The following is a 57,671-nucleotide window of genomic DNA, read 5'->3' on the forward strand; positions in this document are numbered from 1 at the left end:
GGCCAGCAACTCCTCCCGACCGGCACCCACCACCACCAACCGATGACCGAACACCGCCCGCGAACTCACCAACGACCACCCCACATCCACCGCACCCACCAACGGACGCCCCTCCCAGTGCTCCAACAACCGGAACGCCTGAGCCCGCACCGCCTCACCCGACCTGCCCGAGAGCACCAACGGCACCACACGCTCGACATCGGCTGCTTCCTCCCCGGCCACGGTTTCGACAGCGGGGGTTTCGACAGCCGAGGTTTCGTCCGTGTCGGCTTCGACCGGAGCCTCAAGGATCACGTGCGCGTTGGTCCCGCTCACGCCGAACGCCGACACCCCGGCCCGGCGGGAGCGGCCGGTCTCCGGCCACGGCATCGCCTCGGTGAGCAGCCGCACGTTGCCTTGGGACCAGTCGACCTTCGTCGACGGTTCGGCCACGTGCAAGGTTCTCGGCAGCACCCCGTGCCGCAACGCCAGCACCATCTTGATCACACCACCGACACCGGCCGCCGCCTGCGCGTGCCCGATGTTCGACTTCAACGACCCCAGCCACAACGGCCGCCCCTCGGGCCGGTCCTGACCATAGGTCGCCAGCACCGCCTGCGCCTCGATCGGATCACCCAGCCGCGTCCCGGTGCCATGCGCCTCCACCACATCCACATCCGAAGCAGAAAGCCCCGCCGCAGCCAACGCCTGCCGGATCACCCGCTGCTGCGACGGACCGTTCGGCGCCGTCAAACCGTTCGACGCACCATCCTGATTCACCGCACTCGACCGGAAAACCGCCAGCACCTCATGACCGTGCCGACGAGCATCCGACAACCGCTCCAGCACCACCACACCGACACCCTCGGCCCACCCGGTCCCATCGGCATCATCCGAGAACGACCGGCACCGGCCGTCCGCAGCCAGACCACCCTGCATCGTGAACCGGACGAACATGTCGGCCGACGCCATCACGGACACACCGCCGGCGAGGGCGAGCGAGCACTCGCCCGACCGCAGCGCCTGCGCCGCCAGGTGCATCGACACCAACGACGACGAACACGCCGTATCCACACTCACCGCCGGGCCCTCGAAGCCGAACGTGTACGCCACGCGCCCCGACATCACGCTTCCGGCCGCGCCGGTGAGCAGATGGCCTTGCAGTTGCTCCTCGGCTCGCGCGACCAGTTCGGCGTAGCCGGTCTGGTAGACGCCCGTGAACACACCGGTCTGGCTGCCGGCCAGCGACGTCGGGTCGATGCCCGCGCGTTCCAAGGCCTCCCACGACACCTCCAGCAACAGCCGCTGCTGCGGGTCGGTGGCCAGCGCCTCACGCGGGGAGATCCGGAAGAACGCCGCGTCGAACTCGCCGGCCTCTGGAAGGAAGCCGCCCTCGCCGGTCGCGGACGTCCCGGTGCCCGGGCCGCCGCTGCCCAGCAGCGAGTCCAGATCCCAGCCGCGGTCGGCCGGGAACGGCGTGATCCCGTCGGTCCCCTCGGCGACCAGCCGCCACAGGTCCTCCGGGCCCAAGACGCCGCCCGGGAACCGGCATGCCATGCCCACCAGCACGATCGGATCGTCGGCGACGGACGTGAGGGCCGGCACCACGGCAGCCTCGGCCGGTTGCGCGCCGAACTCGGCTGCCAGGTATCTCGCCACGTGGCCGACGGTCGGGTAGTCGAACACCAGGCTGGCCGCCAGGGCGACGCCGGTCCTGGCCTGCAGCAGATTACGCAGTTCGACCGCGGTCAGCGAGTCGAAGCCCAGCTCGCGGAACGGCTGCGCGATGTCGAACCGCTCGCCCGGGGCATGCCCCAGCACCGTCGCGGCGGACTCGCGGACCAGGTCGGCCAGCGCCTCCAGCCGGTCCACATCGGACAGTCCGGCCAGCCGTCGGCCCAGGCCGTCCCCGCCTCCGTCGGTGTTGTCCGCGACACGCCGCGCCGCGGACCCGGCCAGGGAACGCCACAGTGGCGTGATGTCCCGCTGGGCCCGCAGCGTAGCCATGTCCAGCCGGGTCGGCGCCAGCAGCGGACGGTCCGCGCGCAACGCCCGGTCGAACAGCTCCATGCCCTGCTCCGCCGACATCGGCGGGGTGGCCGAGCGCGCGATCCGCCGCCGGTCGGTGCCGGACAGGGAGCCCACCATGCCGACCTCCGTCGACCACGGTCCCCAGGCCAGCGAAACCCCCGGCTGCCCGTGGTGGCGGCGCTGCTGCATCAGCGCGTCGAGGAACGTGTTGCCCGCGGCGTAGTTGGCCTGGCCACCGCCGCCCAGCAGGCCGCCGAGCGACGAGAAAGCCACGAAGAACGACAGGTCCCGGGTGAGCGAGTGCAGGTTCCAGGCCGCGTCCACCTTCGGGGCGAGCACCCGGTCCAGCTGCTCGCGCGACAGCGACGCGAGCACACCGTCGTCGACAACGCCCGCGACGTGCACGACCCCGGTCACGGGGTGCTCCGGCGGCACCTCGGCGAGCACCTCGGCGAGCGCCTGCCGGTCGGTCGCGTCACAGGCCGACGCCACCACCGTGGCGCCGAGCGCGCCGAGCTGGGCCAGCAGTTCCTCAGCACCCGGGGCGGCCGCACCGCGCCGGCTGACCAGCAGGAGGTTCCGCGCGCCGTACTCGGTCACCAGGTGCCGCGCCGCCAGCGCGCCCAGCCCACCGGTGCCGCCGGTGACGACGACCGTGCCCTCGGGATCCAGCACCGGCGCCGGTTCGTCACCCGCGCCGGCCCGGGTCAGGCGCGCCGCGAGGAGCCGGCCGCCGCGCAGCGCCAGTTGTGGCTCACCCGCGGCCAGTACTTCACCGAGCACCGTCGCGTCGAGCCGGTCGGTGCGGGAGTCGGTGTCGAACAGTACGAACCGGCCCGGGTTCTCCGTCTGCGCCGACCGGACCAGGCCCCAGACAGCCGCCGCGGCCAGATCCGTGACCGGGTCACCGGGTGCGGTGGCGACCGCGCCCCGGGTCCACACGATCAGCGGCGAGCCCGCGGGATCCGCCGGCCACTGCTGCAGTTGCCGGAGAACCCCGGCGGTCAGCTCATGCGTGCTTTCCACCACCGACTCCGAGTCCCCGGACGCCCGCAGCACCACCGTGCCCGCCTCGGCAGCGGGCACGGGGTCCACGGACCCGACGACGGTCCAGCGACCCACCGGGGTGGCACTGCCAGGAGTCGGTACCCAGCTGATCTCAAGCAACGAACGGTCCCCGGTGTCCAGCACGGTGCCGACCGCGTCGAGCGGTCGCAGCGTCACGGAACCGATCGACAGCACGGGTGAGCCGGTCCAATCAGCGACCGCGAGCGACACCTCGTCCGGCCCTTGCGGAGTCAGTGCGACCCGGAGCCGGGCCGCACCGGAAGCGAGCAGATCCACGTCGCGGAACCCGGACCCCACCCCTTCCCTGCCCGCGAGCGTCCTTGCCTGCAGTGCCGCGTCCAGCAGCGCGGGGTGGAGCCCGAACGACTCCGCCGCACCACGGCCGGACTCGGGCAGCTCGACCTCCGCGAGGATCCGGTCGCCGTGGCGCCACGCCTTCGTCAGCCCCTGGAACATCGGGCCGTATTCGGCGGACTGCTCGTAGAACCGGGTCACGTCGATTTCCTCGGCTTCCGGCGCGGGCCAGGCGTGGCGCAGCGGGCCGAACGGGTCCGGACCGGCCGCGCGGACGGCCGTGCCCAGCCGACCGGTGACGTGGCGGGTCCACTCCTGCGCGCCGTCCACCCGCGCGTACAGGGCGAAGCTCCGCCGCGCGTCCTCGTCGGCCGCACCGACCAGGACCTGAACCTGTACGACTCCCGTGGCCGGCAGCACCAGCGGCGTCTCCAGCGCCAGCTCCTCGACCCGGTCGCAGCCCACGCTGTCGCCGGCGCGGATGGCCAGCTCGACACTGGCGGTGCCCGGGAAGACCGCGGTGCCGCCCACGGTGTGGGCGGCCAGCCACGGGTGCGTGCGCAGCGAAAGCCGGCTGGTGAACACGATCCCGTCGTCCGTGGGCGAAGGCACCACGGCGCCGAGCAACGGGTGCTCCGCCGGGCTCAGCCCGGCCCCGGTCACGTCGGCGACGCCGGCGACCGTGTCGGGCCAGAAGCGCCGGTGCTGGAACGCGTAGGTCGGCAGCGCCACCCGCACCGCGCCCCGGCCCGCGAACACCGCGGTCCAGTCCACCGCCACACCGTCCACGAACAGCCGCGCCACCGCGGACAGCACCGCCGACGCGTCGTCCTGCTCGCGGCGCAACACCGGCGCCACGACCGTGCCCGGCGCACAACTGTGGTACGCCGCACCGGAAAGCACACCGTCAGGCCCCAGTTCCACCAGCGCGGTCACGCCCTGGTCGGCGAGCAGGCGCACACCGTCGGCGAATCGCACCGTGCTGCGGACCTGGTCCGTCCAGTACCGCGGGGAGCACAGCTCTTCCGCGGACGCGATCTCACCGGTCAGGTTCGACACGATCGGGATCCGCGGCTGCCGGAACGCGACCGTCTCCAGAACCACGGCGAACTCCGCCAGCATCGGCTCCATCGCCGACGAGTGGAAAGCGTGCGACACCCGCAGCCGCGTCACCTCGACGCCGCGAGCGGACGCCACCTCGGCCACCCGGTCCACGTCGTCCCGCGGCCCCGAGACCACCACCGAGTCCGCCGTGTTCACGGCAGCGACCGACACGGTCTCCGGCAGGATCTCGCCGATTTCGGCCTCGGGCAGCGAAATCGCGGCCATCGCGCCGCCCGAAGGGAGCGCCTGCATCAGCCGGGCCCGCGCGGCCACCACCCGACACGCGTCACCCAGCGACCACACCCCGGCGACGTAAGCCGCCGTAATCTCACCGATCGAATGCCCCAGCAGATAGTCCGGGGTCATCCCGAACGCCCGCAGCACCTCGAACAACGCCACCTCGACCGCGAACAAGGCCGGCTGCGCCCACCCCGTCTCGTGGATCAACTCGGCGTCGTCGCCCCACATCACCTCACGCAACGGCCGGCTCAGCAACGGATCCAACTCCGCGAGAACCCCGTCCAGCGCGGCGGCGAACACCGGCGACTCCCCATAGAGCCCACGCGCCATCCCGACCCGCTGCGCGCCCTGCCCCGTGAACAACACCCCGAGCCGCGCGTCTGTCCCCGCGGCGTCCGAGACGGTCCCGGCGCCGGGCTCACCGGCCGCGAGCGCACGCAACCCGGTGACGAGCTCGTCCCGATCCGTTCCCGGCACCACGGCGCGGTGGTCGAACACCGCGCGGGAACCGGACAGCGACCACCCGATGTCGGCCGGTCGCAGCGACGGGTCCGCCTCCACGAAGTCCAGCAGCCGCGCGGCCTGCGCCCGCAGGGCCTCCTCCGTCCGGCCCGACAGCACCCACGGCACCGCGGCCGTGAGCACAGCGGGAGTTTCCGGGGCACCACGACGCTCGTCGTCGGCTGCCGCCTCAAGGATCACGTGGGCGTTCGTCCCGCTGACGCCGAACGAGGACACCCCGGCCCGGCGCGGGCGACCGTTCTCCGGCCACGGCATCGCCTCGGTCAGCAGCCGTACGTCGCCCTGCGTCCAGTCGATCTGCGTCGAGGGCTCGTCCGCGTGCAGGGTCTTGGGCAGAATCCCGTGGTGCAACGCGAGCACCATCTTGATCACACCGCCCACGCCCGCTGCGGCCTGGGTGTGCCCGATGTTCGACTTCAACGAGCCCAGCCACAGCGGCTGCCCGTCCACGCGGTCCCGGCCGTAGGTTGCCAGTACCGCCTGCGCCTCGATCGGATCACCCAGCTTCGTCCCGGTGCCGTGCGCCTCGACCACGTCCACGTCCGAAGCGGACAGACCGGCCGCGGCGAGGGCCTGCCGGATCACCCGCTGCTGAGACGGACCGTTCGGCGCCGTCAGACCGTTCGACGCACCGTCCTGATTCACGGCACTCGACCGCAGCACCGCCAGCACCTCATGACCGTTGCGGCGCGCGTCCGACATCCGCTCCAGCACCACCACACCGACACCCTCGGACCACCCGGTACCGTCGGCCGAGTCGGAGAAGGACCGGCACCGGCCGTCCTGCGACAGTCCGCCCTGCGCGGTGAACCAGACGAACGCGTCGGCGGTGGCCATCACCGTGACACCGCCGGCCAGCGCCAGCGAACACTCACCTGTCCGCAGGGCTTGCGCGGCCAGGTGCATCGCGACGAGCGACGACGAGCACGCGGTGTCCACACTCACCGCGGGGCCTTCCAGCCCCAGCGTGTAGGCCACCCGGCCGGAGATCACACTGGCCGCCCCACCCGTGATCTGGTGGCCCTGCAGGTGCTCACCACCGCGGGCGACCAGGTTGGCGTAGTTCGAGGAGTAGACGCCCGCGAACACCCCGGTCGAGCTGCCCGCCAGCGAGGTCGGATCGATTCCCGCCTGTTCCAGCGCCTCCCAGGACACTTCGAGCAGCAGCCGCTGCTGCGGATCGGTCGCCAGCGCCTCCCGCGGCGAGATCCGGAAGAACGCCGCATCGAACTCACCGGCCCCGTCGAGGAAACCACCGCGGCCGGTGGCCGAGGTCCCGGAGCCGGGCCCGTCGGTGCCCCGCAGTGTCTCCAGGTCCCAGCCGCGATCGTCGGGGAACGCGGTGATGCCGTCGATCCCGTCGGCCACGAGCCGCCAGAGACCATCCGGATCGGACACTCCGCCGGGGTACCGGCAGGCCATGCCTACCAGCACGACCGGATCATCGGCCACCGAGGCCGCCGCCACAGGCCGCGGCACGGCCCCGGCCGCCGGGGCCGGGGCCGCGTCCCCGAACTCCTCGGCCAGGTGCGCGGCGAGGCGGGTGACGGTCGGGTAGTCGAACACCAGGGTCGCCGGCAGCGTGGCGCCGACGCCTGCCTGCAACGTGTTGCGCAGGTCGACCGCCGTCACGGAGTCGAAACCCAGCTCGCGGAACGGCTGGTCCGTGCCGATCCGCTCACCCGACGGGTAGCCGAGCACCGTCGCGGCCGACTCGCGCACCAGCTCCACCAGCAGACGATCACGCTCCACGGCGGACAGTCCGGCGAGCCGCCGTGACAGTCCTTCCCTGCCACCGCGCGAGTTGTCGGCCGCACGCCGGACCGTGGTGCCCGCGAGCGAGCGCCACACCGCGGGCACCTCGGCCTGGGCCCGCAGCGCCGGCAGGTTCAGCCGGGTCAGCACGAGCGCCGGGTCCTGCGAGCCCAGTGCCCGGTCGAACAGGTCCATGCTCTGCTCCGTCGACAACCCGCGCTCGGAAGCCCAGGAACCCCAGGCCAGCGACAGACCGGGCAGCCCGTCTTGGCGGCGCTGCCGCGCCAGCCAGTCGGCGAACGCGGTCCCGGTGACTGCGTCGAGCGACGAGAACAGCACGAAGAACGCGAGATCGAGGTGCCGGGTCAGCTCGTGCAGATGCCAGGCGCCCTCGATCCGCGGCGCCAGCACCCTGTCGAACTCCTCCCGGGACAGCGTCTGCACCGCGCAGTCGTCGTCCACGTCCGCGGCGTGCACGACACCGGTCATCGGATGCTCCGGCGGCACGGACGCGAGCACGTCGGCCAGGGCCGCCCGATCGGTCACGTCGCACGCCACGACCGACACGGTGGCGCCACGCTCCGCCAGGTCCGCGACAACTGCCTCGGCCTCGGGCGTGGCAGGGCCGCGCCGGCCGACCAGCAGCAGGTGCCGGACACCGTACCCGGTGACGAGGTGCCGGGCGAGAGCACCACCGCGGCGGCCGGTGCCGCCCGTGATCACGACCGTCCCGTCGGGATCCAGCGCCGGCGGGGCTCCGGCGGCACCGCTGACCCGGGTCAGCCGGGCGGCGTGGAACTGCCCGGCGCGCAGGGCGAGGTACGGCTCGCCCGTGGCCAGCGCCAGGCCCAGTCCGGCGGCGTCCAGCTCGGTGTCGGCGTCGAGCAGGACGATCCGGCCCGGGTACTCGGCCTGCGCCGAGCGCACCAGACCGTGCACCGCGGCGGCGGCCGGATCGGTCACCGGTTCGTCCTGGCCGGTGCTCACAGCCCCGGTCGTCACCACGACCAACGGAACATCCGCCGAGCGCTCATCGGCCAGCCAGTCCTGTAGCCGGCCCAGCAACCGGCCCGCGACCTGGTGCGCGGAGTCGGCCACCGTGCCCGGGTCTGCGGACACCGGCAGCACTACCGCGGCAGGCGTCGGCTCGCCGTCGAGTGCCGAGAGCAGCGGATCATCAGGCCCGGCCAGGCGCCACTGGTCCACCGGGATCGCGGCGGTCGCGGGCACGGCGTTCCACCGCAGTTCGAGCAGCGCGCCGTCGCCGGTGCCCGCGCTCAGACCGCCGGCCGTCAGCGGCCGCATGATCAGGGAGCCGATCGACAGCACGGGAAGTCCGGTCGAGTCCGCGATCGCGAGGGCGGCCTCGTCCGGGCCGACACGGGTGAGCGCGACCCGCACCCGGGACGCGCCGGACGCTTGGAGCACCACGTCGGTGAAGCTGAACTGAAGTCCGTCCAGCCCGGCGAACGCCGAGGTCTGCAGCGCGGCGTCCAGCAACGCGGGGTGGATGGCGAACGAGTCCGCCAGGCCACGGCCGGCCTCGGGCAGCTCGATCTCGGCGAGAATCCGCTCGCCGGATCGCCACGCCCGGGTCAGCCCCTGGAACACCGGGCCATAGCCGAACCCGTCGTCACCGAGCCGCTCGTAGAAGCCCGCGGTGTCGAGCGGTATCGCCTCGCGCGGCGGCCAGGCCTGGGTGACCGGGTCGAACGCCGTCCCGGCGAGGACCTGACCGCCGGCGCCCAACTGGCCGGTGGCGTGCCGGATCCACTCCTCCTGCCCGTCGGGACGCGCGTACACGGCCACGTTCCGCCGCCGTGTCCCGGGATCGGCGTCGCCGACCACGACCTGCATCTGCACGCCGCCCTGCGCGGGCAGCACCAGCGGCGCCTCCAGGACCAGTTCCTCAAGCCGGTCGCAGCCCACGCTGTCGGCGGCGCGGACAGCCAGCTCGACGTACGCGGTCCCGGGCAGCACCGCGACGCCGCGCACTGTGTAGTCGGCGAGCCAGGGATGGGTGCGCAGGGACAGGCGGCTGGTGAACAGCACGCCGTCCGTCTGCGGCAGCGGCACCATCGCACCCAGCAACGGATGCTGCGCGGAGCTCAGACCGGCCGCGGTCACGTCGGCGGGCCCGGTGGCCGGTTCGGGCCAGAAGCGTTCGTGCTGGAACGCATACGTCGGCAACGCGACGCGCCTGGCGTCGCGACCGGCGAACACCGTCGCCCAGTCCACGCGGACGCCGTGCGCGTAGGCCTGCGCGAGCGCCAGCACCGTCCGGGGGAAACCACCTTCACCGCGGCGCAGGGTGCCCATCACGACGGCGCTTTCGCGACCGTCCACAATGTCCTGGACGGCGGGCACCAGCACCGTGTGCGGGCTGACTTCGAGCACCGTGCCCGGCCCCGTGTCCAGGGCGGCCGTGAGCGCGTCCTCGAACCGCACCGTGCTCCGCAGATTGCGGTACCAGTACCGCGCGTCCCACAACGCGGTGTCCGCCTGCTCGCCCGTCACGGACGAAAAGACCGGGATCGCCGCGGGCCGCGGCGTGATCGGCGCCAGGTCGGTCAGCAGCCGCTCCTCGATCCGCTCCACCAGCCGCGAATGCGACGCGTAGTCCACCGCGATCCCGCGCGCCTGGATCTCCCGCTCACGGCAGTCGGCCAGCAGCCGCTCCAGAGCGCCGGTTTCGCCCGCGACGACGGTCGACGCCGGCCCGTTGATCGCGGCCAGTGACACGTCCGGGTGCTCCGCGAGCAGATCGCGCACCTGTCCGGCCGGCATCGGCAGCGCGACCATCCCGCCACCGGTGAGCTGTTCGGCGATCGCGCGGCTGCGCAACGCCACCACCCGCGCCCCATCCGCCAACGACAGACCACCGGCCACACACCCCGCCGCGATCTCACCCTGCGAATGCCCCACCACCGCAGCCGGCTCCACACCGAACGACCGCCACACCGCAGCCAACGACACCATCACCGCCCACAACACCGGCTGCACCACATCCACCCGCCCCAACGCCACCTCATCACCCAACACCTCCTCCAACGACCAATCCACAAACGGCTCCAACGCCTCACCACAAGCACGCATCGACCGCGCAAACACCGGCGACTCGGCCAGCAACTCCCGCCCCATCCCCACCCACTGCGCACCCTGACCCGGAAACACGAACACCACGCCACCGCCGGAGCGGGCGACGCCACGGACCACGCCCGGCGCAGGCCGGCCGGCAGCCGCCGCACGCAGACCGGCCAGCAACTCCTCCCGGCCGGCGCCCACCACCACCAGCCGGTGGTCGAACACCTCTCGCGAGCCGAGCAACGACCAGGCCACGTCGACAGGACGCAGCGACGGATCGGCGCCGACGTGCTCCAGCAACCGGGACGCCTGCTCCCGGGCGGCCTCGGCCGACTTCCCGGACAGCACCCACGGCACGACACCGTCCCCAGTGGACAACTGTCGCGCCGGGACGCCGGGCTCTTCGGGCGGGGCTTCGAGAATCACGTGCGCATTGGTGCCACTGACCCCGAACGCGGACACGCCGGCCCGGCGCGGGCGGCCGGTCTCCGGCCACGCGACAGCATCGGTCAGCAACCGAACGTCGCCTCGCGCCCAGTCCACCTGGGCCGACGGTTCGTCCACGTGCAAGGTTTTCGGCAGCACCCCGTGCCGCAACGCCATCACCATCTTGATCACACCACCGACACCGGCCGCCGCCTGCGCGTGCCCGATGTTCGACTTCAACGACCCCAGCCACAACGGCCGGCCCTCGGGCCGGTCCTGACCATAGGTCGCCAGCACCGCCTCCGCCTCGATCGGATCACCCAGCCGCGTCCCGGTGCCATGCGCCTCCACCACATCCACATCCGAAGCGGAAAGCCCCGCCGCAGCCAACGCCTGCCGGATCACACGCTGCTGCGACGGACCGTTCGGCGCCGTCAAACCGTTCGACGCACCATCCTGATTCACCGCACTCGACCGCAGCACCGCCAGCACCTCATGACCGTGCCGACGAGCATCCGACAACCGCTCCAGCACCACCACACCGACACCCTCGGCCCACCCGGTCCCATCGGCCGCGTCCGCGAACGACTTGCAGCGGCCGTCCGCCGCCAGCGCACCCTGTGCGGTGAAGCCGACGAACGCTTCGGGCGTGGGCATCACCATGACCCCGCCCGCCAGCGCCAGCGAGCACTCTCCCGCCCGCAACGCCTGTGCGGCCAGGTGCATCGCCACCAACGACGACGAACACGCCGTGTCCACACTCACCGCCGGACCTTCCAGCCCCAGGGTGTAGGCCACCCGGCCGGAGATCACACTGCCCGCGCCACCGACGATCAGATGCCCCTGCGACTGCTCACCGGAGTGGGACGCCAGCTCGGTGTAGCCGGTCTGGTACGCGCCGACGAACACACCAGTGGGGCTGCCCGCCAGCGACGAGGGCGTGATCCCGGCCTGCTCCAGCGCTTCCCAAGAGGTTTCGAGCAGCAACCGCTGCTGCGGATCGGTCGCCAGCGCCTCACGCGGCGACATCCGGAAGAACGCCGCGTCGAAGTCGCCGACGCCGTCGAGGAAACCGCCTTCGCCGGCCGCCACGAGGGCGTTCGTCCCCAGCAACTCGTCCAGGTTCCAGCCACGATCGGCCGGGAACGGGGTGATGCCGTCGGTCTCGTCGATGACCAGCCGCCACAGGTCGTCCGGCCCCGACACCCCGCCCGGGAACCGGCACGCCATGCCGACCAGGACGACGGGGTCGTCGGTGAGCGAAACGAGCGCGGGCACCGTGGCCGCCTCCGCCGCGCGGGCCTCGTCGAACTCACCGGCCAGGTGTGCCGCGAGCCGGCTCACGGTCGGGTAGTCGAACACCAGGCCGGCGGGAAGACTCATCCCCGTACCGGCTTGCAGCAGGTTGCGCAGCTCGACCGCCATCAGCGAGTCGAAGCCCAGGTCCTTGAACGGCTGGTCCTCGTCGAGCCGCGTGCCGGCCGCGTGCCCCAGCACGACCGCCGCCGATTCGCCGACCAGGTCGAGCAACGCGGCCCGGCGTTGTTCCTCGGACAGGCCGACCAGCCGCGCCGCCGGCCTCTCGGAACTCGCGTCGTCCCGCTGCGAGCCGCCCAGGGCTTCGGCGACCTCGGCCAGATCCGACAGCAGGGCGCTCGGCCGGACCGTGGTGAACACCGGAGCGAACCGGCTCCAGTCGAGGTCGGCGACGACGACTGTCGCGTCGTCCTCGTGCAGCGCCCGTTGCAGCGCGGCGATCGCCAGCTCGGGCCGCATCGGCACGACACCCAGCAGGTCCAGGTCGTCCCGCTCGGCCGCGGCCAGGCCCAGCACCATGCCGGTCTCGCCCCACGAGCCCCAGGCGACCGATGTCGCCGTCCGGCTCCGCGCGCGGCGGTGCTGCGCGAGCGCGTCGAGGTAGGCGTTGCCCGCCGCGTACGCGGCCTGGCCGCCGCTGCCCCACGCCGCCGCCCCGGAGGAGAACAGCACGAACGCGTCGAGGTCCTGATCACCTGTGAGCTCGTCGAGATGACGTGCCCCGTCGGCCTTCACCCGCAGCTGACGCTCGAACCGTTCCGGGGTCGTCGCCGCGAGCGCCACATCGTCGTCCATGACCCCGGCGGCGTGCACCACTGTCCGCAAGGGCCATGCGTCCGGCAGGTCCGCGAGCACCGCGGTCAGCGCGGCACGGTCGGCCACATCGCAGGCCACCACGCTCACCCGCGCGCCCGCGGCCTCAAGTTCCCGCCGGATCTCGTCGGCGCCCTCGGCCGCCGGTCCACGCCGGCTCAGCAGCACGAGGTGTTCGGCGCCCCGCTCGACCAGCCACCGGGCGACCCGCGCGCCCAGGCCACCGGTGCCACCGGTGACCAGCGCCGTCCCGGACGTCGTCCACGACGGCAGACCGGCGGTCTTCGCCGGGGCGTGCACCAGCCGGCGGCCGTACCAGCCGGAGGAGCGAACCGCGATCTGGTCCTCGCCCGCGGTGTCCGACACGGCGGCGGCGAACCGGCGCGCGGTTCGAAGGTCCAGCGTTCCGGGCAGGTCCACCAGACCGCCCCACAGCTCGGGCTCCTCCAGCGCGGCGACCCGGCCGAGCCCCCAGAACGCGCCCTGCCCCGGAGCGGTCACGGGGTCATGGGGCCCGATCGACACGGCGCCCCGCGTCACCACCCACAGGCGGGCGGACAGACCAGTGTCGCGCAACGCCCCCAGCAGCAGGGTGGCCCACACCAGCCCGGTCGCCGTGTCCGGCTCGGGCGGCGCCGGTGACAGCACCCCGGCCACCGGGACGCCCGACCCGGCGGCGTCGCTCAGCTTCCCGGCGAGCGCCGCGCGATCGGGTCCACTGTGTTCGAGCACCCGCGTCCCGGCGCCGAGGGCGTCGACGATCTCCCGGGTCCCGGCGTCGTCACCGGCTCCAGCCGGTACCACGACCAGCCAGCGGCCGGGCGTCGCCGCCGTGGGAGCCAGCGGTTTCCAGCTCTCGCGGTATCGCCATCCGTCCGTTGTGGACTCTTCGCGGCGACGCGTGCGCCACGACGCCAGTGCCGGCAGCACCGAAGCGGCCTCGGCGCTGTCGAGGCCGAGCGCGTCCGCCAGCGTCTCGACGTCCTGCTGCTCCACCGATGTCCAGAGCTGCTCGTCGGCCGGGTCGCCGGACGCCCGGTACGCGACCGGAGACGGCTCCGGCCAGAACCGCTGCCGCTGGAAGGCGTAGGTCGGCAGCGGAACACGGGTGGCGCCACGGCCGGCGAACACCCCGGCCCAGTCCACGGACACACCCTGTGCGTACACCTGCCCGAGCGCCGAGAGCACGGTGCGCACATCGTCGTGCCCGCGCCGCAACATCGGCGCCACCACCGTTCCCGGAGCACAACTGTGCTGCGCCGGCCCCGACAGCACCGCGTCCGGGCCGAGCTCCACCAACGCCGTCACACCCTGCCCGGCCAGCGAGCGCACCCCGTCGGCGAACCGGACCGTGCCGCGCACCTGCCGGACCCAGTACTCCGGCGAGCACAGGTCCTCGGCGGCGGGTTCGCCGGTCAGGTTCGACACCACCGGGATCCGCGGCGGCCGGAACTCCACCGACTCCAGGACGTCGGCGAACTCCGCCAGCATCGGATCCATCAAGGACGAGTGGAACGCGTGCGACACCCGCAACCGCGTCACCTTGGCGCCGCGCCCGGCCGCGGCGTCCGTTACCCGCTCGACGGCATCCCGCGGACCGGAAAGCACCACCGAGTCCGCGGTGTTCACCGCCGCGATCGAGACCCCGTCGGGGAGCAGGTCCGCGACCTCGGCCTCGGAAAGCCCGACCGCGGCCATGGCCCCGCCCGCCGGCAACGCCTGCATCAGACGGGCCCGCGCCGCCACCACCCGGCAGGCGTCGGCCAGCGACCACACACCCGACACATACGCGGCGGTGATCTCCCCGATCGAATGCCCCAGCAGGTAGTCCGGAGTCACCCCGAATGCGCGCACCACCTCGAACAGGGCTGCTTCCACGGTGAACAAGGCCGGCTGCGCCCAGCCCGTCTCGTCGACCAGCTCCGGGTCCTCGCCCCACATGACCTCACGCAACGGTCGGTCCAACAGCGGATCCAGCTCTGCCAGAATCATGTCCACGGTGGACGCGAACACCGCGGACCGGTCGTAGAGGTCCCGTGCCATCCCGATCCGCTGCGCGCCCTGACCCGGGAACAGCACGCCCACCCGGGGATCGGGCCGGACCGTGTCCCGCACCACTCCCGGGGCCGGGCCACCGGCCGCGACCGCTCGCAGCCCGGCCACCAGCTCGTCCCGGTCCGCGCCTGCCAGCACGACGCGGTGGTCGAACGCCGACCGCGAATGGGCCAGCGACCAGCCGACATCCACCGCGTTCCGCGACGGGTCCGCTTCCACGAACTCCAGCAACCGGGCCGCCTGCGCCCGCAGCGCGTCCGCGGACTTCCCGGACAGCACCCACGGCACGCCGTCGGCCAGGACACTCGCGGCACCGGTCGCTGCAGGTTCGGCCGGGGAGCCGGCGGGGGCTTCGATGATGGCGTGCGCGTTCGTGCCGCTGATCCCGAACGAGGACACGCCGAACCGGCGCGGATGCCCGTTCTCCGGCCAGGGCATCGCCTCGGTCAGCAGCCGCACGTCGCCCTGGGACCAGTCGATCCGCGCCGAGGGCTCGTCGACGTGCAGGGTCCTGGGCAGCACGCCGTGCCGCATGGCCATGACCATCTTGATCACACCGCCCACACCGGCCGCGGCCTGTGTGTGCCCGATGTTCGACTTCAGCGACCCCAGCCACAACGGCCGGTCCCCGGGGCGATCCTGACCGTAGGTGGCCAGGATCGCCTCGGCCTCGATGGGGTCGCCGAGCCGGGTGCCGGTGCCGTGGGCCTCCACCACGTCGATGTCCGAAGCGGACATTCCCGCGGCGGCCAACGCCTGCCGGATCACCCGCTGCTGCGAGGGACCGTTCGGCGCCGTCAACCCGTTGGAGGCGCCGTCCTGGTTCACCGCGCTCGACCGCAGGACCGCCAGGACTTCGTGACCATGGCGACGGGCGTCCGACAACCGCTCCAGCACCACGAGCCCGACGCCCTCGGACCAGCCGGTGCCGTCGGCGGCGTCGGCGAACGGCTTGCAGCGGCCGTCGGCGGCCAGCCCGCCCTGCGCCGTGAACTCCACGAATCCCTCGGAGCCGGCCATCACGGTGACCCCGCCCGCCAGCGCCAGCGAGCACTCCCCCGCCCGCAACGCCTGCGCCGCCAGGTGCATCGCCACCAACGACGACGAACACGCGGTGTCCACGCTCACCGCCGGACCCTCCAGGCCCAGCGCGTAGGACACCCGGCCGGACAGCACACTGGCCAGGCTGCCCGTGAGCAGATGCCCCTGCAGGCGCTGGGCCGAACGGGAGAGCAGATCGCCGTAGCCGGACTGGTAGACGCCGGTGAAGACGCCGGTCCGACTGCCCGCCAGCGCGGCGGGGTCGATCCCCGCGTGTTCCAGCGCCTCCCAGGAAACTTCGAGCAGCAACCGCTGCTGCGGATCGGTCGCCAGCGCCTCCCGCGGCGACATGCCGAAGAACGCCGCGTCGAAGTCGCCGACCGCGTCGAGGAATCCGCCCTGCTCGGTGGCGGAGAGGCCAGGCCCGTCGGTGCCCCGCAGCGCGTCGAGGTCCCAGCCGCGGTCGGCGGGGAACGGCGTGATGGCGTCGGCTTCTTCCATGACCAGCTGCCACAGACCGGCCGGATCGGACACCCCGCCCGGGTAGCGGCAGGCCATCCCCACCAGGACGACGGGGTCGTCGGCCACGGGTGCCGGTACCACCGCCGGCCGCACCTCCGGCTCCGCGGCGGGGGCCTGCCCGAGCCTGCCGGACAGGTACTCCGCCAGCCGGGCCACGGTCGGGTAGTCGAACACGACACCGGTCGGCAGTGCGAGCCCCGTCCTCGCCCGCAGCAGGTTGCGCAGCTCGACCGAGGTCAGCGAGTCGAACCCGAGCCGCTTGAACGGCTGCGTGGTGCTGATCTCCGTGCCCGCGTCGTGTCGCAGCACGGCCGCCGCGGCCTCGCGCACCATGTCGACGAGCACCCGTCGGCACTCCGCACCGGACAGTCCCGCCAGCCGCGTGTTGTCCGTGGTGTTCTCGGCCGCGCGGCGCCGGGTGCCGCCGGCCAGGGACCGCCACACGGCCGGCACGTCCGCCTGACCGCGCAAGGCCCCCATGTTCAGCCGGGTCAGTCCCAGCACCGGCGCACCGGCGCGCAGCGACCGGTCGAACAGCGCGAGGCCTTGTGCCACCGGCAGCTCCGGCATGGCCGACTGCGCGATGCGTCGCAGGTCGGTGTCGGAGAGACTGCCGACAAGGCCGACCTCGGTCGTCCACGGACCCCAGGCCATCGACAGAGCCGGGAGTCCCGCGTCGTGGCGTTGCTGCATGAGCGCGTCCAGGAAGACGTTGGCCGCGGCGTAGTTGCCCTGCCCGCCGTTGCCGGTGAGGCCCGCGACGGACGAGAAGACCGCGAACAAGGACAGGTCGTGGTCGCGGGTCAGTTCGTGCAGATACCAGGCTGCGTCGGCCTTCGGGGCGAGCACCCGGTCGAGCTGCCGGCGCGACAGCGACCCGATCACCCCGTCGTCGAGCACCGCCGCGGTGTGCACGACACCCGTCACCGGGTGCTCCACGGGCACGGACGCCAGCGCGTCGGCCAGTGCTCGCCGGTCGGTCACGTCGCACGCCGAGACGTTCGTCTCGACGCCGAGCCGCGCCAGATCCGCCACCAGTTCGGTGGCGCCGGGTGCGTCCGGGCCGCGCCGGCTGAGCAGCAGCAGGTGCCGGACGCCGTGCTCGGTCGCCAGGTGCCGGGCGAAGAGACCACCCAGGCCACCCGTGCCGCCCGTGATCACGACCGTGCCGGCGCCGTCCAGGACCGGCCCCGCTTGGTCGGCCGGGCTCACTCGGGTCAGGCGAGCGGCGTGCAACCGACCGGCGCGCAATGCCAGTTGCGGTTCGTCCGCGGCCAGGATCCGGCCCAGCACGGCGGTGTCCGGTTCGGCGTCGGTGTCGACGAGGACGAACCGGCCAGGGTTCTCGGTCTGCGCCGATCGCATCAGGCCCCACACCGCCGCCGCCGCCGGATCGGTGACCGTGTCCCCCGGCCGGACGGCGATGGCGCCCGTGGTCGCCACGACCAGCGGCGTGGCGGCGAACCGCTCGTCGCTCAACCAGTGCTGCACCTGCTCCAGCACCCACCCTGTGACGTCGTGGACGGACTCCACGACCGCGTCCGGGTCACCGGTCACCGGCAGCACCACCACCGGCGGCGGCGGGCCCGCCGCCACGGCGTCCGCGATCGAACCGGGACGTTCGACCACCAGCCGGTCCGCCACCGCGACGGCGGTGCCGGTGATGCCCGGCCAGTCCAGCTTCACCAGTGCGCCGTCGCCGAGACCGGCGCTCACGCTCTGCGCGGTCGGCGGGCGCACGGTCAGCGACCCGATCGACATCACCGGAAGGCCGGCGGTGTCCGCGGCAGCCAGCGAAACCTCGTCCGGCCCGGTGCGGGTCAGTGCCACCCGCAGCCTCGACGCTCCCGAGGCCCGCAACACCACGTCCGTGAAGCCGGCCGGCAGCCCGTCCACTCCGGCAAGGCTTCCCGTCCGCACCACGGAATCGAGCAGCGCGGGGTGGATCCCGAACGACTCCGCGCCGGTGTCCGCGGGAAGCCCGACCTCGGCCAGGATCCGGTCGCCGTGGCGCCAGGCCCGGGTCAGGCCCTGGAACAGGGGGCCGTACGCGAACCCGGCCGCGTCCAGCCTGTCGAACAAGCCCGAGATATCCACCTCGGTCGCGCCGGGCACCGGCCAGGCCCCGGTCACGACGTCGAAGTCCGCGTCCGCGGAAACACCGGTACCGAGCACGCCGGTGGCATGCCGGGTCCACACCTCTTGTCCGTCAGGGCACGCGTACACCGCCACGCTCCGGCGGGAATCCGCGTCGGCGTCCGAGACCACCACCTGGACTCGTACGCCTCCTTCGGCGGGCACCACCAGCGAAGTGTCCAGGGTCAGCTCGTCCAACCGGTCACAGCCCACGCTGTCACCCGCCCGGACGGCCAGCTCCACATAGCCGGTGCCGGGGAACAGCACGGTGTCCCGCACGGTGTGTTCGGCCAGCCACGGGTGCGTCCGCAGCGAAAGCCGGCTCGTGAACAGCACGCCGTCCGTGTGCGGCAACGGCACCCTCGCACCGAGCAACGGGTGCTCGGCCGGGCTCAGGCCCGCGGCGGTGACATCGGTGGGCACCTCGGCGGTGTCGAACCAGAAACGCTTGCGCTGGAAGGCATACGTCGGCAGCGGCACGCGCTTCGTGCCGGCGCCGGCGAACACGGCGGCCCAGTCGGCGTCCACCCCCGCGGCCACCACCTCGGCGAGCGCGGCGACGAACCGGCCCCTGCCGCCGTCGTCGCGGCGCAACGTGCCGGCCACCACGATGCCCGGGTCCTGGTGCGCCTCCGCCACCTCGCCGATCGCGGTGGTCAGCACCGGGTGTGTCGAGACCTCGACGAAAACCCGGTGGCCCGACGCGATCAGCGCCTCCGTCGCGTCCTCAAAGCGAACCACGTCGCGCAGGTTGCGATACCAGTAGTCGGCGTCCACACGAGCGTGGTCGGCCCACTGCCCGTCCACAGTGGACATCCACGGCACCTCGCCCGGTCGCGCGGTGATGTCGGCCAGCTCCGCGCGCAGCCGTTCCTCGATGGCGTCGACGTGCCCGGAGTGCCCGGCGAAGTCCACCCCGGGCAGCCGCCAGCGATGGACCCGCGCTTTCGACAGCACCAGGCCGAACTCGCCCAGCGCCTCGGCGTCACCCGAGACCGACACCGAGGCCGGCCCGTTGACCGCCGCGATCCACAGCCGGCCCGCCCACGGCCGCAGGGCTTCGGTGACCCAGTCCACGCTCATGAGCACGGACAGCATCGCGCCGCGCCCGGCCAGCTCCTCGGTGATCATCCGGCTGCGCCGCGCGACGATCCGCGCCGCGTCTTCAAGGGTGAGGTACCCGCCGACAACCGCGGCCGCGAGCTCGCCCTGGGAATGCCCGACCACTGCGGAAGGCTCGACGCCCAAGGACCGCCACAGGGCCGCGAGCGACACCATCACGGCCCACGACACCGGCTGGAGCACGTCCACCCGCTCGAACCCGGGAGCGCCCTCGGTGCCACCGACCACCTCGGCCAGATCCCAGTCGACGTAAGGGGCCAGCGCGTCGGCGCACTCCCCAAGCCGCGCGGCGAACACCGGGGACGAGGCCATCAGGTCACGGCCCATCCCGGCCCACTGCGCGCCCTGGCCCGGGAAGACGAACACGGTCTTCACACGGCCGGGCCGCGCGATGCCCCGCGCCACGCCCGGCGCGGACTTGCCGGCCACCGCGTTCCTCAGGCCCGCCAACAACTCGTCCCGGCCCGAGCCCGACACCACGGCCCGGTGCTCGAACAGCGACCGGCAGCTGACCAGCGACCAGCCCACGTCGGCGGTGCGCAGGGCCGGGTCCGCCTCGACGAACTCCAGCAACCGGGCGGCCTGCGCCCGGACCGCCGCATCTGACTTCCCGGACAGCACCCACGGCACCGCAACGGAATCGGACGGCGCCTCGGGCGCCGCGTCCGGCACCGTTTTTTCGGGAGCCTCCAGGATCACGTGGGCGTTGGTGCCGCTGATGCCGAAGGAGGAGACCGCGGCCCGGTGCGGGCGGTCGTCGTCCGGCCAGGGGGTGGGGTCGGTGAGCAGCCGGACGGCCCCGGCCGACCAGTCGACGTGCGGGGTGGGCTCGTCGACGTGCAGGGTCTTCGGCAGCAGTCCGTGCCGCATCGCCTGGACCATCTTGATGATCCCGGCGACCCCGGCCGCGGCCTGCGTGTGCCCGAGGTTGGACTTCACCGAGCCCAGCCACAGCGGACGCTCCCGGTCCTGTCCGTAGGTCGCCAGGATCGTCTGGGCCTCGATCGGGTCCCCGAGGCTGGTGCCGGTGCCGTGGGCCTCCACCACGTCCACATCGGACGGTGCCAGGCCGGCGTCCGCCAGTGCCTGCCGGATCACCCGCTGCTGCGACGGACCGTTCGGCGCCGTCAGGCCGTTGGACGCCCCGTCCTGGTTGACCGCCGAACCCCGCACCACCGCCAGCACCTGATGCCCGTTGCGCCGAGCGTCCGACAACCGTTCCACCAGCAGCAGGCCCACGCCCTCGGCCAGACCGAAGCCGTCGGCGGCGGCCGAGAACGCCTTGCACCGGCCGTCGCCGGCCAGCCCGCCCTGCCGGGAGAACTCCACGAACATGCCGAGGTTCGGCATCACCGTGGCACCGCCGGCCACGGCCAGGTCGCACTGGCCCGCCCGCAGCGCCTGCACCGCCAGGTGCAGGGCTACCAGCGAGGAAGAGCAGGCGGTGTCGACGGTGACCGCCGGGCCCTCCAGGCCGAGGCTGTACGCGATGCGGCCGGAGTGCACGCTGCCGGTGGTGCCGGTGAACACATACCCACCGAAGCCGGTGTCGTCGCCCGTGCCGGGCCCGTACTCCAGCGTCATCGCGCCGATGAACACACCGGTTCGGCTGCCGCGCAACGTAGTCGGGTCGATGCCCGCGTGTTCGAACGTCTCCCACGACGTTTCCAGCAGCAGCCGCTGCTGGGGGTCCATCACGGTGGCCTCGCGGGGCGAGATGCCGAAGAAGTCGGCGTCGAACAGGTCCGCGTCGTGCACGAACCCGGCCTCGCGCTGGTAGTGGTGGCCCGTCCGGTCCATCTCGGGCGCGTACGTCCCGGTGACGTCCCAACCCCGGTTGGCGGGGAACGGCGTCAGCGCGTCGGCGCCGCTCGCGACGAGCTCCCACAGGCGGTCGGGGCCGTGGGCGCCTCCCGGATACCGGCACCCCATCCCCACGATCACGACCGGGTCCTCGGTGGCGGGCGTGAGCCGGTCCGGTTCGTGACCGGCGCCGGGGTCAGGGCCGAAGAGCCGCTCGGCGAGGGCGGCGGCGAGCGCGGCGGGCGTCGGGTGGTCGAAGGTGACCGTGACCGGCAGCGTCAGCCCGCCGGCCGCCGACACACGGTTGCGCACCTCGACCGCGGTCACCGAATCGAACCCCAGGTCGCGGAATGGCCGGTCCGGATCGACCGCGTCCGCCCCGCCCTCGCCCAGGGCGAGGGCGACCTCGCGGCACACCAGCTCCGTCAGCACCGCCTGTCGGCGGGTCCGCTCCAGGCCGGCCAGCTCCCCATGCAGCGAAGGGGCCGAAAGCGAAGGGTCCGAAGAGGACTGTCCGGTGCCGGCCTCGGCCACGGGCAGGTCGGCCGGCGGCACCGGGGCGTGGCCGACGTACAGCGCATCACCGCCGGGCTCGGCGCCGCCCACGTATGCCTCGCCCAGTGACAGCAGGAACCTGCGGAGGTCTCCCTGGTCGCGGCGCAGCGAACCGCACACCGCCGCCGGAACCGGTCCGGATTCCACGGTCTCCTGCATCGCCGCGGTCAGCACCGGGTGCGGGCTGACTTCCACAAGCACCCGGCAGCCGTCGGCGAGCAGGGCCCTGGTGGCTTCCTCGAACCGCACCGGGTGGCGGAGGTTCCCGCACCAGTATGCGGCGTCCAGGGCCACCGCGTCCCCGGGCAGCCGGGCCCCGAGGTGCGCCGAGTAGAACGGGAGCCGCGGCGGCCGGGGCCGGATCGGCTCTAGATCCCTCCGCATCGACGGCAGGATCTGCTCGATCTGCGGCGAATGCGCGGCCAGCCGCGCCGCCACCCGGCGGGCCGGGATCCCCTCGGCGGCCAGGGCCGCCACGAGCTCTGCGGCCGCTGCGGTGTCCCCGGACGCCAGCACCGCGGCCGGCCCGTTGATCGCGGCCACCACCAGCGCATCCGGCCATGCCGCCAGCCGCTCGCGCACCAGTTGTTCGGGCGCGCGCACCGACACCATCTCGCCCCGGCCCTCGATCGTCGCCTGGGCCCGGCTCCACAGTGCCGCCACCCGCGCGCCGTCGTCCAGCGACAGCGCGCCGGCGACAACGGCCGCGGCCACCTCACCCAGGCTGTGCCCGGCCACCGCCGCGGGCTCGATCCCGTGGGAGAGCCACACTTCGGCGAGCGCCACCATCATCGCGAACAGAGCGGGCTGCACCACGTCGACGCGGTCAGGCGAGGCCGGATCGCGCAGCACGTCCAGCAGGGACCAGTCCACGAAGGGCTCCAGTGCCTGCGCGCAGTCGTCGAGCCGGGCCCGGAACACCGTGGACTCGGCCAGCAGGTCCCTCGCCATCCCCGGCCACTGCCCGCCCTGGCCGGGGAACACGAACGCGACCGGCCCGCCGAGAGCGGTGCCCTCGACCAGCCCGGGCGCTCCGTGGCCGGCCGCCAGCGCCCGCAAGCCGTCGGCGAAGCCGGCTCGATCGGCGGCGACGACGGCCGCGCGGTGCGGCCCGGTGGCGGCCATCGCACGCAAGGCCGCGCCGACATCGGCCGGCCGGACGTCCGCCCGTGCGTCCAGGTACTCGGCCAGCCGCCCGGCGTGGGCGCGCACCGACTCGGGGTGACCTCCGGGCAGCAGCAACGGCAGCCAGTCCTGGCCGGAGCCGGCCGGCCGCTCAGTGCGCGCGGAACGCATCGGACACCTCCACCCGGGGAACATCCGCCGACGAGTCACGAAAATCGACTTCGAAAACGTTTCGCCGAGTGCGCACGAAGTCCCTCTCATTCAACCTGCAACCGAAGCGATCGAGCAGATCGGCCGCCGCCCGCGAAAACCGGCAGGCCCGAAAATCAAAGCTAGCGTTACGATCCGCGACATCAACTCCCCAACCTGGTAGTCCGGTCCGGACACTCAGGGGAAGCCACACGACCACCAGCATTGGTGATACCGCGCCGGAAGAGATCCGTGCGAATCTCAGCCAGGTATTTTGCCGACGAGAATGGCCGCCGCAGTCCGCCCTCATAATTCGGAGCAGGCAAATCACATGCGCGAGGAAACTGATGACGACCTGGTGGTGGAGACGTCGTCCGGCTCGATCCGGGGCTTCCTGGACCGGGGCGTCCCGAACTGGCGCGGCGTGCCGTACGGTCGGGTCGGGCATCGGTTCCGGCCACCGGCGCCGGTCGTCCCCGCCCAGCGGATCGACGCGCGCCACTGGGGCCCGGTCTCCTGGCAGCTGCCGATCATCCCCGGCCAGACACCCTCGACAGTGCCCCCCGACGCGACCGAGAGCGAGAACTGTCTCAACCTCAACATCTGGTCGCCCGACCCGAACCCGGACGCGCGCCGGCCGGTGCTGATGTGGCTGCACTTCGGCAGCCGGGCCTACGGCAGCGGCAGCACGGCGACCAACGACGTCTGGCACTTCGCCGCGCGGCACGACGCGGTCGTGGTCACCGCGAACTACCGGATCGGGGCCTGGGGCTGGCTCTATCTGGGCGCGCTGGACCCGGACTTCAAGGACAGCGCCAACCTTTCCATGCTCGACCAGATCCAGGCGCTGCGCTGGGTCAAGGAGAACGTGGCCGCCTTCGGTGGCGACCCGCACAACGTCACGTTGTTCGGCCTGTCCTCCGGCTCGTCGGACGTGGCGGCGCTGCTGGGTGCTCCGGCGGCCAAGGGGCTGTTCCACAAGGCGGCGCTCTACAGCGGCGCCCAGCCGCCGATGGCCGAGGAGCGAGCTGCCCGGTTCGCCGAGGACTTCCTCAAGTCCGCCGGACCGCTGGCGGCGACGCCGGCGGATCTCGTGCAGCTGCCCAACGTGGGGCTGCGCACCATCCATCGGCGGATGCTGAAGCAGGCCACGTCCAAGTCCCACGGCCCGGCCATGATCCGGTACGGACCGTTCGTCGACGGCAACGTCCTGCCCCGCAGCCCGCTCGACTCGCTGGAGACGGGGCTCATGGCCGACGTTCCGCTGCTCGTCTCGAACGTCACCGAGGAGAGCGGGGCGTGGGACGCCTGGAACGCCATCGACACGGCCTACCTGCGCGCGTTCCCCGAGCACGACCAGTCGCTGCCCCACAAGGAGAAGATCGACGCCCTGTCCGAGCTGATCTGGGTGGGGCCGGCCAAAAGGCTGCTCGCCGCCCAGCACAAGGGCGGCGCCCCGGTGTGGTACCAACAGTTCGACTACGCGCCCTCCACCAACTGGCGGACCGTGCTCGCCTATCCCGAGCTGGCGAACCGGCCGGTCCACGGCGCCGACGTGGCCTGCCTGTTCCTCGACCCGGAAGGCACCGTCGGCTCCGACGAGGACCGTGCGGTCGGTGCGCAGGACCAGGCGGCGCTGCTCGCCCTGGCCAGGGATGGGCGGGTGCCGTGGACGCCGTGGACGCCGGAATCACCGGCCCCGCACCGGATCGGCATACCGGCGGACTGATCCTGTCGACCGCCGATCAGGGGTTCTCGTAGCAGCCGTCGATCCGGCCACGCGCGAGAACCCCGTCCGCGGCGTCGAGTACGGCGCGCGGCTTGGCCGATTCGGGGTCCGCGCCGCCCGCCACGGCGGTGATCGGCTTCGCGAGCGCGAAGAGCTGGAACACGTACCGGTGCGGGCCGTGCCCCTTGATCGGGTCCGCCCCCAGGTAGCCGCGTCCATTGCCGGACCGCAGCACCCGCACGCCCGCGGTGGCGCTGTTCTGGTCGAGCGCACCCCGCGCGACTTCGGTCAACGCGGCGTCGAGAAGGAAGACTCCGTGGACGAACGGCTTCGGCAGGGGCACATCCGGGTCCTCGACGACCAGGAGCAGTTGCGCGGTGCCGGCGGGTGTCCCCGTCCAGCTCAGTGCCGGTGACGTGTTCTGGCCGCCGGACCGCTTCCCGGCGTGCGCCACCGGCATCGTCGCCTCGTGCTCGAAGTCGGGACTGGTCACCCGCACGGTCTCGGGCCCCGCCAGGTTCGGCGTGTTCCAGGCCAGGCCCGTCTCTCCCGCCCGCCGGTTCTTCAGCAACTTTCCGAGCAATGCCATGAATTCTCCTGTCCGAACACTGAGGACCCTCGGACTGGCGCGCCAGGGCCACGGGCTACCGGCGCCGGCCGGCGTCTCGTGGCGCCCGTGGTATCCGGCGGGCAGTTCATCGGCGGTCCGTCGGCCGTCGGCCGTTTCCGCCGGGCTGTGCACGTGCCGCACGATTCCACCATGTCCCGCAACGGGATCGGTATCACCAGTTCCGGCGGGTTCTCGCCACTGCGGGCCCGGTCGGACAACCCCGTACAGCACCGGGACGCCACCGACCGACCAGGGCCGGTTTGCGTACGCTCGTCGCCGCCTGTTCACCTGCCGAGCGCGACGTCCCGTTCGGCGTGCTGACGCAGCTCGTCCAGGGCGTGAGAGCAGGCCCGGAGTCGGCGTCCGTTCCAGGCGAAGTGGACCTGGCGCAGCAAGTCCTCTCGCGCACAAGGTGAGGCCGCGAGCGGTCTCCTCTCCCGGCGACTGTGCGGGGTGCTGCTCGTAGCTCGCCGTTCACCGGCCCCTGGTGATCGTGGTCCTCACGGACGACCAGAACGTGCGGGCCTCCTCGCTGCCGCTGCGGGCCGAGGCACTGCGGCGTCCCGGCCTGCACCGGATCACCGTGGCGCCACTGACGATGACCGGCACGCGCGGCGCGCCGGGCGCGGCAGCTGCCGAAGTCCTGTGGTGCCAAGCCCTTCCTCGACGAGCAGGGCGCGGGCTTCGACGATCTTCGCGCTGAAGCCGTACGTCACGCCGAGCACGGTCGAGCAGCACCTCACCCGCGTGTTCCCGCAAGCCGTCCGTCAGACGGCGCGAGGAACTGCCGCCGGCCTCAGCGGGGCAGCGCGGCGCTGGTCAGGTCGGGCGAGGTCAGGCTCAGTGCGCTCGGCGCGGGGCGGCGGGCCGGCACGAGATGCAGGCGCTCGACACCGCCGACGCCCGGCGCCGGCAGGCCGGCTGCGCAGGCGCACTCGTGCTCGGTGAATCCCGCGAACCGGTAGGCGATCTCCATCATGCGGTTGCGGTCGGTGCGGCGGAGGTCGGCGACGAGGTGCACACCGGCGCGGGCGGCCTGGTCGGACAGCCAGTTCAGCAGGGCCGAGCCGACGCCGAGTGACACGACCCGGCACGAGGTCGCCAGCAGCTTGAGGTGCCAGACCCGCTCGTGCCGGGCCAGCAGCACGATGCCGACGGCGCCGTGCGGACCGAACCGGTCCGCCATCGTCACCACCAGGACCTCGTGGCCGGGATCGGCGAGCAGACCGCGCAGCGTCGCGTCGTCGTAGTGCACACCGGTGGCGTTCATCTGGCTGGTGCGCAGGGTCAGTTCCGCGACGCGGGACAGCTCCTGCTCGGTGGCGCGCCCGATGGTCATCTCCAGGTCGAGCGTGCGCAGGAATTCCTCGTCGGGGCCGGTGAACTCGGCCCGGCTGGCGTCGCGCTCGAACCCGGCGCGGTACATCTGCCGCCGCCGGCGGGAGTCGACGGTGACGACGGCGGGACTGAACTCCGGCCGCCGGACCAGCCCCGTGGCCTCCTCGGCCGCGTAACACCGCACGTCGGCCAGGTGATGTGCCACCTCGGCACGCTCGACCGGGTTGTCATCGATGAAGGCGATCGTGTTGTGCGCGAAGTTCAGCCGCTCCGCGACGGCGCGCACCGACTCCGACTTCGGGCCCCAGCCGATGTGCGGCACCACGAAGTACTCGGCCAGCCCGAACTCCTCCAGCCTCGACCAGGCGTGGTCGTGGTCGTTCTTGCTGGCGACGGACTGCAGAACACCCCGTCCGTCGAGGGTGGTGATCACCTCACGCACCCACTCGAACGGCCGCACGCCGTCATCCTCAAGCAGGGTGCCGCGCCACAGTGTGTCGTCCAAGTCCCAGATCAGGCACTTCACCATCGGCATCGCGGTCATTGCCGTCCCCTCACTGTGCCCGCCCGGCCCCGCACGTGTTCGGCGAGCAGGAGCTGGCAGATCTCGGTAGTGCCTTCGATGACCTCCATCAGCTTCGCGTCCCGGTACGCGCGGGCCACCACGTGGCCGTCGGACGCGGCGGCGGACGCGAGGAGCTGGACCGCGCGGGAGGCCCCGGCGGCGGCCTCGCGGGAGGCGACGTACTTGGCCTGCACCGCGTCGGTGGCGACCTCGGCCGCGCCCTCGTCCCACGACGCACTGGCGTGCTCACAGGCGCGGGAAGCGATCTGCTCGCCGACGTACAGTTCGGCGAGCAGCCGGCCGACGAGCTGATGCCCGGCGAGCGGAGTTCCGAACTGCTCGCGGCGGCCGGTGTGCTCGACGGCCGCCGCCAGGCACGCACGCAGGATGCCGACACAGCCCCAGGCGACGGACATCCGGCCGTAGGTCAGCGCCGCCGTGACGACCAGCGGGAACGGCAGCCCGACCCCGCCCAGCACGTGGTCGGCCGGCACGCGCACGTGGTCGAGGACCAGGCCGGCGTGCCCGGCCGCACGGCACCCGCTGGGGTGCGGCACCCGCTCGACCCGCACGCCCGGCGTGTCCGCGGGCACCACGACGGCGGTGGTGCCGCCCCGGTAGCCGCCGAACACGAGGAGCAGATCGGCGTAGTGGGCAGCGGTGACCCACACCTTGCGGCCGCAGACCACGAGTTCGCCGGACCCGCCGTCGGTGATCGTGGTGGCCATCGCGGCGAGGTCGCTGCCCGCGCCCGGTTCGCTGAACCCGACGGCAGCCAGCTCCCCCGAGGTCAGCCGGCGCAGGAAGTGGTCGCGCTGCCCGGCGGTGCCCAGCCGGCGGATCGCCCACGCGGCCATGCCCTGCGAGGTCATGACGCTGCGCAGCGAACCGCACAGCTCGCCGACCGCGGCGGTCAGCTCGCCGTTGGCCCGGCTGTCCAGTCCCGCGCCGCCGTGCTCGACGCCGACCTGGGCACACAGCACGCCGAGCCCGCCCAGCTCGGCCAGCAGGTCGCGGGGCAGCTCACCGGCGACGTCCCAGCCCGCCGCGCGGTCGCCCACCCGGTCGGCGACGAGCCCGGCCAGGTCGTCGCTCACCGCTCGGCTTCCCGCAGCCGCAGCACCAGCGCGGTCATGGCGTCGACGGTGCGGAAGTTGTCCAGTGCGAGATCCGGACCGGCGATCACGATGTCGAACGTGGACTCCAGGTGCACCACGAGCTCCATGGCGAACAGAGACGACAGACCGCCGGTGGCGAAGAGGTCCGTGTCCCGCGCCCAGGTCTGCCTCGTGCGCTCAGCGAGGAACGCCTGCACGTGCTCGGCCACCGGCTCGGAGGATGTCTTCACGGTTGTGCCTTCCCGTAGTCGTAGAAGCCGCGGCCCGTCTTACGGCCGAGGTGACCGTCGCGGACCTTGTCGAGCAGCAACTCACAAGGAGCCGCCCGGTGATCGCCGGTGCGCTCGGCCAGCACCCGCAGCGAGTCGGCCAGGTTGTCCAGGCCGATGAGATCCGCCGTGCTCAGCGGACCGGTCCGGTGTCCGAGGCATTCGCGCATCAAGGTGTCCACGGCTTCGGCCGTGGCGGTGCCCTCCTGCACGACGCGGGCCGCGTCGTTGATCATCGGGTGCAGGATGCGGCTGGTCACGAAACCCGGCCCGTCCCCGACCACGACCGGTTTGCGCGCCAAGGCGCCGAGCAGGCGGATGACTGTGGAAAGCGTCGCCTCGCCGGTGCTCGCGCCCCTGACGACCTCGACCGTCGAGATCAGGTACGGCGGGTTCATGAAGTGGGTGCCGATCAACCGCGCCGGGTCCGGCAGGTGTCCGGCCAGCTCATCGATCGGGATCGAGGACGTGTTCGAGACCAGCGGTACCTCGGCACCGGTCAGTGCGGCGGTCTCCGCGAGCACCTTCGCCTTGAGCGTCAGATCCTCGGTGATGGCTTCGATCACCGCCGTGGCACCGGCCGTGCCGACGAGCGACCCGGTGACGGTCAGCTCGCCGCGCTCGCGGTCCGCCGGCAGCGCGTTCATCAGCTGGGCCATGCGCAGTTGCACGGTGACCGCGGCCGGCGCCTGCCGGGCTCTCGCCGCGTCGGTCTCCACGAGTGTGACCGGTACGCCGTGCCCCACGGCGAGCGCGCTGATCCCCAGACCCATCGTGCCCGCGCCGAGAACGGCGAGCGAGAAGTCTTCGACCTCTTCGCGCAACATATGTTTCCTCCACTGGGAACGCTCGGTCAACAGACCGTCCCGCCCTGTTTCTCTTCCCTCGTCTTCAGCATGATCCGCGTGCCCGGCGCTCCCCACTCACTTTTTTCTGACGAGCGTGATTCCGTCCGCCATCGGCAGCAAGCAGATTTCGACTCGCTCGTCGGTGTGCAGCCGGGTGTTCAGTTCGCGCACCGAAACGGTGTCGATGTCCGTCACGGCCGGATCGGCAACCCGGCCGAAGAACAACGTGTTGTCCACCACAATCAGTCCGCCCGGGCGCAGCAGCGGTAGCGATTCCTCGTAATAGTGGAGGTATCCGGACTTGTCGGCGTCGACGAACACGAAATCGAACTCGGCGCCCTCCTCATGCAGCGCCGCGAGCGTGGCACGGGCGTCGCCGACCCGCACCTCGATCAGGTCCGCCACCCCCGCCTTCTCCCAGAACGGCCTGCCCATGTCGGGCCACTTCGCCGCGATGTCGCAGGTCACCAGCCGCCCGTCGGTCGGCAGGGCGCGTGCCATGCACAGCGTGCTGTAGCCGGTGAAAGTGCCGATCTCCAGCACGGCGCGGGCGCCGGTGAGGCCGACGAGCAGCGCGAGCAGCTGTCCCTCCTCGGGCATCACCTGCAACGCCTGTGCCGCCGGCACCGTCGCCGTCTCGGCCCGGAGCCCGGCGAGCACCTGGTCGTCACGCAGGGAAGTGGCCCGCACGTAGTCGAGTATTTTCTGGTTCGCGGCGATCTGCTGAGCCATGAGGACACTTTCATGAAATGTCGGAGCGGGAGAGTGCGTTTCCGAGCGGCGCCCGGACCGGAGTCACCCGGGCCGGCCGCCGCTTCGTCATTTCGGCCGGCCGTTGTGGACAGGTCAGGCGGGGATGACGACCCCGAACTCGTCGGCCTGCCTCCGCTGGAACTCGCCGAACTCCCCGTGCAGTTGCCAGCGCAGAGCCGCGCCCCGCAGCGTGCCGGGTTCTCTGGTGCCCCAAGCGGCCTCGAACTCCGGCGGCAGCGGCCTGCTCGACGGCACCGACCACCACATGCGCAGCAGGTGCCGCCCGGTGTCCGCCTCTTCGCTGTCGAACCTCGTCCGGCCGTGCAGCACCAGGTGGTTGTTGATCAGCTGCAGATCACCCGGCTGGAACTCCATGGCGGTGACCAGGTCCGGCCGGGCCGCGATCTCCTCGACCGCCTCGACGGCGCGCCGCTGCCGGTCGGTCAGCCGCGGCGCCGCGGGGTTGTCCTGGCTGCGCAGGATCCGGCGGAGGTAGAACCGCGTCGTGGTCCGCCCCTCGTGACGGCCGAACACCGGGCACAGGAAGAAATCGGGGTGGTGCTCGTCCGCCGAGGCGACGTCGGCGAACGGAAGCGGTTCGTACAGCGCGGGCAGCAGGTCGGGGTACACCCACGAGATCTCCCGCCGCACCGCTTCGGCACTCACGACGAGGCTGGTGCCGCCGTGGGCGGCGGCTCGCCGGCACAGCAACCCGACGATGTCCGTCGAGTCGATGTGGAACCCGATGTGCTGGTTCGAGCTGTGCACCCGCAGCCGGCCCGCGCGGCCCTCGTCGCGGATGTCGACCATGTGCGAGTTGGAGTTGTTCTGGATGAGCGGCACCCCGAGGTAGATGCCGAGCCCCCAGTACAGGCGGCGGACCTCGTCCTCGCTCTTCCCGGCGACCGGGATCCCGCGAACCAGCGCGAAACCCGGCTCGTCCTCCATCGACCGCAGGATACGCCGCAGTTTCGGCCCCACCCTCGGCAACGGGAAATCGGCCTCGCCGGCGGCGAAGTCGGACTTGCCGCTCGCGAGCAGCGTGGCGAACGCTTTGTCGATCTCGGCCGCCTCCGACACGGTCAGCTCGTGCAGCCACGGCTCCTCGTCCGGCGCGCGCGACACTCCGGGTTCCGCGTTCAGCACACTCGACATCCCTCTTTCGTCCTTTCGGTAAGCGTCGGCCGACTCAGTAGATGCCCTCGATCACCCGTTCACCGCCGAACTTCTCGACCGGCCGGGGATCGGCCACCGAATCGCCGAACTGCCCTTGCGGGCCGCGGACCCGGATCGCCGAGTCCCGCTCAAGGTTGTTGGGCAGGAACACGCCCTTGCTGACGTGGCTCATCACGACCTGGCCGCGCCGGCCGTAGTCCACGGTCTCCCCGGTCTCGGGATCTACGACCCGGAACATCACGACCGGGGTGTACGGGTCGTAGATCACCTGGTCGCCTGCGCCGGTCCCGGTGCGTTCGGCCGCCCCTTCCAGGATCATGGCGCTGTTGTACCGGCTCACCATGCGCACCTGCGGGAAATGCACCCGCGACAGTTCGAACCGCTCGTCGGCGGTCATGTGCGCGCCGCCCCAGAACACCACGGCCACCTTGGCGTTGATGAGCTCGACGAGGCGGGGACGGCCGACACATGCGCGCAGGATCGGCGGGGTGATCACCAGGAGGCCGACGTGCTGGGTTTTGAGCACGTGCTCGATCTGGTCCAGCACATGGTCCACATAGGACTTCACCTGGTCCTGCTCACCGCGGCTGATCAGCTTCTTGACCCAGCGCGGGTCCACGTCGATGGAGAACTTGATGGTGTTCTGCTTCTTCACCACGTCGTCGTACTGGCCGCCGATCTTGTGCGGCCCGGTCGGCGTCGCGATGAGGACGTTGCCGGGTTCCCGCTCGGCGAACACAGGACCGGCGAGCATCCGGTCGATCGAGCTCTCGAACCAGTCGGGCATGAGGATCACGCGTTTGGGCGCACCGGTGGTCCCGCCGGTCTCGAACACCTTGGGCGCCGGCGGGTGGGGTCCGTAACCGCGCGGGATGAGGTCCTCGACGGGAATCCCCCGCAGCTCGTCGACGACGTTGGGGAACAACGTCAGGTCGTCGTAGCCGCGCACGTCGCGGATCGGGTCGAAGCCGAGGGTTTTGGCGCGCTCAAGCCAGAACCGCGAGCCGGTGTCGGCGCCGAAGTGCCATTCGAGAGCGGTCCTGAGGTATCCCTCGGGGTCGGTCGGGCGGACCGCCGGGTCCAGCACCGCCCACCGCTCGTCGGTCAGGACACCAGTCATGAAGAACCTCCGCTGTTCCGGATGTAATCCACCGATTCCGAAGTTCGTGCCTGCTCCACCGGCCACGCGACGTCCGTGACCAGGTTGAGCGCGGTGGCCAGCTCCAGGACCTGCTTCGCCCGGGCGAGCACGGGCGGGCCGACCATCTTCCCCTGCGACGTGATGGTGATCGACCTGCTCTCCAGCGCTGCGAGGTCCACGGCGGCGCAGATCTCCAGCGCGTCGTCGATCTCGTTCGTGGTCGGGGTGTAGACGTCGTGGATGACGGGAATCTGCGCCGGGTGGATCGCCATACGACCGAGGAACCCGAGCCGACGGCCGTGCTTACTGGTGACCAGCAGCCCGCGCAGATCGCGGGGCTCGGCGTACACGCTCTGGCACGGATTGGGCAGGCCGGCGGCACGCGCGGCAACGATCACGCGGGCCCGGCAGGTGTCCATGGTCGGCCCCTCAGCGGTGGTGCTGAGGTCGGCCCGGAGATCGGACTCGCCGAGGCCGAGCATCGTCACCTCGGGCGACGCGGTGGCCAGGGCGAACGCGTGTTCCAGCGCGACGGCCGATTCGATGAGCACATGGATCTTCGCCGGGTGTCCCAGCTCCCGCAGCACCTCGGCGACGCGCCGGACGTCGGCGGGCGAGTCCACTTTGGCCACCCGCACCCCGGCGAGCGCGGGACCCGCGACCGCGCGGATGTCGTCCTCGCACAGGCCCGACGACATGGGGTTGACCCGCACGTAGGTGGGCTTCGCGGCCAGTGTGGCCATGGCCTCGGCGACTATCTCGCGAGCCTCGGGCTTGCGCGGGCCCGGGACGGCGTCCTCCAGATCGAGTATCACCGCGTCGGCCTCGGTGTCGTAGGCGTGCGCGATCCGGTCCGGGTGGTGGCCGGGCACGTACAGGCAGCTGCGGAACACCCGGTGCTTTCCGTGGGCGTCGGTCATGGCCCGGCCTCCCTGGCCGTCGAGCGGACGGACCCGACGGAGCCGCACACGTCCTCGGTGTGGGCGCCGATCGGCGGACCGGCCCAGTTGATCCGGCCCGGAGTGGCCGACAGCCGGAACGGGACCCCGGGCATGCGCACCGAGCCTAGCTCGGCGTCGGGCACGTCCACGCTGAGACCGCGCGCCCGGAACTGCGGATCGGCCAGCACGTCGTCGACCTCGTAGACGGGAGCGACGGCCGCTTCGGCCGCCTCGAAGGCGTCCACGACCTCGTCCCGGCACCGGGCGGCGATCCACGGCTGGATCGCGTCGTCGATCAGCTCGCGGTGCTCGGCCCGGCCGACCCCGGTGGCGAACCAGGGCTCAGCGCCCAGATCGGGGCGGCCGACCAGCCGGACGACGCGCTCGGCGACCGTGCGCGCCGGGGCGGAGACGGCCACCCAGCGGTCGTCCGCGCAACGGTAGACGCCCCGAGGCGCGCTGTTGTTGGACCGGTTGCCGACCCGTTCGGGCCTGAGGCCGAGGTGTTCGTAAACGGTGAGCTGGGCTCCCAGTGAGCCGATGAGCGTCTCGGTGATGGCGATGTCCGCGATCTGGCCGGTGCCGATCACGTCGCGGGCGCGCAGCGCGATCAGCACCGCAAGGGCCGCGTGCAGGCCGGCGATGGTATCGCCGAGCGGGAACGCCGGGAGCGCGGGCGGCCCGTCGGGTTCACCCGACATCGCCGCCAGCCCGCTCATGGCTTCCGCCAACGTGCCGAAGCCGGGGCGGCGTGCGTACGGGCCGTCCTGTCCGAAGGCGGTGACCCTGGCCACCACCAGCCGAGGGTTGGCCTCGGCGAGTACCTCCGGGCCGAGGCCCCAGCGTTCCAGGGTGCCCGGCCGGAAGTTCTCGATGAGGGCGTCGGCCCCGGCGGCGATCCGGCGGAACCGCTGCGCGTCCTCAGGCTCGCGCAGGTCCAGCACAACGCTCTTCTTGTTGCGGCTCAGCACCTTCCACAGCAGCGGGACATCGTCGTGCGCATGGCCGAAGCGGCGCAGCGGATCACCCGAGGGCTGTTCCACCTTGATGATCTCGGCGCCGAAGTCCCCGAGCAGTCTCGCCGCGAACGGTCCCGCGAACAGCGTGGAGGCGTCGATCACGGTGAGCCCGGCCAGAGGTGCCGCGGGAGCGGGCACGGCCGACCTGCCACGTTCGGTTCTGCCGCGCGGACTCGCCATGCAGACCCTCCCCTCCGGGGCATCGGTGGATCACGGCGAAATTACGTAAGCCCACCGAGGAAGGTCAAGGTTGTGCACGCCGCGCCATTCTCGGGCGCGGTTTTCGACTGCGTTTTCCGCGCAGTTGAACACCGGCGCCGGCATAACGGAACGTGCGGCACACCGAGCCGGTTATCTCCCGTAGCTCCCGCGGAGTTCGAATCCACCAGATCGGGTAGTGGGGGCGACATCACCAGTTCTGGCTGTTTCGAGCCGCAGAGCCCCCGCAGGCGTTGGCGGTTCACGGTGGCGCAAATATGCTGGCGATACCGCCACGTCCACTGAATCACGCGCGAACCGCGGGCCCTCCGACACGACCAGGAGTCCCATGTCCCAGGACGAGACGACCTGCCGGCCGGGCGACGATTCGCCGGCCTTCGCAGACTCCGAACCGGCTGCCTGGCTGTCGGGCCAGCTGGCCACGAGCACCGTCCGCCGCATTCCCATCAGCTCGCTCAACCTCGATTTCACCTTACGGCAGGACCGGGTGAACACCGAACACGTGCAGATCCTCGCCGGGATCAGCGAAGAACTGCCACCGATCGTCGTGCACGAACAATCGGGCCGGGTCCTCGACGGAGTCCACCGCGTCAGCGCGGCCTTGGCGCAGGAGCGGAACCACATTTCCGCCATTGTGTACAACGGTTCGGACGACGACGCTTTCGCCGTGGCCGTCCGGCTCAACACCGCACACGGGCTGCCGCTCTCGCGCGCGGAGCGAATCGCCGCCGCGGCACGGATCCTGCGCACCCACCCACGGTGGTCGAACCGCATGATCGCCGGGGTCACCGGGCTGGCGGAGTCGACCGTCCGGGTGCGGCGCCGCGACCTTCCCGAACCCGGGCCCCGCTCCTGCACCCGGATCGGCCGCGACGGCCGCGTCCGACCGGTGAACGCCGCCGAGGGGCGACTGCGGGCCAGTCGGCTGCTCGCCGAGCGCCCGACCGCGTCGGCGCGGGAGATCGCGCGTGAGGCCGGAGTCTCGCCGAACACCGTGCTCGACGTGCGGCGCCGGCTCGCCGAGGGCCGGGAACCGGGGCCGGTCCAGGCCCGAGGCAGCAAGTCCGGTGCACCGGCGACCCCTTGCCCCACCGGGCCCAGCGACCTTGAGAAGATCACCGAGGCCATGCTGGTCGACCTGATGGCGGATCCCTCGATCCGACTCAACGACCGCGGGCGGTTCCTGATCCGCTGGATGCGGGCCAACCGGGAAGCGCTCAACACCCGGTCCGACGTCGTCTGCGCGATCCCCGACCACTGGTCGGTCCCCGTGGCCAGGCTGGCCCGGGCGTATTCGCTGTTCTGGCAGGATCTGGCCCGGCAACTGGAACACCGGTCGGCGGAACCACCCCGCGAAAGCGCGGACTCGCTCCTCGAACCACTCGGCCTGCCGTAGGAATCCGGCGGGATCAGGCCGCCGAACGCAGCAGGCCGGTGATCGCCGCCGGCCCGGTGTCCGAAGCCAGCCCCGTCACCAGCGCGGCGAGTTCACCGGCCACCGTGTCGTCCACCGCGCGCCGCGCGTTCATCCGGAACTTGTCCGTCAAGTCCGCGGCGGACAACGGATTTTCCGGGCCGCCCAGGTTGTGCCGGACCCGTTCCTTGAGCACGGTGCCGTCGGCGAGCCGCACGGTGAGCACAGCCGGGAACTGGTGCGGGAAGATCCGCGTGCACTCCGGGTCGGCCACCGGAGTCACCCTCGCGGCCAGCGCGAGGCGGGCCGGATCGGCCACCGCGGTGTCGGTGAAGTCGGCGTGGGACAGGCCGAGGCCGCCACCCCCGAGCAACGCGGCGGCCACCGTATACGGCCCGCTGAACGCGCCGTGGTAACCGGACAGCGGCCGGCGTTTGTCCTCGATCGGCTCGGCGATGGTGCGCAGCACCGGTTCGGGCACGCCGAGGGTGAGCTCGGTGATGATGGCGGGATCGACATCGCGCCGCCGGATCCGCAACGCGGCCTCCACCCCGGCGTGGGTGAAGTGGTTGCAGGGATAGGGTTTCACAAAGATCTGGTCGCTCTCCCACCGCTCGCCGAGGTCCCGGGTCACGGCTTCGACGTCGAACCGGTCGCCGCAGAACGCGCGCAGCAGGCCGAACCGGCCTTCCAGCACGGTCGGCGGCCCGGTGATCCCGTTCCCGGCGAGCGCCGCGGCCACCACCCCGGCGTGCGCCGCCCAACCGCAGTGGACCCGTTTGACCGTGCCGCCCGTCCGGTTGGCCTCGATGATCCCGGATCCCATGCTGCACGCGATGCCGATGGCCGAGGTCAGCCGAGCGGCGCTCAGCCCACGCAGCATCCCGGCCGCGACGGCGGCGCCGACCGTGCCACAGATCGCGGTGGCGTGCTGGCCGCGGTCGAAGAACACCGAGTTCGCGTTCTGCTCGTCGTAGCCGGCCATGCCCAGCCGGCAGGTCACCTCGACCCCGACGGCCACGGCGTCGCAGAAGGCGGGCCCGGACGCGTCGGTCTGCTCCGCGACGGCGAGTGCCGCCGGCACGACCGCAGCCGACGGGTGCAGCACCGAAGGCAGGTGTGTGTCGTCGAAGTCCAGTGAGTGCGCGAGCGTGCCGTTGACCAGCGCGGCCGACGGCGCGGGCAGGCGGGTGGCCGAGCCGATCACCGTGGCCTGCGGCGAACCGCCCCACTCCCCCACCGTGGCCGCGACGGCTTCGGCCGGCCGCTCCGACAGCGCGGCAAGGCAGTTGCCGAGTAGGTCCAGGACCCGGCCCGCGACGTCGCTCCGCCGGTCGGCAGGCAGTCCGTCGTTCGCGACGAGTTCGGCCAGCGCGCCCAGCCGTTCGGCCGGGGTCACGCGCCCACCACCGCGATCGGCCGGATCGGGGAACCGGTGCCACCGACGATGCGCAACGGCGAGACCACGATGGGAAACTCCATGAGACCCGACGCGGCGATCTCTTCCAGGTTGAGGTGTTCCATCAGGTAGATGCCGTGCTCGACCAGGAGCAGGCGGTGCACCGGCAGCGTCCGGTGGCCTTCGCCCGGCGGGATCCGCTCGTAGGCCGTTGTGTCGGCGCCGGTGGCCACGATGCCCTGCGCGGCCAGCCATTCGGCCGCGTCCTCGGCCACGCCGGGAACGCCGGTCGCGTGACCCAGGTAGGTCTCCGGGCTCGCGAAGTGGGCAGCCCATCCGGTCCGCACGAGCACGATGTCGCCGGGGCCGGGCAGGGCACCGGCGCGCTCGGCGGCATCCAGCAGGTCCTTCCGCGTGACGCCGTAGCCGGGCCCCAGCACGTCCACCCCGAGCACTGCGGCAACGTCCAGCAGCAGCGCCCGCGCGACGAGCGGCGGGATTTGTTCGGCGCCGAGTTCGGTGAACGCACCGCCGCGCTGGGCCGTCTCCGCGTCCACGCCACCGTGCAGCCTGCCGTCGTGACTGACGTGCGACAGCGCGTCGATGTGCGTGCCCACGTGCCCGCCGGTGACGATCACCTCGCTGCTGGCCGAGCCGCCGTCCGGCCGGCGCAGGTCCCCGTGCCGGCGCGCCAGCGTCATCCGGAAACCCGGATGGTTCGGGGAGCAGGGCATGCCGGTGAACAGCGGGTGTCCCAGCTCGATCGTGCGCACGCCCTTGGCCAGCACGGCCAGCAGCGCGCTGGTTCGCGCGTCCGTCATGGATCAACTCCCGGTATCGGCACGGCGGCCGGCCGCGGTCGCACGCCGGCCGCGAGCGTGCTCAGCGGATGGGCTCGGCTCCCCGCGTGTTCAGTCGGCGCGCCAGGAGATCGATCACTGCTTTGGCGTGGTCGACGAGGTAGAAGTGCCCGCCGCCGAACACCTCCAGCTCCGTCGGCCCGGTGGTGTGCTCCGCCCAGGCCCGCGCCTCGTCGAGGGTGACGCGAGGGTCCTCGTCGCCGACGAGCACCGTCACCGGGCAGTCGAGGCGCGCATCGGGATCGTGCCGATAGCGTTCGACGGCGCGATAGTCGCCGCGCACGGCCGGGAGGATCAGGGCGAGCACTTCCGGATCGGCGAGCATGGACAGGTTGGGCCCGCCGAGGCCCCGCAGCTCCGCCACGATCTGCGCGTCCGTGCCCTTGTGCACCTGCTCGTCGCGGTACCGGGAGGGCGCGCGCCGACCCGAGGCGAACAACCGCGCAGGCGCGGGCAGCCGCGCTTCCCGCATCCGCAGCGCCACCTCGTAGGCGAGCACCGCGCCCATGCTGTGGCCGAACAACGCCAGCGGCCGGTCGGCCAGTTGCCGCAGCGCCGCGAAAATGCGGTCCGCGTACTCGGGCACGTTGTCGATGCCCGGTTCGTTCCGCCGGGCTTGGCGGCCGGGATACTGCACCGCCATCACCTCGACGTCGGGACCGAACGCCTTGGCCAGCGGGAAGAAAAAGCTCGCCGAGCCACCGGCATGCGGCAGGCAGGCCAGGCGCACCGCCGCGCTCGGGGCCGGGTTGAACGTCGACACCCAATTCTCGAAATACTCAGTCGAACCCGTCACGTCGAATTGTCCCCTCGGTACGGCGTGTTGTTTCGCCGCACCGGGATGCTAGGTCGCGACAGCGGTGGCCGGACATCCTCCGCCTTGATAGTTTCGGCCTGCGTCACCGGCGACCGGGATCGGTCGGGGTGCCTGGACGACCAGGCCCAGAACCACACCGCGCCCTTGCCTGATCAACAAGTCGTTGGTTTAGTGACAACTGGTTGTCACCCGGCTATCACTGAGCACATCTCGTCGCCGAGATCGCGGCGCCGGCTTTTTCGACTCGGGGAGGGGTCGTCGTCGCAATGTGCAATATTCGGCAGCCGCCGCGGCCGCGCTCGCCGCGCCCGGCGAACGGGCGAGGGCGCTCTTCGAGGTCGCCCTCGCGTGACTGGGCACGGGGCGCTGGTCCTTCGATCACACCCGGGTACAGCTCGCCTACGGCGAAGACCTGCACCGGCTGCGCGCGACGGGCGAAGCGCAAACGCCGGCTGCGCAGCGTGCTCACGACGTTCCGGGACCTCGGCGTGCCGCCCGGAACCTCCCGCGCCGAGGTGGACCTGCGGGCCGCCGATGACCGCAGCGTCGTCGCCGGCGGGCCTGCCGACGCGACGACTCGGCTGGCCGCCGCACGTAACCGACGAGGGAGACACCCATGTCCCAGCAGGCCAACGAAGCGATGGCCGAACGCCTCATCCACCTCTACAACACCGACGTGCACGCCATGATCGACCAGTGCTACCCGGACGACCTCCGGATCAAGGTCAACGGCGTTCTCGCCATCACCGACCGCGACAAGTTCCACAAAGTCGAATCCGAGGTCCTCGTCATCGCGCCCGACCGCCAGGCCGCGATCACCCGCCTCCTGCACACCGGCGACGACACCGTCACCGTCGAAGGCACCTGCACCTTCACGGATACCGAGTCCGGCTCGACCCGCCGCACCTACTGGTGCTCGATCTGGACCTTCACCGACGACCTCGTCACCTCCGACAGCACCTACCTCGACGCCTCCGTGTGGACCGGAGTCGGCTCCGGCGAAGAGCGTCGCCCGACCCGCAGCGCAACCGGCACCGGTCCAAAATCGCCTGGTCCAAGACCGCGGTCCGCGTCATCCTGACCAACCCACCGTCCACCTCCGCGAGGACGCCATCGCGGTCTCACCGGACCTGATCAGCAAGGTGACCGACGCCGTCGCCGACGAGCTCGCCGCCTGGCAGAACCGCCCGCTGGACGCCATCTGGCCGATCATCACCATCGACGCATTGTGGGATCAGGATCCGGGAAGGGCCTGCCGGACGCGGTCACCGGGGCCTGGCCCCGGGCCACGGTGCAGACCTGTGTGATCCACTTGATGCGGGCCTCGCTGCGGTTCGCCTCGAAGAGGGACCATCCCGCGCTGGTGCCGGCGCTGAAGGCGATCTACACGGCGCCGACCGAGCAGGCATTGCAGGAGTTCTCCGTCTCCGAGTTCGGCCAGCGCTGTCCAGCGATCGTGCGTACGCGGCAGGCCGCGTGGAACGAGTTCACCAGCGATCCGGTGTGAACCCGGTGTGAACCAGGAGTCCCTGCGGTGGCGGGGAATGCGGTCGTCGCACACAATGTTTCAGGATTTAGGACAAATAGGGGCATGTCTGGAGAAGGTGAACGGCCACGGGTATTCCTTTCGGAACCCATCTGTCGGTGCCGGGAATGTCACCGGTGCGCGGCGTGGGTATCGAGGCAACCAGGGCCGCGGTGCGGCTGGTACGTCTCCCGCTCGACGTGGCAGTGGGGGGTGTCGGACGGGCCGGGCGTTTTCGCCGTACCGTGCCCGGGCGAGGCATGGGCAGGGACGATTCCCCACTGACACAGGCTGGCCTTCCGGTTCTGTTGGTGCATGGACTGGGGGACGGGGAATCGGTCGTCGCGCCGCTTCGGCGAGGGCTGGACGGCATCGGCGCGGGTCCCTTCACCACGGTGAGCTATCACGCGTTCAGCCCGGACATCCGCGCGGCGGCCCACGTCCTGGGCGAGCAGGTTGAGCTGGCAAGCGCCCATGGCGCCGGGCGGAGCGTGGTAGTGATCGGGTACAGCCTGGGAGGGCTGGTCGCCCGCTACTACGCGCAGGTGCTCGGCGGGGACGCGCATGTCGTTCTGGTGATCACGCTGGCGACGCCGCACGGCGGGACGGCCGCGGCACTGCTGGCACCGCCGCATCCGCTGCTTCGCCAGCTGCGGCCGGGAAGTGGGCTGCTGACCGAGCTGGCCGCGCCTGCCGCAGGATGCCGTACCCGGTTCGTGGCGTTCTACAGCGACCTCGACGAGGTCGTCATCCCGGCGTCCAGGGGCCGCATCGACCATCCCGATCTCACGGCGCGCAACGTGCTCGTGCCCGGCGTAGGCCATCTGACGCTCCCGCTGCACCAGCCGGTCATCGGCCAGGTCCGTTCCCTGCTGACGGCAGCCCGCGAAACCAGCTCCGACAGTCTGCTCTGTGCCCAAGGCGCAGCCGCCGTTCCCGTGACAGCCGGGCCGCAACAGGGGGACACTGAGAAGTAACCGACAGGAACGCCAGCACGTGTGCGGACGGACACCATGGCCTCCTCGCCCAGCCCCGAGAGCGGGACGGCGGTACGTTCATTTCGCTCGCAGGACGAACCAGGGGTTTGCGAACTCATCAATGCCGACCGGCTTCCGGGGCAGCCGTACTGCGTCTCGGAGAAGTCGGCCGAGGTGTGGTACGGCCCCGTGGCGCCGGCCGGCTGGGCCAGGCAGGCCCAGCCGCGGATCGGCGTGCTGACCAATGCCGAGGACCGTCCCCGCGGGACTATCGCGTATCTGTCCTGGGCCGATGTGCACACCGGTCTGATCTGCTGGGTCCACGCGTACGAGGACCGTCCTGCCCTGCGCGCCCTGATCGACCACGCTCTCAGCGCTCTGTCCTCCTGCCCGCGGATCGAGGCGTTCGTCAGCACTGCGCCGGGTCCCCTGGGGCCGGGCGGCCTGCCCCGCACCAGGCGGGGCGCCACCCACGACGCGCTGGTGCACTCCGGGTTCACCGGCCGCTGCCTGGGCTGCTACCTGCACCGCGCACTCCCCGCCGAGCCGGCGCCGGCCAAACAGGTCGCGGATGTCTTCCCCTGCGACTTCCCGCCGGGCCATCGGCTGATCGTTCGCGAGGACGCCGAACCGGTCGCCGAGGCCGTGGTCAGCGCGGGGCCCGACCGCACCGCGACGCTCTACTGGATCGAGACCACGCCCGCCCGGCGGCATCGCGGTCTGGGCCGCAAGCTGCTCGGTCAGGCCCTGGCTCTGCTGGCCGAGCAGGGCGCCGCCGAAGTCGCCCTCGTCCTCGACGACGCCCAGCCGGCCACGTGCGAGTGCCAGGCCGCCACCCGGCTCTTCCGCTCCTGCGGCTTCACCCTCGTCGACGAGCTGTGGACCTACCAGCATCGACGCCCCGAGCCGCTGCGGCCTGGCACATGAGCTGCCCCGCCGGACCTGAGCCGGTCAGGCGGGGACTCGTTCGGCCGCCGCGAGGATGGTGGAACGGGCCTGATGACGGCGCTCGTAGTCCAGCACCCGCCGGGTCACACCCTCTCCGGCGTCGGCGAGCCGCTTGCGGATGTCGCCGGCGTTCATGCCGTCGTAGCCGGGCCAGGGCTCGGGTCCGAGCAGGTCCGCGATCCTGTCTAGGACCGCGGGACGGGCCGCGTGGGAACGCTCGTACGCGCCGACCAGGGCAAGATCCGTCTGCGACAACTGCGGGAGCCGTTCGGCGATCATCCTGGTGCCGAGCCTGCGGTAGTCGGGAATCGGCAGCTCTTCCTCCGAGATCAGAGCGCCCTCCGGCATACCCTGGAGCCGGTCCACACCTGGCATCCGCTCGGCCGTCTCCCGCAGCCACGTGCTCCAGTCCCGCACCGCACGGGCAGCACCGCCGACGCCCACACCCTCAGCGGCCATCACCTCCGCCTCGGCGGCCATCACGGCTGCCTCGGCCTGCTGCTCCAGGCTGCCCGCGAGTTCTTCCAGGATCTCCTCGCCGTCGCGGCGCACGGAGCCGAGCAGATCCTCGGTGACCGCGTCCTCCGCCTCCTGAGCGATACGCTCGGCGACCCGGCAGATGGCCACGGCGAAAGCGGTGGCCGCGTACTCCTCCTCGACGTTCTTCAGCAGCCGTTGCTCCGTCGCCCTTCCTTGCTGGCTTCGCAACAGGGCGTTCGGTGCGAACATGGCCGCGTCCATGGGCAGCCGGAATGCCTGCCTCGTCACGTCCCAGGCATTGCCGAGGACGTTCTCCACGAGCCGTCGAGGCTTCAGCGCTGCCAGACGTTCGTCGAGCACGTATACGTGCCCTCGGGCATCGCCGGCACGCCGCTCCAGGAGTTCCCGATACTCACCCGGGGGCGTCACGGCCAGGTCGGCTTTGAAACGGTCGGCCAGCGCGGCTTGGGCCTCACGGACCTCCCGCAGCGCTGGAACGAGCATGTCTGTGGCTACGGCCATCAGGTTTCCTTCGACTAGGGCGTGCTCGCATGACATCGGGCCAGTGCGGCCCGCCCCCTCCTTCCCTACCGTGCCCCGAAACACCCTCCCCCGCATCTCGCCAACACCCCAACGTGCACCGACCGTCAGCGGTCACGGCCCGGTGGGTACCGCTCGCCCTGGCACGGACAGGCGGGCCGACCTGCGGCGGGATCACCTGGTGCACGTCCGAAGTCCCACCACACGCGCGTAGCGGTCGGCAAGTCACGGTACGACGACATCTACGACCGGCCGGGCCCTCGCGCACCCGCATCCGGCGCATACTGGTGTCCTCGTCCAGCCCCCTGCGGTTGTGCGCTCCCGCTCGCGCGGCACGGCGGATGCCGGGTCACCCATGCGGATGCGCCGGCTGGTGCGTCAATTCCTCGATCTCGTGCGTGGCCTTCCGCAGGATCCGGTGTGCCAGGCCGTTGAGTCTCTGACGGCGGTCACCGGGCGCCGAAACGGCTGGCCCGCAGTGGAACTGATCGGATGGAAGCCGAGCTGCGGGCCTGTCGGCTGATGGACGCTGAGGCACCACGCCCAGTGGTTCCCAGGATGGAGAGGAGGCCGTTCCATCATGGCAGGGATGCTCGCCGTGGAAGATCAAGTGGTCGTACGGCTGGCATGGTGGGAGAAGGCGGCCGCGCGTCATCGGAACGTGTGTGTGCCGCTGGAGGCCGTGTGCCGGGTCACCGTCGAGCCTGACTGGTGGCGAGCCCTGCATGGTGTTCACGAGCGAGGCGTCTGCATTCCTGGCACTCTATGCATCGGCACGCGCTGCCATCAGGCCGGGAAGGACTTCGCAGCTGTGCGACGAGACAGGCCCGTGGTCTGCGTCGAACTCCGTTCCTGCGTTCCTTTCCACCTCCTCGCCGTCTCCGCATGGGACGACAAGGAGGCCGAGGCAACAGCCGGTCACATCGCCCAGGCCGCTCCGAACATCGATACATCCACGCCGTGTCGGCAACCCCTGGCCGTACCAGATGAATCGGAATGAGCGGGGGCGGTAAGACGTCACTGGTTGCAGCCGTCCTCTCCAAGAAGGGCACGGTCAGGGACGTGCAGCTTGCCGCCGTGGTCGTTCTCGGCTTGGTGTAGACCGCGGCCTCGACTCCCTCGGCGCGGCGCCGGCGCGCAGGGCGTACGGTGTCCCGCTGGGCGCCGCGATGGTCACTGTGTACTCAGCATGGCCGAGGAGGGAGTCAGCCGGAGCAGCCAGCCGCATGCGAGGGGGGCCGGGGCCGAACTCCACTGTGCTGTGATCTCGATCTGGTGCGAGCGGTGGGTGATCATCTGGGCGCGTTCGCGATGCCGGTAACCGCATGGACAACGACATCCGCCCCGCCCGCCAAGCTGGGATGCACACCGCGCTCGTGCGCCGGGGCCCGTGGGCCACGATCCAGTGGAACAGCGAGGCTGCGCAGAAACTGCCGACCTTCCGGGTCGAAACCCTCCTGGAGCTGTCCGGGCAGATCGGCCAGTTCAACACGCGAGAGCGCTGCCCGTCGTCGACCACCTGCCGGCACTCGGCGACGAGCCTGTGCGCCGGCATCGTTCTCATAACAGCAGGAATCACCGACGCCGTCCACCACTTCCACCACCACACCAACCCCTGGTGGCTCGGCTGCGGAACCGCCACCTTCCTCCTCGGCCACGCCGCGTACCGCGCCCTGCTCGGCACCGGCCGTAGCACCGAACACCTTCTGGGAGCAGGGAATGCCGACCCCATTTCCACCGGTGGGCCTGGTTTCGGGGCGTATTCCAGGCAGAGCCCGGCGGGCCCCGACCCGAATGTGGCCCAGCACGCGAGACTGACGCAGCGTCGTCCCGACAAGGTGGGCGAACTGCAGGTCCTGCGCTCGAAGGACGTCCACGTTCTCGGGCCGGGGCAGCCGGGCTTCCGGATGCCGGAACGGGAGGCGGCCGCGACTCGACACAGATGGCCTGAGGGGACCGGCCGACAGGCCGTGGACGCCTCCGTTGCATGGCTACCCCAGGCAGGCCGGAGATCCGGTGGTGATCCAGCCAACCTGCGTGATACTCGCGGCTCGGTGCCTTCTTCCAGAGTCGTTACGCCGGGTCGATACGGGAGACGCTGCCACCTAGGTCGAGCGTGTACAGCTCGCCGTTGCCGCCCTGTACGAACGAGACGACCTCGCCGCCGTTGACTCCGAGATCGCTCACTCCGATCACCTTGCCGTTCTCCATCTGCAGAGAGCGCAGGGTGCCGTCGCAGTAGTCGCTGAACACGTACTGACCCTTGAGGTCCGGGATCGCCTTGCCCCGATAGACGTATCCGCCGGTCACCGAGCAGCCCAGCCCGTTGCGGTCGTACTCGTGGATCGGCGGCACATGGTTCGCGGGCTCTGTGCCGCCCCGGAAGGGATGGCTGCCCTCCATCTGGGACCAGCCGTAGTTCTCGCCGCCCTTGCTGTCTGCCGGGGCCCAGTCGATCTCCTCCCAGTCGCTCTGGCCGACATCACCGATCAGTAGGTCGCCGGTGCCCGCGTCGAAGGAGAACCGCCACGGGTTGCGCAGCCCGTACGCCCAGATCTCGTCCTTCGCGTTCGGGTCGTCCACGAACGGGTTGTCCGGCGGGATCGCGTACGGCTTGCCGCCATGCGGGTCGATCCGCAGGAGCTTGCCGAGCAGCGTGCCGAGGTTCTGCCCGTTACCGTGCGGGTCGCCGCCTGAGCCTCCGTCGCCGAGCGCGATGTAGAGGTAGCCGTCGGGCCCGAACTTGATGTCGCCGCCGTTGTGGTTCGAGTAGGGCTGCGTCTGGGTGAGGACGGTGCGCCGGGTGTCCGGCTGGATCTTGCCTTCCCGTACGACGAACTCGTCCACGGTGCTGGTGCCTTCTAGGTTCGTGTACGAGATGTAGAAGTGCGCGAACCCCTTGTCGAACGCGATGCCCAGCAGGCCGCGTTCACCGTCGGTGGTGGTATCGCCGGATATGTCGAGGACCGGCTCGCCGAGCCCGTGGGCGTCCAAGACCCTTACAGTGCCCGCGCGTTCGGCTAACCAGACCGTGCCACCGGGGCCGGCGGTGCCGGCGGATGGATTCTGGGCCGTGGCCACTTCCGTGAGCACGACCTTCGCTGTCTGACGCGGGGCGGCGGGCTCGCCGGCGGACGCCGTGGTCAAGGCGAGGGAAGCAACAAGGCAGATGGTGCCGACGATCGCTGAGCTTCTGGTGCGAACTTTCACCGTGATCCTCCTGGAGGCGGTGAACGGGGGAGGTCACCCGGCTGCTTGGGCAGGTTCAGGGGGATCGCCCGCGCCAGCACGCAACCTGGGTGGGGGATGGTGTGCTACTGGCATGGATGAGGATACGGGGACAGAGATGCTTGGTGTGGACTAGGAATCCAGCCGTCTGTCTCCGTTCTGCTCCGTACCACGGCAATGCCCCCTTGCCGGTGAAGTGCACCGACAGGCAGGCGCCGCGGCCGTCTTCGCACTCTCCGACGCGCACCAGGGTGTGGTCCACCGGGTGGACCTACCCTTGGGTCATTTTCCCGCGTCAGGGCCCGCGCCGGGTGACGGGTCGGCGGTGGCCGGCCCGGGGCGGCTGCCGGGCTTCCTGCCGCCGTCGTTGGCCATGAGCCAGCTCGACAGTTCCCGCATGGCCGCGTCGATCTCGTCGTGCGCGTAATGGTCCGGGTCCCACCCGGCGTACAGGGAAATGGTGAGCGGAAGGCCCAGGCCGCACAGGGCGCGGGCGCGCAGGTCGAACTGCGGGTGGTCGACGACGACGCAGACGCCGTGGCCCGCGGCGGCCAGCGCCTGGGCCATGGCCTCGGACTGCGGTTCGAAGGCGGGCCGGAGCGGCGTGCCCTGTTCGTAGAGGGCGGTGTCGAGGGCACGCCGCACCGCGCTGGCGCGGCTGTTGACGATGACCGGGTGATCGAGCAGGCTCGCCAGTTCCAGGGCGCCGTTGCCCTCCTGGGCCAGCGGGTGGGCGGAAGGCATCTGGACGCTGATCCGGCGGCCGCCGAGGCGGCGTGCCGCCATGCCGCCGGGAGGCGGACTGGTGGAGATGCCGATGTCGACGTCTCCGGCACTCAGCCGCTCGTACACCTGGTCCGGCTCGCAGCCCCGGGCGTCGGAGAAGGGGCCGCCGCGTTCGGCGACGAACGGGGCCACGAGGTGTGTGATGGTGGAGACGGGGCAGGCCACACGGAACTGCAGCGGGCTCTGTCCCGAGACGGCCTGCAGCAGGTCCGTGCCGCGGGCGGCACGCAGGGTGAGGTCCCTGGCAACGGGCACGAAACGGCGTCCGGCCGCCGTGAGCTGGACCCCCGCGCTGGTGCGTCGCAGTAGCTCCGCACCCAGCTCGCGCTCCAGTGAGCGCAGTTGCCGGGAGATGGAGGGCTGGGCCACGTGCACGCGCGCGGCGGCCGCCGTCATCGAACCGGTGTCGACCACCGCGAGGAAATACCGCAGGACCCGCAGTTCCATCGTGCCTCCGTCGTACCACCGGGGGGCTCTCGCCACCGCGGCGTCATGCCTTTGGGATATGGCTGTGCAGCTCAGAAGGTACTGGACCGTATGGCCGGTGGGCTACGAAACTGAGGCGGACCGGACAACGCCGTTCGAACGGGCACCCGCAGCGTCGCGGTCAGCACAGGGATCGCACCAGGCCCTGTCACCGCGCACAGGCCGAATCCGCCGGCACCGCCGCTCACCTCCGGAGTCAGTCATGCCCTCAGCCACATCCACCGCCGGCCGCAAGGCCAGACGTGCCACCACCGCGTCCTTCATCGGGACCGCCGTGGAGTGGTACGACTTCTACATCTACGGCACCGCCACCGCCCTCGTGTTCGGCAAGCTGTTCTTCCCCACCGCCAGCCCCGCCGCCGGCACTCTCGCGGCCTTCGCCACCTTCTGGGTCGGCTTCCTGGCCCGCCCCCTGGGCGGACTGATCTTCGGTCACATCGGTGACCGAGTGGGACGCAAGAACGTCCTCGTCACCACACTGGTCCTGATGGGGTCCGCCACCACCCTCATCGGTGTCCTGCCCACCCACGCCACCATCGGCGTCGCCGCACCGGTCCTGCTCGTCCTGCTCCGTGCCGTCCAGGGCATCGCCGTCGGCGGCGAATGGGGCGGCGCCGTCCTCATGGCCACCGAGAACACCGAGCCCAAGCGGCGCGGTCTCGCCGGCATGTGGGTCCAGCAGGGCTCGCCGGCCGGGTCCGTGCTGGCCTCCCTGGTCTTCATCGCCGTGGGGCACCTGCCCGACGACGCGTTCCTGTCGTGGGGCTGGCGCATCCCGTTCCTGCTCTCCGCCGTGCTGGTGGTCATCGGTCTGGTCATCCGGCTGAAGGTCTCCGAGTCCACCGACTTCGAGGCGGCCAGGAAGCAGGAGGACGCCGTCCCGAAGATCCCCGTGGTCGAACTGTTCCGCACCTCCTGGCCCCTGGTCCTGCTCGGCGTGGGCGCCAGCGCGATGGGCATCTCGTCCGCCTACTTCACCAACACCTTCGTGCTGTCCTGGGCCACGAGCGACCTGGGTGTGCACCGGCAGACCATGCTCGACATCCTGCTGATCCTCGCCGTCATGCAGTTCCTGTGGCAGCCGCTCGCGGCGACGCTGGCCCAGCGCGTGGGAACCGTCCGCCTGATGACAGGCGCCCTGATCGCCAACATCGTCGTCGCGGTGCCGATGTTCCTGCTGATCGCCACCCGCGACAGCACACTGATCGGCGTCGGACTGGCCTTGGGCGTGCTCACCGGGTGCAGCTACTACGCGCTGCTGGCCGGCTTCCTGTCCGGGGCCTTCCCCGTGCGGGTCCGCTACACCGGAGTCTCCCTGGCCTACCAGCTGTGCAGCACCGTCATCGGAGGTTCCACTCCCCTGGTCGCCCAGTGGCTGCTCACCCGGGGCGGCGGCCACTGGCCGGTCGTCAGCTACTACATCGCGCTCCTGCTGCTGACAACGGTCTGCGTGCTGGCCCTGGCCCGGCAGCGCTCCGGCATCCGCGACGACGCCCCGGGGACCGGAACCCGGGAGCCGGAGGGTCTGCCCACCGTCGCCTGACCCAGCCGCACCCGCCCCCCTTTTCCCGAGGACCCAGTCATGCACCTGGACTCACTGTTCACCAACGGCCGCTTCACCACGCTCGACGCGGACCGCCCCGCCGCCCACACCGTTGGGGTCTTCGGGGGCCGCATCGTCGGCTTCGACGACGAGGTCGCCGGATGTACCGCCGCCCGCGTCCACGACCTTCAGGGCGCCCCCGTGGTCCCCGGCTTCAACGACGCCCACCACCATCTGAGCATGCGTGGCCGCCGACTCCTCCAGCTCGACCTGCGCGCCGGGACCGTCCCGACCCTCGACGCCCTCTACGCGGCGGTGCGGGAGCGGGCGGCCCGTCTCGGCCCCGACGAGTGGCTCTTCGGCGCGGGCTACGACCAGAACAAGATCGGCGCCCATCCAACGGCCGAGGCCCTGGACGAGGCGGCCCAGGGGCGCCCCGTGTGGCTGGAGCACGTCTCCTGCCACATGGGCGTGGCCAACACCGCGGCCTTCGCCCGCGCCGGTTTCACCGACCGGCTCGGCGTCCCGGACCTCGGCGGCGGCCACGTCGAACGCGATACGGACGGCAGGGCGGTCGGGCTGCTCCAGGAGACCGCCCAGCACCTGGTGACCCGGGCCTTCAGACCCTCCCCCGTGGACTCGATCGTCGCCGCCATCGCGGCCGGCAACGACCAGGGGGTGACGGAGGGCATCACCAGCCTCACCGAGCCGGGGATCGCCGCCGCCGAACACGTCGGGCACGGCCCGGCCGACCTGCACGCCTTCCACCGTGCCGTGGAGCAGGGCGTACTGAGCATCCGCACCACGGTCATGCCCTACATGACCGTCCTGCACGACATGGGCTCCGTCGGTGACGGCGCCGCCTGGTTCGGCCTCGATCTGGGGCTGCGCAGCGGATTCGGCGACGACCGGCTGAAAATCGGCGCCACCAAGATCGCCACGGACGGCTCCCTCATCGGCCGCTCGGCGCACATGTGCTGCGGCTACCACGACGAACCCGACAACGTCGGCTTCCTGCAGTTCGATGAGGACTGGCTGCACCGCACGATCGCCGAGGCACACCGGTGCGGATGGCAGGTCGCCGCCCACGCCATCGGGGACGCCGCCATCGACGTCGTCCTGGACGCCTTCGAAGCCGCGCAGGCCGCCCACCCGCGCCGGGACACGCGCCACCGCATCGAGCATTTCGCCGTCGCCTCCGACAAGCAGGTCCGCCGCCTGGTGGACAACGGCGTCATCCCCGTGCCTCAAGGACGCTTCGTCTCCGAGATCGGCGACGGCATGATCGCCGCGCTCGGCCCGGAACGCGCCGGCCTCTGCTATCGCATGCGCAGCCTGCTGGACGCAGGAGCCGTGCTCCCCGGCAGCAGCGACGCCCCGGTCGCGCACGGCAGCCCGCTGCTCGGCATCCACGACATGGTCAACCGCCGTACCGCCGGCGGAGCCCCCCTGGCCCCCGCCGAAGCGGTCACCCCCGAGCAGGCCCTGTACGCCTACACAGTGGGCTCCGCCTATGCCGAACACGCCGAAAACCGCAAGGGCCGCCTCGCCCGCGGCATGCTGGCCGACTTCGTCGTCCTCTCGGACGACCTGCTGACCGTCGACCCGCAACGGATCGACACCCTGACCGTCGGGGCCACGGTGATCGGCGGCGACGTCGTCCACGATGCCGGCGCCCTTGGCTGACGCACCCCTCCCACGCGAGTGCCGGCCGCGGCCGGGAAGCACGCCCCACGGAACCCCACCCGCGGACGTCCTTCCCGGCCGAGCGGCTTTCCTCGCAGGATTGGCGTTCCGCCTCGACGAGTTCAGCGAAGGACGCGTGCCGCTCGCTCAGCCCCCGGCACCTGCCCCAGCGGTATGCGGCCCACTCGCCGTCCTGGGCGGCGTCCCCGGAGTCGAGCAGCCAGTCGGCATATGGTCACGACAGACAAGGCGGTTCCCGCCGGGCTCGACGTGCGCATCACACTAGGCGTCCGCGATCCAGCTGCCGTGGAATCCCAGCGGTACCCGGCCGGGCAGGTGAATCAGGGCCAGCGGGTGGCCGCCGATGTCCTGGGCCGAGAGGATCACCAGGTCGGTCGCGACGCGGTCGGGGTCGTTCACATACGACAGAACGTAACCGTCGTCCTCGTCCCGCGCCCCGCACCGTGGCACGAACACCGGCTCGCTGACCGCCGCGCCCCCGGGGAAACGGTGGATCTGCCTGCTGCCGCGCAGCATGTCGTGCTTCACCAGGTAGTTGGTGAACTTCTCGTCCGGCGGCACGCCGTCGACGGTCTCGTACGCGCGCCACATCTCGGCCGCGCTCGCGGTGTAGGCGTAGCGATGCCGGCGTGAGACCAGGGATTCATTGATGCGGGGGAACTCCTGCGGACGGTCGTCCAGCCGGCTGCTGCGGACCCGGGCCGCGCGCAGATCGATCGTCCAGCGGTCGAGCGTCGGGGCACCGGTCGCGGAGGGCCCGCCCATACCGCGGCCGGCGGCGTAGAACGGCGCGGGGAACCCGGTGTACTCCACCACGACCGTGTCACCTTGGTCGTAGGCGTTGAGGGTGTGCGAGTAGTACACCGGGTCGATCTCGAACCAGCGCGTGGCGCCACCGGTGCGCGGCAACAGCCCGATGCGCATGGGATGTTCGTCGTTCCACACATACGGCACGATCGCGCCCGCCTCCGCAGCGGAACCGTCGAAGGTGATCGGCACGTCCACGATCACCACGTACTTCTCGGTGAGCGCGAAGTCGTGCATCATCGGCGCGTCCGCGACGGGAATCCGTGTGGTCCGCGCCAACCGGCCGGTTCGGTCGATCATGATGTGCCGCACATGATCCCAGGTGGGGTAGTACGTGATCGCGTGCAGTTCGTCGGCCGCCGCGTCGTACTTGGTGTGCGCGGTGAAAGCGCCCCGGAGAGTGGAGCGGAAGTCGTACGGGCGCACGGTGTTCAGCTCGCCGTCCAACTCGTACGGCAGCGGCCCACCTTCCTGCATCGCCAGGATGCGGCCCTTGTACGGGATCACATGCGTGTTGCACGCGAAGTCGTCCGGCGGGGCCTGACCCGGGTACGTCTCCCCCAGCTTCGCCGTCACCTGCGAGGACCGCACCCAACGGTTGCGATACCACTCCGCGCGCCCGCCGCGCAGCCGTACCCCGTGCACCATTCCGTCGCCGAGCATCCAGTGATGGGCACGGACATCCTCAATGCCCAGCGCGTTCGGACCGTTACGCAGGTAACGGCCGTCCAGGTCACGCGGAATACGGCCGGTCACCTTGAGACCAAAGACGGTCAACTCCTCGGTGACCGGCGCGAACGCCCCTTCCATGAACGGGGTCGCCCCAGTCACGCCGCTCCTCCCTGCTGCACCATTCCCCTGCGCCGCAGCCGTGAAGAAGCCAGGCCCGAGACCGCTCCCGACCACACTGCCCGCTGCCGCAACCACGGCCCCCTTGAGAAGTCTCCGCCGCGTGTGACGGGCCATCATACTTCCCCCGCTCCCTTATCGATGCCCGGCTCCGTCGGCCGGACCTGGTGACGGGAGCAACCCTCCTCCTCGCTCGCCCGTGAAGCAGTCGGCCCAGGCCCCGAATCGGGGGTGACGCTGGCACCACCCACAGGCTGCACTGGTCCGGCATCAGAGTTCGGTGGTCCAGACCCCGGCGGGATGCTGGTTCGGTGGCAGCCATAGTTGAGGCTGTGACTCCCGGTGTCGCCGATTCGCCTGCTCTTCCCAGTGAAAGCGGCCTTGCGCGTCGGGCCACGCAACTTGCAGGACAGGGAAGGGAGGCCGCCGGTAGAACCCGATGGCCCGCCCGAAGAAGATCCGGTACCAGCGCAGGTCGATGTCTTTGAGTACGACGTGGTGGCCATCGACAACGCCTTGATGGACTTGGCCGGTGCCCAGGACGACGCCGGAAGCGGCCATATCTCCGAATGTGTTGAGCATGCGGTGCATGGCGTGCACATCGAGCCCGAACATGGCCAGCTCAGGAACACCGTGAGTGTGCGACAGACCGATCGTGTAGGCGAAGCCCGGGCCGACCTCGTCCTCGGGAACCATGACAACGTGCCAGCCGTGTCGCCGCACATTGTCGATGATCGTCAAGCCCATCCGGTCTGCTTCGTCACGATCACCGTAGTCGTGGCAAAGGACACAACGGCACTCGAATGGATCACCAGTCATGTCCGCAGGCTACGGGGACAGCGCGCGGGCCGAACGACCGGGGCGCGTGGCCACACCTCGCATCCGAACACCGGGGTGACGCTCCGCGACCGCTCCCCCAAGGCCTGCGCCAGACACAAACGGGACCGGTCTTTGTGCTGGCCGCGACGGCCAGCACCTGGTCCGACGGCTTGCCCAGGGCCTCCGCGCGCGAAGTGCCCTCGTACCGTTCCCACAGCGAGGGGTGCACCGGCCGCGGCGGCAGCCCACGCAGGGCGGCCTCGTCGGCCGCCCAGTCGACGGCGCGCAGGCTCGGCTCCGAACCGTCGACGCCGACGACCAGGGGCAGTTCCATCGTGCTCACCTTCCCGCGCTCAAGTCGAAGACGATCCGGGCCTTGATCTCGCCGCGCAGCACGACATCGATGGACTCATTCACGGAGGCGAGCGGACGGGTCTCGTAGATGACCTTGGTCCGGCCGGCGGCGTGGAGCTGGAATACCTCGGCGAGGTCCTGCCGAGTGCCGACGATGGAGCCGATCACCGAGGTGCCGTTGAGCACGGTGTCGAAGATCGGGACCTGGATCGTGCCGTGCGCGGGCAGCGCCACCATGACGAGCTTTCCGCCCCGCCGCAGGCCGGAGTTGACGGCCTCGAACGCGGCAGGGTTCACCGCGAGCGCGATCGCCGCGTGGGCGCCACCGTGCTTCTTCAGCTCCTTGCCGACGTCCTGCTTGCGGGCGTCGATCACGAGGTCGGCACCGAGCTCGCGGGCGAGTTCGAGCTTGTCGTCGGTGACGTCGATGGCCGCGACGGTGGCTCCGGCGATCTTGGCGTACTGCAGGGCGAGGTGTCCGAGGCCGCCGACACCGGAGATCGCGACGAGCTGGGTGGGCCGGACATCGGCGACCTTGAGGGCCTTGTAGGTGGTCACGCCGGCGCAGGTCAGCGGGGCGGCGGCGAACGAGGGGACGCCCTCGGGCACGGGCTGGGCGAAGTCGGCCCAGGCCAGCATCTTCTCGGCGTATCCGCCGTCGCAGCCGTACCCGGTGTTGATCTGCTGCTCGCAGAGCGTCTCCCAGCCGGACAGGCAGTGCTCGCAGCGCCCGCAGGCCTTGCCGAGCCAGGGCACGGCGACCCGCTGGCCGACGGACAGGTGGGTGACGCCGTCGCCGAGCTTCTCGACGAGACCTACGCCCTCGTGACCGGGGACGAACGGCGGGGTGGGCTTGACGGGCCAGTCGCCATGCGCGGCGTGGATGTCGGTGTGGCACAGCCCGGAGGCCTCGACGCGGACGCGGACCTGGCCGGGGCCGGGCTCGGGGTCGGGGCGCTCCTCGATGACCAGGGGCTCGCCGAAGGCTCGTACGACCGCTGCCTTCATGATCTGTTCTCTCCTTCGGAGGGGCGCGTCAGTCGTGGGCGACGACGGCGACGGGGGCGGTGGAGTGGTGCAGGACGGCGTGGGTGACGGTGCCGATGTGGGCACCCATGGCGGAGCGGCGGATGCGGCGGCCGACGACGACCAGGGAGGCTTCGTGGGATGCGTCGATCAGGAGGAGCGAGGGGCTGCCGTAGTGCGACTGCTCGATGACCTCGACGTCGGGGTACTTCTGCCGCCAGGGGCGCAGCACCTCGCTCAGGGCTACGGCGTCGCCCTTCGCCAACTCCCGCTCGACCGCGGGCTCCAGAGCCATGCCATAGGCGTAGTAGGGCGGCGGGTTCCAGGCGTGCACGACCCGCAGCGGCACCGAGCGTCGCGCGGCGGCCTCGAAAGCGAACTCGATCAGCGCCTCGTCGGGGCCGGCGACGTCGAGACCGAGGACGACGGGACGAAACGCGGTGGCCGCGGACGGGATGCCTGCTGGGTCCATCTGGTGCTCGTCCGCGGCCTGCTCACCGGCGCGGACCAGGACGACGGGACGCTCGGTGTGCGCCACGACCGCGAGGCCGACCGAGCCCACCAGGAAGCCGCCGATCCCGCCCAAGCCGCGTGCGCCGAGGACGAGCAGCTCGGCGTCCTTGGCCGCGCGGGCCAGGGCTTCGGCGGGTCGTCCGGTGAGCTGCTCGGTGGTCACTTCGACTCCGGGGTGACGCAGCCGCAGCCCGTCGGCGGACTCGCGGGGGATCCTCTCGGTCCAGTGCTGGTGCGTCTCGGCACCGAGGAGCGGGGCCTGGGCCATGGGCTCCGGGACGGGCTCCCAGACCTGGACGAGCTTCACCGGCAGTCCGCGCAGTTTCGCCTCGCGGGCCGCCCATTCCGCGGCGGCGCGGCTCTCGGGCGAGCCGTCGAGACCCACGGTGATGGTGCGGGGCATGTTCTCCACCTCCTGAATCGGGGCCTCGAAGGGGACCCGATTCCAGCGTCGTGTCCGGGGGTCCTTCAGGGCAGGGGCCACTGGTCCTTCAGCGGGGACCATGGGCCCCGCGCACGAGTCGGCGGGACGGGTGTGGGATCGCAGCTTCCGTGACCTTCCTTGGCCTCGTGACCTGCATGTCTTAAATCTGTCTCACCATGGCTGTTGGGCCTTCGAGCAGCGCCGTGACGGATCACGTGGCCGGTGCGTCCGCGTGGGCCGGCAGCTTCCAGTCGCCTCCGCGGTCCTCCTTGGAGAACCGCGCGACCAGGTCGGGAATGTGGAAGAAGCAGGCCAGTGCGGTGGCGCTCTGGAAGGCGCTGATGGCGTGCTTGCTCATAGGCATGCCCACGCGCAGGATCTTGGGGTTGACCTCGGCCTGGATCTCGTCGACGAAGGGGCGCAGGACGCGATCGTAGTTCGCCAGGGCGGTGGACAGGTCGATGGCGACCCGGGCGGTGCCGATAGTCAGCGGCGCGGTTCCTTACTCATTGCTGATGCGGATGCGGTGTCCGCCGCCGCTGATGCGGACAATTTGCCGCAGCGTCGTGTTCTCGAAGGGCTCGATGAAGCTCACGGAGTTGCTAGGGGCCTGCGGGGGGGGCGCCCCAGGTGCGAACCCAGGCGGCCGCGTTCGGGGTGGAACCTTCCTGGCCGGCAGGGGTGTTGATGGCGCTGTTCATGGTGGTTGCCCTTCGGTTGTCGGGTGTCACGGTTGGTGTTTGAGGTCGGTGGTGCTCGAACAGCGCGGTGTCAGGCGGTCTTGCCTGCGATAGCGGTGGGAGCAAGGGGCTCGTCTGTGGGCTTCCGCGTCCAGAGCGATGCGCCGGCGCAGAGGAGGCCGATCAGGAACGGGTGGACGGCGCCGCGTTCGATGAGGCCGATGATGCCGATGGGGTTGTCGCCTGCGGCGACGATCATCCCGAGGTAGAGCACCATCGAGATCAGGCCGATCACGCCGACCGTGATCAGCGTTCGCCCCATGCGCGCGGAGATGCCGATGCGCTGCCGCCGGCGTCCGAGAACGATGGCGAGCACGTTCCCGCCGATGAAGCCGGCGAAGGCTCCCATGCTGTGGTATTCGCCGGTGCCATTGTTGAGGGCCTCGCCCGATCCGGGATACAGCGCGAGCAGGACGCCGCCGACCGCCAGCAGGCTTGCGGGGATGAGCGTTGCCCAGCGGCGCCTTCCCGACGGATCGCGCAGCGTGGCCACTCCGGCCAGGATCGTGATTCCGAAGAGGA

The 57,671-nt window shown here is 71.4% G+C and carries 33 protein-coding genes and 2 pseudogenes (1 of these 35 running past the window's edge); 11 read left to right on the forward strand and 24 right to left on the reverse strand.

The window, feature by feature from the left end; translation table 11 throughout:
• Positions 1–23,163 (reverse strand): type I polyketide synthase (locus ACFYTE_RS33615; protein ID WP_388718830.1); only part of this gene is annotated, 23,163 nt, incomplete at its 3' end.
• Between the two features lie 349 nt (positions 23,164–23,512).
• Between ACFYTE_RS33615 and ACFYTE_RS33620 the strand changes: the two genes are divergently transcribed.
• Positions 23,513–24,910: a carboxylesterase family protein gene (locus tag ACFYTE_RS33620; protein WP_388718832.1), complete on the forward strand. Its 1,398-nt coding sequence runs from the start codon at positions 23,513–23,515 to the stop codon at positions 24,908–24,910.
• Between the two features lie 16 nt (positions 24,911–24,926).
• On the opposite strand, the gene ACFYTE_RS33625 is transcribed toward ACFYTE_RS33620, so the two are convergent.
• From ACFYTE_RS33625 to ACFYTE_RS33670, 10 genes are all read right to left on the reverse strand, one after another.
• Positions 24,927–25,499, reverse strand: a complete 573-nt coding sequence (locus ACFYTE_RS33625; protein WP_388718833.1) for a YbhB/YbcL family Raf kinase inhibitor-like protein — start codon at positions 25,497–25,499, stop codon at positions 24,927–24,929.
• An 817-nt stretch (positions 25,500–26,316) separates the two neighbouring features.
• Complete coding sequence (locus ACFYTE_RS33630) at positions 26,317–27,402, reverse strand: HAD-IIIC family phosphatase (RefSeq protein WP_388718835.1); 1,086 nt, start codon at positions 27,400–27,402, stop codon at positions 26,317–26,319.
• The gene (locus tag ACFYTE_RS33635) at positions 27,399–28,520 is read right to left on the reverse strand and encodes an acyl-CoA dehydrogenase family protein (protein WP_388718837.1); all 1,122 of its coding nucleotides are present in this window, start codon (positions 28,518–28,520) and stop codon (positions 27,399–27,401) included. The genes ACFYTE_RS33630 and ACFYTE_RS33635 overlap by 4 nt, the downstream gene beginning before the upstream one ends.
• Positions 28,517–28,771 (reverse strand): acyl carrier protein, encoded by a 255-nt coding sequence (locus ACFYTE_RS33640; RefSeq protein ID WP_388718839.1) that lies wholly within the window; start codon positions 28,769–28,771, stop codon positions 28,517–28,519. Before ACFYTE_RS33640 ends, ACFYTE_RS33635 begins: the two co-directional genes overlap by 4 nt.
• Positions 28,768–29,637 carry a 3-hydroxyacyl-CoA dehydrogenase family protein gene (locus ACFYTE_RS33645; RefSeq protein WP_388718841.1) on the reverse strand — a complete coding sequence of 290 codons (870 nt, stop codon included), beginning with the start codon at positions 29,635–29,637 and terminating at the stop codon, positions 28,768–28,770. The genes ACFYTE_RS33640 and ACFYTE_RS33645 overlap by 4 nt, the downstream gene beginning before the upstream one ends.
• Before the next feature lie 96 nt (positions 29,638–29,733).
• Positions 29,734–30,390: an O-methyltransferase gene (locus ACFYTE_RS33650; protein ID WP_388718843.1), complete on the reverse strand. Its 657-nt coding sequence runs from the start codon at positions 30,388–30,390 to the stop codon at positions 29,734–29,736.
• 114 nt (positions 30,391–30,504) lie between these two features.
• Positions 30,505–31,566: a TauD/TfdA family dioxygenase gene (locus tag ACFYTE_RS33655; RefSeq protein ID WP_388718845.1), complete on the reverse strand. Its 1,062-nt coding sequence runs from the start codon at positions 31,564–31,566 to the stop codon at positions 30,505–30,507.
• A gap of 34 nt (positions 31,567–31,600) precedes the next feature.
• Positions 31,601–32,707, reverse strand: coding sequence for a phenazine antibiotic biosynthesis protein (locus tag ACFYTE_RS33660; RefSeq protein ID WP_388718847.1), 1,107 nt, complete (start codon positions 32,705–32,707; stop codon positions 31,601–31,603).
• Positions 32,704–33,648 carry an HpcH/HpaI aldolase/citrate lyase family protein gene (locus tag ACFYTE_RS33665; protein ID WP_388718849.1) on the reverse strand — a complete coding sequence of 315 codons (945 nt, stop codon included), beginning with the start codon at positions 33,646–33,648 and terminating at the stop codon, positions 32,704–32,706. The genes ACFYTE_RS33660 and ACFYTE_RS33665 overlap by 4 nt, the downstream gene beginning before the upstream one ends.
• Positions 33,645–34,868 (reverse strand): CaiB/BaiF CoA transferase family protein, encoded by a 1,224-nt coding sequence (locus tag ACFYTE_RS33670; RefSeq protein ID WP_388718851.1) that lies wholly within the window; start codon positions 34,866–34,868, stop codon positions 33,645–33,647. Before ACFYTE_RS33670 ends, ACFYTE_RS33665 begins: the two co-directional genes overlap by 4 nt.
• 367 nt (positions 34,869–35,235) lie before the next feature.
• Here ACFYTE_RS33670 and ACFYTE_RS33675 point away from each other — a divergent pair, with 367 nt between their 5' ends.
• Complete coding sequence (locus tag ACFYTE_RS33675; RefSeq protein WP_388718853.1) at positions 35,236–36,303, forward strand: hypothetical protein; 1,068 nt, start codon at positions 35,236–35,238, stop codon at positions 36,301–36,303.
• A 13-nt stretch (positions 36,304–36,316) separates the two neighbouring features.
• Here ACFYTE_RS33675 and ACFYTE_RS33680 read toward each other — a convergent pair whose 3' ends face one another.
• From ACFYTE_RS33680 to ACFYTE_RS33690, 3 genes are all read right to left on the reverse strand, one after another.
• The gene (locus tag ACFYTE_RS33680) at positions 36,317–37,720 is read right to left on the reverse strand and encodes an MmgE/PrpD family protein (protein ID WP_388718855.1); all 1,404 of its coding nucleotides are present in this window, start codon (positions 37,718–37,720) and stop codon (positions 36,317–36,319) included.
• The gene (locus ACFYTE_RS33685; RefSeq protein ID WP_388718857.1) at positions 37,717–38,541 is read right to left on the reverse strand and encodes a cyclase family protein; all 825 of its coding nucleotides are present in this window, start codon (positions 38,539–38,541) and stop codon (positions 37,717–37,719) included. The genes ACFYTE_RS33680 and ACFYTE_RS33685 overlap by 4 nt, the downstream gene beginning before the upstream one ends.
• 61 nt (positions 38,542–38,602) lie before the next feature.
• The gene (locus ACFYTE_RS33690; RefSeq protein ID WP_388718859.1) at positions 38,603–39,376 is read right to left on the reverse strand and encodes a thioesterase II family protein; all 774 of its coding nucleotides are present in this window, start codon (positions 39,374–39,376) and stop codon (positions 38,603–38,605) included.
• Between the two features lie 637 nt (positions 39,377–40,013).
• Between ACFYTE_RS33690 and ACFYTE_RS33695 the strand changes: the two genes are divergently transcribed.
• From ACFYTE_RS33695 to ACFYTE_RS33715, 5 genes are all read left to right on the forward strand, one after another.
• Entirely contained in the window at positions 40,014–40,478 is a 465-nt protein-coding gene (locus tag ACFYTE_RS33695) for a nuclear transport factor 2 family protein (RefSeq protein WP_388718861.1), read from the forward strand.
• Positions 40,479–40,509: 31 nt separating this feature from the next.
• A complete protein-coding gene (locus ACFYTE_RS33700; RefSeq protein ID WP_388718964.1) occupies positions 40,510–40,704 on the forward strand; it encodes a transposase in 195 nt (64 codons plus the stop codon).
• Entirely contained in the window at positions 40,626–40,904 is a 279-nt protein-coding gene (locus ACFYTE_RS33705) for a transposase (protein WP_388718863.1), read from the forward strand. Before ACFYTE_RS33700 ends, ACFYTE_RS33705 begins: the two co-directional genes overlap by 79 nt.
• A gap of 278 nt (positions 40,905–41,182) precedes the next feature.
• Positions 41,183–41,899: an esterase/lipase family protein gene (locus ACFYTE_RS33710; RefSeq protein ID WP_388718865.1), complete on the forward strand. Its 717-nt coding sequence runs from the start codon at positions 41,183–41,185 to the stop codon at positions 41,897–41,899.
• A gap of 21 nt (positions 41,900–41,920) precedes the next feature.
• The gene (locus ACFYTE_RS33715) at positions 41,921–42,826 is read left to right on the forward strand and encodes a GNAT family N-acetyltransferase (RefSeq protein WP_388718867.1); all 906 of its coding nucleotides are present in this window, start codon (positions 41,921–41,923) and stop codon (positions 42,824–42,826) included.
• A gap of 24 nt (positions 42,827–42,850) precedes the next feature.
• On the opposite strand, the gene ACFYTE_RS33720 is transcribed toward ACFYTE_RS33715, so the two are convergent.
• Positions 42,851–43,849, reverse strand: coding sequence for a hypothetical protein (locus ACFYTE_RS33720; RefSeq protein WP_388718869.1), 999 nt, complete (start codon positions 43,847–43,849; stop codon positions 42,851–42,853).
• Positions 43,850–44,447: 598 nt separating this feature from the next.
• Here ACFYTE_RS33720 and ACFYTE_RS33725 point away from each other — a divergent pair.
• Together ACFYTE_RS33725 and ACFYTE_RS33730 are read left to right on the forward strand one after the other, a co-directional pair.
• The gene (locus ACFYTE_RS33725; protein WP_388718871.1) at positions 44,448–44,867 is read left to right on the forward strand and encodes a hypothetical protein; all 420 of its coding nucleotides are present in this window, start codon (positions 44,448–44,450) and stop codon (positions 44,865–44,867) included.
• Positions 44,868–45,183: 316 nt separating this feature from the next.
• Positions 45,184–45,366: pseudogene (locus tag ACFYTE_RS33730) on the forward strand (HAD hydrolase-like protein); the annotation flags it as partial.
• A 574-nt stretch (positions 45,367–45,940) separates the two neighbouring features.
• On the opposite strand, the gene ACFYTE_RS33735 reads toward ACFYTE_RS33730, so the two are convergent.
• Positions 45,941–47,077, reverse strand: a complete 1,137-nt coding sequence (locus ACFYTE_RS33735) for a PQQ-dependent sugar dehydrogenase (RefSeq protein ID WP_388718873.1) — start codon at positions 47,075–47,077, stop codon at positions 45,941–45,943.
• A gap of 300 nt (positions 47,078–47,377) precedes the next feature.
• Positions 47,378–48,328: a LysR family transcriptional regulator gene (locus tag ACFYTE_RS33740; protein ID WP_388718875.1), complete on the reverse strand. Its 951-nt coding sequence runs from the start codon at positions 48,326–48,328 to the stop codon at positions 47,378–47,380.
• A gap of 241 nt (positions 48,329–48,569) precedes the next feature.
• On the opposite strand from ACFYTE_RS33740, the gene ACFYTE_RS33745 reads away from it, so the two are divergent.
• Together ACFYTE_RS33745 and ACFYTE_RS33750 are read left to right on the forward strand one after the other, a co-directional pair.
• On the forward strand, positions 48,570–49,910 hold the full coding sequence (locus ACFYTE_RS33745; RefSeq protein WP_388718877.1) for an MFS transporter: 1,341 nt from the start codon (positions 48,570–48,572) through the stop codon (positions 49,908–49,910).
• A 39-nt stretch (positions 49,911–49,949) separates the two neighbouring features.
• Positions 49,950–51,596, forward strand: coding sequence for an amidohydrolase (locus ACFYTE_RS33750; protein WP_388718879.1), 1,647 nt, complete (start codon positions 49,950–49,952; stop codon positions 51,594–51,596).
• Between the two features lie 282 nt (positions 51,597–51,878).
• Here ACFYTE_RS33750 and ACFYTE_RS33755 read toward each other — a convergent pair whose 3' ends face one another.
• The 7 genes and pseudogenes from ACFYTE_RS33755 to ACFYTE_RS33785 form a co-directional block, all read right to left on the reverse strand.
• Complete coding sequence (locus tag ACFYTE_RS33755) at positions 51,879–53,390, reverse strand: carotenoid oxygenase family protein (RefSeq protein WP_388718966.1); 1,512 nt, start codon at positions 53,388–53,390, stop codon at positions 51,879–51,881.
• A gap of 153 nt (positions 53,391–53,543) precedes the next feature.
• Positions 53,544–54,092, reverse strand: a complete 549-nt coding sequence (locus ACFYTE_RS33760; protein WP_388718881.1) for a DUF4262 domain-containing protein — start codon at positions 54,090–54,092, stop codon at positions 53,544–53,546.
• Between the two features lie 148 nt (positions 54,093–54,240).
• A pseudogene (locus ACFYTE_RS33765) lies at positions 54,241–54,426 on the reverse strand (universal stress protein); the annotation flags it as partial.
• A gap of 5 nt (positions 54,427–54,431) precedes the next feature.
• A complete protein-coding gene (gene adhP, locus ACFYTE_RS33770; protein WP_388718883.1) occupies positions 54,432–55,454 on the reverse strand; it encodes an alcohol dehydrogenase AdhP in 1,023 nt (340 codons plus the stop codon).
• Between the two features lie 28 nt (positions 55,455–55,482).
• Positions 55,483–56,388, reverse strand: coding sequence for a universal stress protein (locus tag ACFYTE_RS33775; protein WP_388718885.1), 906 nt, complete (start codon positions 56,386–56,388; stop codon positions 55,483–55,485).
• A gap of 232 nt (positions 56,389–56,620) precedes the next feature.
• A complete protein-coding gene (locus ACFYTE_RS33780; RefSeq protein WP_388718886.1) occupies positions 56,621–56,767 on the reverse strand; it encodes a hypothetical protein in 147 nt (48 codons plus the stop codon).
• A 413-nt stretch (positions 56,768–57,180) separates the two neighbouring features.
• A protein-coding gene (locus ACFYTE_RS33785; RefSeq protein WP_388718888.1) for a DUF998 domain-containing protein crosses the window boundary here: on the reverse strand, positions 57,181–57,671 show its 3' portion. Its footprint extends 271 nt past the window's final position; 491 of the gene's 762 nt are visible here — the last part of the coding sequence; its start codon lies beyond the right edge, outside the window — the gene reads right to left on this strand; the stop codon is at positions 57,181–57,183.

The sequence above is a fragment of the Streptomyces sp. NPDC004629 genome (assembly GCF_042873595.1).
Classification (GTDB): Bacteria; Actinomycetota; Actinomycetes; order Streptomycetales; family Streptomycetaceae; genus Streptomyces.

Coding starts and splice junctions, on each gene's coding strand:
- ACFYTE_RS33620 (WP_388718832.1), top strand. CDS start 23,513: ATGCGCGAGGAAACTGATGACGACCTGGTGGTGGAGACGTCGTCCGGC.
- ACFYTE_RS33625 (WP_388718833.1), bottom strand. CDS start 25,499: ATGGCATTGCTCGGAAAGTTGCTGAAGAACCGGCGGGCGGGAGAGACG.
- ACFYTE_RS33630 (WP_388718835.1), bottom strand. CDS start 27,402: ATGACCGCGATGCCGATGGTGAAGTGCCTGATCTGGGACTTGGACGAC.
- ACFYTE_RS33645 (WP_388718841.1), bottom strand. CDS start 29,637: ATGTTGCGCGAAGAGGTCGAAGACTTCTCGCTCGCCGTTCTCGGCGCG.
- ACFYTE_RS33650 (WP_388718843.1), bottom strand. CDS start 30,390: ATGGCTCAGCAGATCGCCGCGAACCAGAAAATACTCGACTACGTGCGG.
- ACFYTE_RS33655 (WP_388718845.1), bottom strand. CDS start 31,566: ATGTCGAGTGTGCTGAACGCGGAACCCGGAGTGTCGCGCGCGCCGGAC.
- ACFYTE_RS33660 (WP_388718847.1), bottom strand. CDS start 32,707: ATGACTGGTGTCCTGACCGACGAGCGGTGGGCGGTGCTGGACCCGGCG.
- ACFYTE_RS33665 (WP_388718849.1), bottom strand. CDS start 33,648: ATGACCGACGCCCACGGAAAGCACCGGGTGTTCCGCAGCTGCCTGTAC.
- ACFYTE_RS33670 (WP_388718851.1), bottom strand. CDS start 34,868: ATGGCGAGTCCGCGCGGCAGAACCGAACGTGGCAGGTCGGCCGTGCCC.
- ACFYTE_RS33675 (WP_388718853.1), top strand. CDS start 35,236: ATGTCCCAGGACGAGACGACCTGCCGGCCGGGCGACGATTCGCCGGCC.
- ACFYTE_RS33685 (WP_388718857.1), bottom strand. CDS start 38,541: ATGACGGACGCGCGAACCAGCGCGCTGCTGGCCGTGCTGGCCAAGGGC.
- ACFYTE_RS33695 (WP_388718861.1), top strand. CDS start 40,014: ATGTCCCAGCAGGCCAACGAAGCGATGGCCGAACGCCTCATCCACCTC.
- ACFYTE_RS33710 (WP_388718865.1), top strand. CDS start 41,183: ATGGGCAGGGACGATTCCCCACTGACACAGGCTGGCCTTCCGGTTCTG.
- ACFYTE_RS33720 (WP_388718869.1), bottom strand. CDS start 43,849: ATGGCCGTAGCCACAGACATGCTCGTTCCAGCGCTGCGGGAGGTCCGT.
- ACFYTE_RS33725 (WP_388718871.1), top strand. CDS start 44,448: ATGGCAGGGATGCTCGCCGTGGAAGATCAAGTGGTCGTACGGCTGGCA.
- ACFYTE_RS33740 (WP_388718875.1), bottom strand. CDS start 48,328: ATGGAACTGCGGGTCCTGCGGTATTTCCTCGCGGTGGTCGACACCGGT.
- ACFYTE_RS33745 (WP_388718877.1), top strand. CDS start 48,570: ATGCCCTCAGCCACATCCACCGCCGGCCGCAAGGCCAGACGTGCCACC.
- ACFYTE_RS33750 (WP_388718879.1), top strand. CDS start 49,950: ATGCACCTGGACTCACTGTTCACCAACGGCCGCTTCACCACGCTCGAC.
- ACFYTE_RS33755 (WP_388718966.1), bottom strand. CDS start 53,390: ATGGCCCGTCACACGCGGCGGAGACTTCTCAAGGGGGCCGTGGTTGCG.
- ACFYTE_RS33760 (WP_388718881.1), bottom strand. CDS start 54,092: ATGACTGGTGATCCATTCGAGTGCCGTTGTGTCCTTTGCCACGACTAC.
- adhP (WP_388718883.1), bottom strand. CDS start 55,454: ATGAAGGCAGCGGTCGTACGAGCCTTCGGCGAGCCCCTGGTCATCGAG.
- ACFYTE_RS33775 (WP_388718885.1), bottom strand. CDS start 56,388: ATGCCCCGCACCATCACCGTGGGTCTCGACGGCTCGCCCGAGAGCCGC.
- ACFYTE_RS33780 (WP_388718886.1), bottom strand. CDS start 56,767: ATGAGCAAGCACGCCATCAGCGCCTTCCAGAGCGCCACCGCACTGGCC.